This window comes from Streptomyces oryzae (assembly GCF_017676365.1).
In the GTDB taxonomy this organism is placed as follows: domain Bacteria; phylum Actinomycetota; class Actinomycetes; order Streptomycetales; family Streptomycetaceae; genus Streptomyces; species Streptomyces oryzae.
Window position 1 is genome coordinate 1 of the sequence record NZ_JADKMA010000030.1, and the last position, 48817, is coordinate 48817.

The 48817-nt window shown below is 69.8% G+C and carries 39 protein-coding genes and 3 pseudogenes; 18 read left to right on the forward strand and 24 right to left on the reverse strand.

The genetic code is table 11. The annotated features are described in order from the left end of the window. The first annotated feature begins 509 nt into the window (after positions 1 to 509). A complete protein-coding gene (locus tag ITI46_RS08640; RefSeq protein WP_247745680.1) occupies positions 510 to 1037 on the forward strand; it encodes a hypothetical protein in 528 nt (175 codons plus the stop codon). Positions 1038 to 1559: 522 nt separating this feature from the next. Here ITI46_RS08640 and ITI46_RS08645 read toward each other — a convergent pair. After that, entirely contained in the window at positions 1560 to 1823 is a 264-nt protein-coding gene (locus tag ITI46_RS08645; protein WP_209238846.1) for a hypothetical protein, read from the reverse strand. 265 nt (positions 1824 to 2088) lie between these two features. Here ITI46_RS08645 and ITI46_RS08650 point away from each other — a divergent pair, with 265 nt between their 5' ends. Continuing rightward, positions 2089 to 2529, forward strand: a complete 441-nt coding sequence (locus tag ITI46_RS08650; RefSeq protein WP_209238847.1) for a WapI family immunity protein — start codon at positions 2089 to 2091, stop codon at positions 2527 to 2529. Positions 2530 to 2690: 161 nt separating this feature from the next. Here ITI46_RS08650 and ITI46_RS08655 read toward each other — a convergent pair whose 3' ends face one another. The 8 genes from ITI46_RS08655 to ITI46_RS08690 all read right to left on the reverse strand — a co-directional run bounded on the left by ITI46_RS08655 (position 2691) and on the right by ITI46_RS08690 (position 13144). Continuing rightward, complete coding sequence (locus ITI46_RS08655) at positions 2691 to 3398, reverse strand: maleylpyruvate isomerase family mycothiol-dependent enzyme (RefSeq protein ID WP_209238848.1); 708 nt, start codon at positions 3396 to 3398, stop codon at positions 2691 to 2693. Next, the gene (locus ITI46_RS08660) at positions 3395 to 5068 is read right to left on the reverse strand and encodes a (2,3-dihydroxybenzoyl)adenylate synthase (RefSeq protein WP_209238849.1); all 1674 of its coding nucleotides are present in this window, start codon (positions 5066 to 5068) and stop codon (positions 3395 to 3397) included. Before ITI46_RS08660 ends, ITI46_RS08655 begins: the two co-directional genes overlap by 4 nt. Further along, the gene (locus tag ITI46_RS08665; protein WP_209238850.1) at positions 5068 to 7125 is read right to left on the reverse strand and encodes an acetate--CoA ligase family protein; all 2058 of its coding nucleotides are present in this window, start codon (positions 7123 to 7125) and stop codon (positions 5068 to 5070) included. The genes ITI46_RS08660 and ITI46_RS08665 overlap by 1 nt, the downstream gene beginning before the upstream one ends. Then, entirely contained in the window at positions 7122 to 8723 is a 1602-nt protein-coding gene (locus tag ITI46_RS08670) for an FAD-dependent monooxygenase (protein ID WP_209238851.1), read from the reverse strand. The genes ITI46_RS08665 and ITI46_RS08670 overlap by 4 nt, the downstream gene beginning before the upstream one ends. A 1-nt stretch (position 8724) precedes the next feature. After that, entirely contained in the window at positions 8725 to 9564 is an 840-nt protein-coding gene (locus ITI46_RS08675; RefSeq protein ID WP_209238852.1) for a fumarylacetoacetate hydrolase family protein, read from the reverse strand. Then, positions 9561 to 10628: a cupin domain-containing protein gene (locus ITI46_RS08680; RefSeq protein WP_307808098.1), complete on the reverse strand. Its 1068-nt coding sequence runs from the start codon at positions 10626 to 10628 to the stop codon at positions 9561 to 9563. Before ITI46_RS08680 ends, ITI46_RS08675 begins: the two co-directional genes overlap by 4 nt. 136 nt (positions 10629 to 10764) lie before the next feature. Beyond that, the gene (locus tag ITI46_RS08685) at positions 10765 to 11571 is read right to left on the reverse strand and encodes a PaaX family transcriptional regulator (RefSeq protein WP_209238853.1); all 807 of its coding nucleotides are present in this window, start codon (positions 11569 to 11571) and stop codon (positions 10765 to 10767) included. Positions 11572 to 11899: 328 nt separating this feature from the next. Continuing rightward, positions 11900 to 13144, reverse strand: a complete 1245-nt coding sequence (locus ITI46_RS08690; protein WP_209238854.1) for an MFS transporter — start codon at positions 13142 to 13144, stop codon at positions 11900 to 11902. A 632-nt stretch (positions 13145 to 13776) separates the two neighbouring features. Between ITI46_RS08690 and ITI46_RS08695 the strand changes: the two genes are divergently transcribed. Together ITI46_RS08695 and ITI46_RS08700 are read left to right on the forward strand one after the other, a co-directional pair. Continuing rightward, positions 13777 to 14715: a MerR family transcriptional regulator gene (locus ITI46_RS08695; protein WP_209238855.1), complete on the forward strand. Its 939-nt coding sequence runs from the start codon at positions 13777 to 13779 to the stop codon at positions 14713 to 14715. A gap of 74 nt (positions 14716 to 14789) precedes the next feature. Next, positions 14790 to 15356, forward strand: coding sequence for a GNAT family N-acetyltransferase (locus ITI46_RS08700; RefSeq protein ID WP_280634740.1), 567 nt, complete (start codon positions 14790 to 14792; stop codon positions 15354 to 15356). Positions 15357 to 15391: 35 nt separating this feature from the next. Here the strand turns inward: ITI46_RS08700 and ITI46_RS08705 are convergent. The 5 genes and pseudogenes from ITI46_RS08705 to ITI46_RS08725 all read right to left on the reverse strand — a co-directional run. Further along, positions 15392 to 15828 (reverse strand): annotated as a pseudogene (locus tag ITI46_RS08705) (IS256 family transposase); the annotation flags it as partial. Positions 15829 to 16153: 325 nt separating this feature from the next. After that, positions 16154 to 17293, reverse strand: coding sequence for a cytochrome P450 (locus ITI46_RS08710; protein ID WP_247745681.1), 1140 nt, complete (start codon positions 17291 to 17293; stop codon positions 16154 to 16156). A gap of 432 nt (positions 17294 to 17725) precedes the next feature. Beyond that, positions 17726 to 17911, reverse strand: coding sequence for a hypothetical protein (locus tag ITI46_RS08715; protein WP_209238857.1), 186 nt, complete (start codon positions 17909 to 17911; stop codon positions 17726 to 17728). Then, positions 17904 to 18578, reverse strand: coding sequence for a ribonuclease FAU-1 family protein (locus ITI46_RS08720; RefSeq protein ID WP_209238858.1), 675 nt, complete (start codon positions 18576 to 18578; stop codon positions 17904 to 17906). The genes ITI46_RS08715 and ITI46_RS08720 overlap by 8 nt, the downstream gene beginning before the upstream one ends. 525 nt (positions 18579 to 19103) lie before the next feature. Beyond that, the gene (locus ITI46_RS08725; RefSeq protein WP_209238859.1) at positions 19104 to 21140 is read right to left on the reverse strand and encodes a hypothetical protein; all 2037 of its coding nucleotides are present in this window, start codon (positions 21138 to 21140) and stop codon (positions 19104 to 19106) included. Positions 21141 to 21608: 468 nt separating this feature from the next. On the opposite strand from ITI46_RS08725, the gene ITI46_RS08730 reads away from it, so the two are divergent. Further along, positions 21609 to 22955 (forward strand): family 43 glycosylhydrolase, encoded by a 1347-nt coding sequence (locus ITI46_RS08730; protein ID WP_209238860.1) that lies wholly within the window; start codon positions 21609 to 21611, stop codon positions 22953 to 22955. A 55-nt stretch (positions 22956 to 23010) separates the two neighbouring features. Here ITI46_RS08730 and ITI46_RS08735 read toward each other — a convergent pair whose 3' ends face one another. Further along, positions 23011 to 23988 carry a formylglycine-generating enzyme family protein gene (locus ITI46_RS08735; RefSeq protein ID WP_209238861.1) on the reverse strand — a complete coding sequence of 326 codons (978 nt, stop codon included), beginning with the start codon at positions 23986 to 23988 and terminating at the stop codon, positions 23011 to 23013. Then, the gene (locus tag ITI46_RS08740) at positions 23985 to 25514 is read right to left on the reverse strand and encodes a sulfatase family protein (RefSeq protein ID WP_209238881.1); all 1530 of its coding nucleotides are present in this window, start codon (positions 25512 to 25514) and stop codon (positions 23985 to 23987) included. The genes ITI46_RS08735 and ITI46_RS08740 overlap by 4 nt, the downstream gene beginning before the upstream one ends. A gap of 337 nt (positions 25515 to 25851) precedes the next feature. Between ITI46_RS08740 and ITI46_RS08745 the strand changes: the two genes are divergently transcribed. From ITI46_RS08745 to ITI46_RS08765, 5 genes are all read left to right on the forward strand, one after another. Next, a complete protein-coding gene (locus ITI46_RS08745; RefSeq protein WP_209238862.1) occupies positions 25852 to 27108 on the forward strand; it encodes an ROK family transcriptional regulator in 1257 nt (418 codons plus the stop codon). A gap of 16 nt (positions 27109 to 27124) precedes the next feature. Beyond that, the gene (locus tag ITI46_RS08750) at positions 27125 to 27940 is read left to right on the forward strand and encodes an ABC transporter permease (protein ID WP_209238882.1); all 816 of its coding nucleotides are present in this window, start codon (positions 27125 to 27127) and stop codon (positions 27938 to 27940) included. Further along, positions 27937 to 28716, forward strand: a complete 780-nt coding sequence (locus tag ITI46_RS08755; RefSeq protein ID WP_209238863.1) for an ABC transporter ATP-binding protein — start codon at positions 27937 to 27939, stop codon at positions 28714 to 28716. Before ITI46_RS08750 ends, ITI46_RS08755 begins: the two co-directional genes overlap by 4 nt. Positions 28717 to 28862: 146 nt before the next feature. Then, positions 28863 to 29846: an aliphatic sulfonate ABC transporter substrate-binding protein gene (locus ITI46_RS08760; protein WP_209238864.1), complete on the forward strand. Its 984-nt coding sequence runs from the start codon at positions 28863 to 28865 to the stop codon at positions 29844 to 29846. A gap of 533 nt (positions 29847 to 30379) precedes the next feature. Further along, the gene (locus ITI46_RS08765; RefSeq protein WP_247745685.1) at positions 30380 to 31675 is read left to right on the forward strand and encodes a hypothetical protein; all 1296 of its coding nucleotides are present in this window, start codon (positions 30380 to 30382) and stop codon (positions 31673 to 31675) included. 379 nt (positions 31676 to 32054) lie between these two features. Here ITI46_RS08765 and ITI46_RS34680 read toward each other — a convergent pair. The 4 genes and pseudogenes from ITI46_RS34680 to ITI46_RS08785 form a co-directional block, all read right to left on the reverse strand. After that, positions 32055 to 32533: pseudogene (locus tag ITI46_RS34680) on the reverse strand (IS5 family transposase); the annotation flags it as partial. Positions 32534 to 32645: 112 nt separating this feature from the next. Next, positions 32646 to 33041: a DoxX family protein gene (locus tag ITI46_RS08775; RefSeq protein WP_209238866.1), complete on the reverse strand. Its 396-nt coding sequence runs from the start codon at positions 33039 to 33041 to the stop codon at positions 32646 to 32648. Continuing rightward, complete coding sequence (locus ITI46_RS08780) at positions 33038 to 33628, reverse strand: dihydrofolate reductase family protein (protein WP_209238867.1); 591 nt, start codon at positions 33626 to 33628, stop codon at positions 33038 to 33040. Before ITI46_RS08780 ends, ITI46_RS08775 begins: the two co-directional genes overlap by 4 nt. Continuing rightward, complete coding sequence (locus ITI46_RS08785; protein WP_209238868.1) at positions 33625 to 33939, reverse strand: hypothetical protein; 315 nt, start codon at positions 33937 to 33939, stop codon at positions 33625 to 33627. The genes ITI46_RS08780 and ITI46_RS08785 overlap by 4 nt, the downstream gene beginning before the upstream one ends. 1017 nt (positions 33940 to 34956) lie before the next feature. Between ITI46_RS08785 and ITI46_RS08790 the strand changes: the two genes are divergently transcribed. Both ITI46_RS08790 and ITI46_RS08795 read left to right on the forward strand, forming a co-directional pair. Beyond that, complete coding sequence (locus ITI46_RS08790; RefSeq protein ID WP_209238869.1) at positions 34957 to 35625, forward strand: hypothetical protein; 669 nt, start codon at positions 34957 to 34959, stop codon at positions 35623 to 35625. 632 nt (positions 35626 to 36257) lie between these two features. Then, positions 36258 to 36770, forward strand: coding sequence for a GNAT family N-acetyltransferase (locus ITI46_RS08795; RefSeq protein ID WP_247745686.1), 513 nt, complete (start codon positions 36258 to 36260; stop codon positions 36768 to 36770). A 739-nt stretch (positions 36771 to 37509) separates the two neighbouring features. On the opposite strand, the gene ITI46_RS08800 is transcribed toward ITI46_RS08795, so the two are convergent. After that, positions 37510 to 38163, reverse strand: coding sequence for a hypothetical protein (locus tag ITI46_RS08800; protein WP_307808099.1), 654 nt, complete (start codon positions 38161 to 38163; stop codon positions 37510 to 37512). A gap of 672 nt (positions 38164 to 38835) precedes the next feature. Further along, positions 38836 to 39054 (reverse strand): annotated as a pseudogene (locus ITI46_RS08805) (lytic polysaccharide monooxygenase); the annotation flags it as partial. A 106-nt stretch (positions 39055 to 39160) separates the two neighbouring features. On the opposite strand from ITI46_RS08805, the gene ITI46_RS08810 reads away from it, so the two are divergent. The 4 genes from ITI46_RS08810 (at position 39161) to ITI46_RS08825 (ending at position 44871) form a co-directional block, all read left to right on the forward strand. Continuing rightward, the gene (locus ITI46_RS08810) at positions 39161 to 40030 is read left to right on the forward strand and encodes an SMI1/KNR4 family protein (RefSeq protein ID WP_209238872.1); all 870 of its coding nucleotides are present in this window, start codon (positions 39161 to 39163) and stop codon (positions 40028 to 40030) included. A gap of 375 nt (positions 40031 to 40405) precedes the next feature. Continuing rightward, complete coding sequence (locus tag ITI46_RS08815) at positions 40406 to 40801, forward strand: hypothetical protein (RefSeq protein WP_209238873.1); 396 nt, start codon at positions 40406 to 40408, stop codon at positions 40799 to 40801. Positions 40802 to 41146: 345 nt separating this feature from the next. Beyond that, positions 41147 to 41317: a hypothetical protein gene (locus ITI46_RS08820; protein WP_209238874.1), complete on the forward strand. Its 171-nt coding sequence runs from the start codon at positions 41147 to 41149 to the stop codon at positions 41315 to 41317. A gap of 131 nt (positions 41318 to 41448) precedes the next feature. Next, positions 41449 to 44871, forward strand: a complete 3423-nt coding sequence (locus tag ITI46_RS08825; RefSeq protein WP_209238875.1) for a type 2 lanthipeptide synthetase LanM family protein — start codon at positions 41449 to 41451, stop codon at positions 44869 to 44871. A gap of 98 nt (positions 44872 to 44969) precedes the next feature. Here ITI46_RS08825 and ITI46_RS08830 read toward each other — a convergent pair whose 3' ends face one another. Both ITI46_RS08830 and ITI46_RS08835 read right to left on the reverse strand, forming a co-directional pair. After that, positions 44970 to 45521: a DinB family protein gene (locus ITI46_RS08830; protein ID WP_209238876.1), complete on the reverse strand. Its 552-nt coding sequence runs from the start codon at positions 45519 to 45521 to the stop codon at positions 44970 to 44972. A gap of 151 nt (positions 45522 to 45672) precedes the next feature. Beyond that, positions 45673 to 45825: a hypothetical protein gene (locus ITI46_RS08835; protein WP_209238877.1), complete on the reverse strand. Its 153-nt coding sequence runs from the start codon at positions 45823 to 45825 to the stop codon at positions 45673 to 45675. A gap of 626 nt (positions 45826 to 46451) precedes the next feature. Here ITI46_RS08835 and ITI46_RS08840 point away from each other — a divergent pair. After that, on the forward strand, positions 46452 to 47483 hold the full coding sequence (locus ITI46_RS08840; protein ID WP_209238878.1) for a 2,5-dihydroxypyridine 5,6-dioxygenase NicX family protein: 1032 nt from the start codon (positions 46452 to 46454) through the stop codon (positions 47481 to 47483). A gap of 32 nt (positions 47484 to 47515) precedes the next feature. Next, positions 47516 to 48787, forward strand: a complete 1272-nt coding sequence (locus tag ITI46_RS08845; protein WP_209238879.1) for an FAD-dependent monooxygenase — start codon at positions 47516 to 47518, stop codon at positions 48785 to 48787. The last annotated feature ends 30 nt before the right edge of the window (positions 48788 to 48817 follow it).

Genomic DNA, 48817 nt, shown 5'->3' on the forward strand with positions numbered 1-48817 from the left:
CGTGGAACCCGGCGCCCACCCGACGCGACAGCCGGGCCACCGACCTGCCCACCTGCAGAAATGACCGCCCCCGAATGAGCCGAAAGGGCCCGTCAGCAAGCTGACGGACCCTCATGCAAGATCGAGGCTAGTAATACCAGCCGTTTCGCGTGCGCTCGTCCCGCGAGCCACCTTCCGGTCACGGCGAACCATCCCGGTCACAGCACTAGTGGTCTTCACCGTCCGTTTCGGAACGGGAGTTTGACAACCGCATCGCTCACCGGCAGGTTCGCGGCATGGACCGACGCCGACTGCTTTCGCTCACCCTCCCGGCGGTTGGCTTGACGACCGTTCAGGCCGCCTGCGGTCGTCCGCGTCCTCACCCGCGGGCGCGTGCCCTCGTCTACCGGGGTCCGGCGGCTTGCGAAGGCTGCTCGGAAGCGGTGGCGGCGCTGCTGCGCACAGCGCGGTCACGGCCGCGTGTGCAGTACTGCGGTCCGGGCGAAGAGGTGCCGCTCACCGCGTCGGCATTGGCGAAGGCAGATGTCTATGCCCAACCGGGCGGTGGTGACGACGTGAAGGCCGCCTGGCGTGAGGTGCGCCCCTTCGCCGGCCCGCTCCGCCACTGGGTGCGCGGTGGAGGCCGCTACCTCGGCTTCTGTATGGGGGGCTACTTGGCCGGCCGCAGTCCCGGCTTCGGGCTGCTACCCGGTGACACGGACGCATACATTGCCTCCCGGGGGGCCTCGGTGCACACCTCGGCCGACACGGTCGTCCCTGTCCGCTGGCGTGGCCGGCGGCGGCACATGTACTTCCAGGACGGGCCATACTTCCGGCTGGCCGACAAGGCCACAGCTTCGGTGATCGCCACGTACGACAACGGTCTGCCGGCCGCCCTTCTTGCGCCCTTCGGCAAGGGACAGGTCGCCGTCGTCGGGCCTCACCCGGAAGCCGACGCCACCTGGTACGCCGACCAGGAGCTGACCAACCCGGACGGAATCCGCTTCGACCTGGGCCATGACCTGGTGGCATCGGCCATGGCCGATGCCCCTTCCTGACCGGCCACGGCACGGGCTCCGCGGCAGCCAAACCGGTTACCACCCGCCCCGCCAACAAGCTCAGGAGGCGAGGGTGCGGCGCACGACGTACGGCCGGATGCCGCCGGGGCGCAGGCAGGCCAGCTCCTGGCCTGAGAAGGTCCGCAGCCGAAGGACCGCCTCAGTGCCGGACCGTCCTCGGATCCGTCTCGGTGCCGGGATCGTCCTTGGATCCGTCGCTGCTCCGAATCCTCTCCGGGGCTCCTGCTCTACGGCGACGCCGACAACGGCAGCGTGCACCGCGTGCTGTTCGCCTATGCCTCGGGAGACAACGCCTTATCCCGCTGCGGCATGCAACTGGTCGCGGAGAGCGACGGCCGCCTCGCATCCGCTGCCCGGCGCGGCCGCGCCACCTCGTGCGCCTGGCCGACGACTTCCCCACCGCGCTGGAGACCACCCGGCAGCCCGGCTGGGAAGGCCGCGGCCACCGCGTCGAAGGCGACGTATGGTGGCCCAAGGCGACATGGGCCGCGCAGCCGCCGCCTACCAGGCAGCCCGCCTCGACGCCGAACAGCACGGGTCGCAGGTGAACGTGCCACCTATCGGCCTTCGTCTCGCCTTCGCCGACCCCGCGTCGCCGCGGACGGGATTGAGCTCGCCGAGCAGTTGCTGGCCGGACTCGACCTGCGCGCCACCCGACTGACCGTCCGCACCGCAGCCCTGGTCCGCGCCACCGGCCGTACCGAGGCTGAGGTCGAAGACCGCGCTCAGTTCCAACGCACCGAAGTAGTCGCCTGCATCCCCCAATCCCCCAATCCCCAGTCTGGTTCCGGTAGCGCCGTCACCTGGGGATACGGGGATGCCGTCCCCCAGCCCTCAGACAGTCCGGGGGTCTCCGGGACAAGCGGTGGGCTCACGCTCAGCTGTCACCGCAGGGGTGCTGCACAGGGCGCGGGCGCTTCGGGAGGTGTGGCCTCATCCGGGAGACGGACGGGGTGTCGTTGTGGGGCTCGGGGCAGGTCCGTTTCGGCGTCAGGGGGCAGGGAGTTGAGTTGCCTGACAGTCTTGAGTAGTGCTTCTGACTGATCACGAACATCGCATCAAGCTGCGTGCACTGCGCTATCAGTTCCCGGTGGCCATCGGCGACCCGTATGACGACAACTGGCTGGTCATCGGGGGCGAGGTGACGACACCCGAGGGCAGTTGGTCCTTCACTGACCCCTGCCTTCTGACCGATGAGGCCCGCCAGATCACGCCGTGGCTGCGCGCAGCCGGTGGAGCAACGCCGACTGACACACCATCGGACCTCCACTTCCTGGAGCCCGTTCTGTCCTTCAGCCACACCGGCTCTGGCCTTGTTCGAGTCCATCTCAGCCATGAGGCAGCGCCCCCATGGCGGGACGGCGAGGAACGCCTGAACGGGTACGACATCGAGATCAAGGCCACCACCGCGGGTCTGCGCCAGGCGGCGGACGAATGGGAGCGTTGTCTGGCTCCGTTCCCCTCACGCTGACCTCGCGGTTCAGCACGTGAGCCGCGGTGTGGTGCCGGTGGTGTGGTGGGCGGGTCGTGTGCGTCGCCATGGCTCGGCCAGAAGGCGACTGCGACACCGCCAAAGGGCTGTACGGGCGCGGAGCCTTGTCTGGTCCTCCTCCCCCGGGTGGCGGCGTCCTGTCACAGCCAGGTCGGCAGGGCCACCGGTTCGGCCCGGGGTGCGCGGCCGGTCGTCCAGGCCAGCAGGGCTGCGGCCGGTGCCTCGGCTCTGGCCGGAGCATCGGCCGTGGTCGGGCCGAACTCCCAGGTGCGGTCCCGGTCGGTCGGGCTGAGGCGGACCGATGGGCAGCCGGGGCGGGCGGACAGGGTGGTGGTGACATCGTCGAGGAGGGTGTCGGTCAGGGCGGCGGAGAAGTCGGTGAAAGTCGTTCCCGCTGCCAGGTCCACGGCATGCAGCCATACCTCACGTACCCGCATCCAGGGGATCTCGGCGGCGGGGATGGTACGCCCCAGGGCGCTCCTGACCTCGGCCTGCCAGGTCGTGGCGTCGAGGGCGGCCAGGGCGTCGTCCAGTTCCGCCGCCGTGGACCTCAGTTGCTCCCGGAGTACGTCGGGCGGGAGGGCCGCCGAGGACTCGATCTCGGCGGCACGCTGCTCGCGGTCGGCATACATCGGGACGGGGATGCCCGTGCGTGCCCAGGTGGCCAGGCGGACGAGGGCCTCGGCGTTGCGGGCCACGTGGCCGATGACGTGTGCGCGGGTCCAGCCGGGGAGAGAGCTGGGGGCTCGCAGGTCGGTGTCCGTGAGCCGGTCGGCCACGCCCAGCAGCAGCGCCGTCCCCTCGCGCATCCAGGGCAGGGTGGCGGTCAGGTCATGTCGGTCGGTCATGAGGTGCCGCTCCTCATGCGCTCCGCGATGTCGTCGCGCAGCGCCTTCTTGTCGATCTTGCCGACCTTGGTGGCCGCCAGTTCCTGGACGTATACGAGGTGTTCGGGCAGCTTGAAGCGGGCCACTCCGGCCTTCTCCATGGTGGCGCGGATCGCGTCCAGTGCCGGGGCGGGATGCCCCGGTGCGGCCACGATGTAGAGGCAGACGCGCTCGCCCAGCGCCGGGTCGGGCATGGCGACGGCCGCCACCTGGCTGATGCCGTCGGTCAACTCATAGACGAGGTTCTCCACCTCCTCCGCGGAGACCTTCTCCCCGCAACGGTTGATCATGTCTTTGTCCCTGCCTTCCACGACGAGGTTGCCCTCCGGCGTCAGGCGGCAGATGTCGCCGCTGCGATACCAGCCGTCGTCGGTGAACGCCCGTCTGTTGTGCTCGGGGGCGCGGTAGTAGCCGCGTGGGGTGTAAGGGCCGCGGGTGAGCAGGGAGCCGGGCTCGCCGTCGGGGACGTCCTGGTCGAGCTCGTCGACCAGCCGTACCTCGTCGTCAGGGGACATGGGGCGGCCCTGGGTGGTGCAGATGATGTCCTCGGGGTCGTCGAGGCGGGTGTAGTTGAGCAGACCCTCGGCCATGCCGAATACCTGCTGGAGCGTCGTACCGAGTACGGGGCGCACCCGGCGGGCCAGTTCGTCGGCGAGCCGGGATCCACCGACTTGAAGCACTCGCAAGCTGCTCATCGGCTCCGCCCCGTGCTGCTCGGCGTGTTCCAGCCAGCGTCCGGCGACCGCGGGCACGACGGCGGTGTGGGTGACCCCCTCCGCGGCGACGGTGGCGAAGACCCGGGCAGGTTCTGGGCTCGGCAGCATCACCACCCGGCCGCCGACCAGCAGGGTGCCCAGGATGCCGGGACAGGCCAGGGGGAAGTTGTGGCCGGCCGGCAGGCTCACCAGGTAGACGGTGTCGGCGTCGACGGCGCTGACCTCGGCGCTCGCGCGAGCGTTGTAGGCGTAGTCGTCGTGCGTGCGGGCGATCAGCTTGGGCAGGCCGGTGGTGCCGCCGGAGAGAAGGAAGACCGCGACCTCGCGGCTGCCGGGGGTGACGGCGTCCAGGCGCACACGGTCGGCCGCCGGGTCCTCTCCGGAGGCGCACAGGGCGCGCAGGTCCAGGCCGGCGGGAGCGATGTCGGTCCCGGCGACCAGGACGTGCCAGGGGCCCGGAACCTCTTTGCCGAGTTCGTGGGCGAGCGCCTGATGGTCGAAGCCGCGCAGCCGGTCGGGTACGGCGATGGCGGCGGCCTCGGAGTGCGCGACCAGGTAGGCCAGCTCCAGGCGGCGGTGCGCGGGCAGCGCCATCACCGGCACGATCCCGGCGCGCAAGCAGGCCCAGGTCAGAACGGTGAACTCCCAGCTGTTGGGCAGCTGGACCACGATCCGGTCACCCGGAGTGAGCCCCAGGTCGAGCAGCCGTACCGCCAACGCGTCCGCGCGGTCGGCGAGTTCGGCATAGGTCAGGCGCCGGTCACCGTCGACGAGTGCGGTCGTGTCGGGCGTGCGGGCGGCCGTCTCACGCAGCTGGTCGCCCAGCGGGCGGCCGCTCCAGTATCCGGCGGCCGTGTAGCGAGCCGCGTCGGCCTTCGGCCAGGGAACGGTTCCCTCGCTGATGGGTGCGGCCATCAGTCACCACCTCCGGGGGCAGCAGCTTCAGCGGCTATGAGCACAGCATCCAACGCCACGAGGCCCTGCGCTGTGATCCGCAACGGGTTGATTTCGAGCTCGGCGAGTTCGGGATGGGTGGCGAGGAGGTCGCCGAGGGCCGCCGTCACCCGGCCGAGGGCAACGGGGTCCAGTACGGGCCCGCCGCGCCAGCCGTCGAGGAGGGCGTGTCCAGCCAGCTCGCCGGGCATGGCTGCGGCCTCGGACACACTCAGCGGAGCGAGCCGGATGCTCACGTCCGCCAGGGCTTCGGCGGTGGTTCCGCCGAGGCCGACCAGGACGACCGGGCCGAACACCGGGTCGTGACGGGCGCCGACCACGAGGTCCACGCCCTCCGGGGCCATCGATTCGACCAGGAAGCGACAGGCTCCCGCCGCCTCGATCGCGTCGAGGGCCGCGTCCAGTTCCTGCGGGGTGCGCACGCCCAGCAGGACGCCGCCGATCTCGGTCTTGTGCAGCACCGCCGCGTCCAGGAGTTTGACCGCCACCGGTCCGGGCAGTTCGGCCAGCGCCCGGTGGGCCTGAGCGCGGTCGGCGCAGGCCCGGCGGGGCATGGTCGGCACGCCCAGCCGGTTCAGGAGCGTCTTGGCCTGGTCCTCGTCCCAGGGGCCGGGGCCGACGTCCACGGGCGCCGGTGCGGCGGGGACCGCCGTTGTACGGCTGCGGGCGCGGGCGTCGGCCAGCAGCGCGCCGGTCATTGCGGCGAGCCCGTGCGGGTCACCGGCCGCCGGCACGCCACGCTCCAGCAGGGCGCGGCGCACCCGCCGTGCGTCGTCGCCGGTGCCGCCGACTCCGAGGAGCATCGGGACACTGTGCCTGGCCGCGTCCACGGCCCCGACCAAGTCGAAGGCGGCCGGCTCATGGAGCGCGTACCCGGCGATCAAGTCCACGGCCGGGTCGGCTGCCACGGCGTCCAGTACGGCGGCGAAGCCGGGCCCGGGGCGGCCGGTGTCGACCGGGTTGGCCTGGTACGTCAGCGGCGGCAGGATCTCGGCCAGAGCGCGTCGGGTGTCCGCGGTCAGCTCCGGTACGGCGGCGTGGCGGCCGCGCAGGTTGTCCAGGAGCAGCATGCCTGGTCCGGCCTGTGCCGTCACCAGGCCCACCCCAGGGGCGGCGGCCGCCGGAAGCCGTGCGAGCGACAACGCGCCCACCGCGTCGACCAGTTCGCGTTCGTCGTCCACCAGCACGGCGCCCGCCTGGACGAGGGCGGCGCGGGTGGTGCGCCAGGAAGTGGCGAGGGCGCCGGTGTGGGAGGCGGCGAAGGCGCTGATGTCGTGGCGGCCGACGACGAGCGCGACGACCGGGCAGGTGGCGGTGAGCCGTGCGACCGCGTCGGTCAGCCGGCGTCCGTCGGTGACGGACTCGATGTGCAGGGCGACGGCGGTGGGGTGGGGGTCGCAGGCCAGGTGGTCGAGCACATCGGCGGTCGTGACATCGACGCCGTTGCCCAGGCCCACCGCGAGGCTCACCCCGTACCCGGCCTCGCTGAGCAGGAAGGCCAGCGCATGGTTCACGCCCCCGCTGGCCGCCACTACGCCGATCCGGCCGGCCGGCACGTCGGCCGCGCCCGGCACGAAGCTCGCTGTGAGGCCCGGCGCGAGGAACCCTGAGGTGTTCGGGCCGAGCAGCCGGATGCCGGTGCGTTCGGCCACGTCGGTGAGTTCGCGCTGGTACCGCTCGCCCTGCGGTCCGGCTTCGGCGAATCCACCGCCGTATACCACGGCGGCCCGCGCCCCGGCCTTGGCGGCCTCGGCGACGGCGTCCGCGCACCCCGGGGCGGGGACGCAGACCAGCGCCAGGTCGACGGGCCCGTGCTCGGCGGCCTCGGCGACCGAGGCGTACACCTCGGCGGAGGGGTCCGGGCGGCGGGAGTTGACCAGTCCTACGAATCCGGGGAAGCGGGTCACCGAGCGTGCCAGCGCGGCCCCCAGCTTGGCCGGGTCGGTGGAGGCTCCGACGACGGCAATGCCGCGTGGTGCGAACAGCGTCTCCAGCACACCGCCCGACCTGCCGGTCATGAGGACACCTCCCAGAGCGCGACGGTGTCGGCGCTCGCGCCCACCAGGTCGGCCCGGCCGGAGAGTACGGCGGTGACGGCGCGGTCGCGGTCCAGGGTGTCGTCCACGAAGAGCGAGGGCAGGCAGTGGTGCAGGCGGGCGCGCTCGGTGAGCAGGGCGCGGGTGTGGGCCGTACCGCCGTACACGGCCACCAGCAGCGGACCTGCGGCGGCGAGGCTGCCGAGCCGCGCGTGCGCGGCGGCGAGGCCGGACTCGTCGTCCGGGGCCTTGATCCGGGCTCCCCAGACCTCCGGTGTGTCAGGCGCATGCGCGCGCAGGGGCAGCGGCTCTCCGGTGCCGCCCGCTGCGGTGGTGCAGTCGGGATCGACCAGCATGACCCGGCTGGGCAACCGCCACTCGCCGAGGTCGAGCGGAGTCTCCAGGGGTGCGGCGCTGCCGTGGCGTGCCCGCCACTGGTCGTGGCTGGCGCGGACGAAATCCGGTGCTCGCCGCGCCAGCCGAGCGTCGGTGATGCTGCGGGAGAGGAAGTGATAGGCGAACTGCCAGGGTTCGAAGGCGTCATGGTACGTGCCGAAGTGCTCCCACCAGCCCAGACTGGGCCGGGCGGCGCCCTGGATCGCCTCGACCGAAGGGCGGGCGGCGGCCTCGTAGGCGGCGAGGGCCGTCGGGAGGTCGGTGGTGTGCCTGGCCAGGGCGGCGGAGAGCGCGATCGCGTCCTCCATGGCCATCTTCGTCCCGGATCCCACGGAGAAGTGCGCGGTGTGCGCGGCGTCGCCGAGCAGGACCACCGGGCGCGGCTCGGTCACGTACCAGTGCCGGGTGCGCCGGGTCCGGAAGTTCCCCCAGCGGGAGTTGTTGACCAGGAGCCGGTGGCCGTCGATCTGCCCGGCGAACAGCTCCTCCAGGTACGCCTTGCTGACCAGGTCGCTCTCCCCCGGCGGCTGGGTCACGTCGAAGGCGTCGAGACCCGCGGCCCTCCAGGACGCCTCGTCGGTCTCGACGATGAAGGTGCTCGCGTCCGCGCTGATCGGGTAGCCGTGCACGGCGAAGACGCCGTGGGGTCCGCGTTCGTGGACAAAGGTCAGCCCGTCGAACATGTAGTCCGTGCCGAACCAGATGAACTTCGCCGTCGCCGTCTCGGTCGTCGGCTCCAGGTGCTGCGCCAGGGCGTCGCGGATTCGCGACGACGTGCCGTCGGCGGCGACCACGAGGTCGTAGCCGTCCAGGTCGGCCAGGCTCACCTCGGTCTCGAAGCGAAGGTCAGCGCCCAGGCCGCGGGCCCGGTCCTGGAGCAGGGCGAGTAGGGTGCGGCGGACGATCGCGGCCATACCGTTGCCGCCGCAGCGAATTCGCTCGCCCTTGAGCCGTACCTCGATGTCGTCCCAGCGCCGGCCGTGCGCGTCCAGGGCCTCGCGGAGCACGGGGTCTGCCTCGTGGATGCCGACGAGCGTGCGGTCGGAGAACACCACGCCGAAGCCGAAAGCGTCGTCGGCCCGGTTGCGTTCGAAGACCGTCACCTCGACGGACGGATCGGTCTGCCGCACGAGGGCGGCGAAGAAGAGGCCGCCCGGGCCTCCGCCGACGACAGCGATGCGCATGTCAGCCCCTCACAAGCGGGTCGCGGACCAGGGGGTTGCGGCACTCGCCGACGCCCTCGACGCGAGTCACCAGTTCGTTGCCCTCGGTCAGGTGGCGCGGGGGTTTACGGGCGTGGCCGACGCCGCCGGGAGTGCCCGTGGCGATGAGGTCGCCGGGAACGAGGGTGACGATCTGCGAGACGTACGCCACCAGAGCCGCCGGATCGAAGACCAGGTCGCCGGTGTCCGCCTTCTGCATCAACTCGCCGTCGACGGTGCACGTCAGCTCGGCTGACAGGGGGGCATCGTCCGGCCCGGCGGTCACGAGCCACGGGCCCACCGGTGTGGTCGCCTCGAAGGTCTTGCCCTGCAGCCACTGAGGCGAGCGGTACTGGAAGTCGCGCCCGGTGACATCGTTGACGACGGTGTAACCGGCGATCGCGGCACGGGCGTCATCGGGCGTGGCGTGCCGGACCTGGCGGCCGATGTACACGCCGAGTTCGGCCTCCCAGTCCACCGCGTCGGATCCGGCGGGCAGGACCACCGGGTCGTACGCGCCGACCTGGGCACGAGCGAACTTCGCGAACAGCGTGGGGTGTTCGGGCAGCTCGCGGCCCATCTCCAGTATGTGGTTGCGGTAGTTGAGTCCGACGCACACGATCTTCTCGGGGAACGGAACCGGCGGCGCGAAGTCCAGACCGGCCAGGTCGTGCCTCCGGCCGTCGGCGGCCTCGGCCTCGGCCCGCCACTCGGGGCGGCTCAGCAGCGCACCCACATCCGGGTGTCCAAGTTCCACAGCGGCATCGCTCTCGATGCGGACAGCGCGGGTGCCGTCTGGCGTACGGATGGTGGCGAGCCTCATGCGGACGGCTCCTCTCGGTGCGTGCGGGAAAGGCCGATGGCGTCGTAGACGGGGTCGTCCGAGAAGCGGAAGGCATCCAGGCCGCTGTCGGTGGCGATGGTCAGCGGGGCCCAGGAGGGGACGGCGAACAGGTCGCCCTTCGTGACCTCGTACCGTTCGTCTCCGACCGAGACGGTGCCGGAGCCGTCGAACACCTGCCAGACGGCGGAGCCGACCACGCGGATGGTCGCAGTACGGGCGCCGGGGCGCAGCCGATGCATCTCGGTGCGGATGGTGGACAGCGCGTCTCGTGCGGTGGCCGGGTCGGTGAACCGGACGACCGCGTGGCCGGGCTCCACGACACCCGGGTGGCCCTCGTCCTCCAGCTCCAGCTGGGCGGTGAGCGCCGCGTCGGTGTGCTCCCAGCGGTACGCCATCAGGGGGGAGGACGGGGTGGCGGGAGCGCCGACGGGGCGCAGGCCCGGGTGGCCCCACAGACGTTCGTTGCGGGAGACGGCCGGGGTGGCGCGGGTGGCCAGCTGGTCCGGGCCGAACTCGAAAAATCCGGCGTCCAGTTGGCGCACCAGCGGGATGTCCAGGCCGTCGATCCAGGCCATCGGCCGGTCGGTGGTGTTGTGGTGCTCGTGGAAGTGCATGCCGGGGGTGAGCAGCAGATCGCCGCGGCGCATCGCCACGGGGTCGCCCTCCACATTGGTCCACACTCCCTCGCCGTCCACCACGAAGCGGAACGCGGTCTGGGTGTGCCGGTGGGCCGGGGCCTCCTCGCCGGGACCGAGGTACTGGATCGCGGCCCACAGGGTGGGGGTGGCGTACGCGGTGCCGGGCAGGCCCGGGTTGGCGAGCGCGATCGCGCGGCGCTCGCCGCCCCGGCCCACCGGCACGAGCTCGCCGCTGCGCTCGGCGAGCGGATGGAGGACCGACCAGCGCCACAGGGCCGGTACGGCGTCCGGACGCGGCACTTGAGTCATCAGCCCCTCGCGCTGGGTCCACAGGGGGGTCAGGTGCGCGGCCTCGAAGTCGGCGTAGAGCCTCTTCAGCGCGGCGCGTTCGTCGGTGATCGTCACGGGGAGCTCACTCCTTCGGGATGGCCTGAACTTAACGTACGACACTAATCCAACGAACGTCTATGATTTGAAACGCATTTTTTCTTCGCCGCGGACCTCCCTGAGCACCCCTGGGTCCCCGCCGCCGCGCGCCCGGTCAGCCCCCGGCCGCGCCGATCACCTCGTCGACGTAGCCCTCCGCCTCGGCCCGCAGCAGCCCGTGGATCTCCAGGAACACCTCGTGCAGGCGGCGGCCGACCCAGTCCTCGGGGAGCAGTTCGGGGGGCAGATCGGGGTCCCGGAACGGCAGCAGGCGGTAGTCGTGGATCAAACGCATGCGCTCGACCAGCGCGTCCCGGCCGCGCACCGCGCCGGCGCGATAGTCGGCGAGCCGGGGCCGGTAGCGGTCGAGCAGCTCGCCGTACTCCTTGTTCAGGCTTGCCAGATCCCAGGACCTGGCCGCCATGTCCCGGTCGGCCGCGGCACCCTCGGAACGGGCGTGCAGCCCGTCGATCCGCACCGCGGGCTGGTCCGCGAAACTCTCCCTGACGTGTGCGACCCGGTCGTGCGGACTGATCCACACCGACGCCGACAGCATGCCGAAGCCCAGCCAGGACAGCTTCTTGCGGAGCTGTTCGCGCAGCGCCCGGTCGGCTTCGGGTACCGAGTAGATGACCATGTGCCACTGCCCGTCCCACGGCCCGGGCGCCCGGGCGAAGATCCGTTCCCGGCCTTCGTCGAGGAGCCGCCAGGAGGCGTCAGTGAGGGCGTAGACGGTCTCCCTGCCCTCTCGGCGGGCGTCGAGCCAGCCCTCCTTTCGCATCCGGGCGGCGACCACCCGCACCGTGCTCTCGGGGAGGTCGAAGCAGTCCATCAGCGCGACGAGGCTGCGCAGCCGGACTTCGCCACCCCGGTAGCGCAGATAGTCGCCGAACAGGTCGAAGACGAGCGACCTCGGCTTCACGAGTACCTCCCAGCTACTCCGTCGAGTCCTGTCTCTGCACACCAATGAGTGTCAATCATTTGACGATCGTCTCACAAACGGCTGACGTTTCACACGTCTGGCATCCGTTCCATTGGCGTCATGGAAGACGTCATGACAGAGAACTTCGCCCTCATCTCCGGCGGCTGCCAAAGCGGTTGGACTTGGCTGCAGGCGGCCGGGCGAGCCGGCCGGGCGCCGCTCAGGGCGTAAGTCGTCCATGGCCGACCGCTCCCTCTGCGCCGGACGCATACGAGGCGGCTTGTGCTTTGACAGGTTGGCCCGGCGGGTGGGGCACTCCCCCGGCTGCTCAGGCCCGTCCGGCCACCGCGTCCGGAGACGGGGAGGCGGCCCTTACGCCCTTGGGGAGCAGGAAGACCATGAGCGCACCGGCGGCGGCCGGGATGGCGAAGGCGTAGAAATTCCACTCCATGGTCAGATCTGCCGCGAGCAGGAAGCCGCCGAAGGTCGGTCCGACGATGGCACCGAGCCGTCCGACACCCAGCGTCCAGCCCAGGGCGGTCGCGCGGACTTCAGGCGGGAAGTGCATGGCGACGTACGCATTGACCATGATCTGCGTACCGATCGTGCCGAACCCGGCAACCGCAACCAGCGCATACATCGCCCAAGAGGCTGTGGGCGAACTCAACAGGTAGATGGACAGGGCTGCCGCGCCGAACGTGACCGCGGTAACCGGCTTCATGCCCAGCCTGTCGCCGACCGGTGCCACCAGGATGGACCCGACCGCCGCGCCGACGTTCATCATCACCAGGAACAGCAGCGAGCTCGACAGCGGATAGCCCGCCGACTTCATGATCTGGGGCAGCCAGGTGTTCAGCCCGTAGACCAGCAGCAGACCGAAGAAGCTGGTGATCGCGAAAAGCACGGCGGGCCCGATGTGGCGCCGGCTGAGCAGAACGGTGACCGGGCTCTTCGCGCCCTGCCCCCTCACGGCGGGCACTGCTTCCGGCAGGGGCGTGTCCAGTCTCGCGGCCAGCAGCGCGGCCTCCTCCCTGCGCCCCTTGGCGACGAGGTAGCTGAGCGATTCCGGCAGGTAGCGCCACAGCAGGGGGACGACGATCACGAGCGGCGCCGCGCCGATCCAGTACATGATCCGGAATCCGAACACCGGCATGAGAGCCAGCGCCAGCGCGGCCGCGAGGATGCCGCCGACCGGGTAGCCGGCGAACATCAGCGCGTTGTTCAGGCTCCGCCGGTGGCCTGCCGAGTACTCGGCGGTCAGGGCGATCGCGGTGGGCATCACACCACCGAGACCGAGCCCGCCGAGCAGGCGGAACAGCCCGAAGAACTCGGCGCTCGGCGCCATCGCGCAGGCCACCATGGACAGCGAGAACCAGCTCACGCTGATCAGCAGCACCCTGCGCCTGCCCACGGCGTCGGTCGCCACACCGGCGACCAGCGCACCGATCAGCATTCCGACGAGGGCGTAGCTGCCGATCACCCCGGCCTCGGTCGGTGTCAGCCCCCAGGGCGCGTACTTGATCAGGGCCGGCACCGTGGCCCCGTAAACAATCAGGTCATAACCATCGAACATGATCACCGCGAAGCACAGCCCCAGGACCGTGAGCTCACTGCGGCTTCTGGATGCCCTGGACCTTCTGGAACGGGCGTCTCCTGGCGTCATTGCCACCACCATCCTGTACGGCACTCGTCCGGTACCTCATCGATGCGGGGGAGTATGTGCCATTCAGGAGACGAGCGTCAATGATTTGACACTAAACTGATGGCTCTACCCGTAGACCCTGCTGTTGAGCGACTTCCTCATGCTGCATCTCGGCGACGGTCGTGATCTTTGATGTCATCTCATGTGGTGAGTCTGCGGTGGCAGCTGAGGGTGCGGGCGATGCGGTGCCGGATGCCCGGCCCCGACGGCCATGACTGCTTCGACATATGGCGCTACACCGGGCCTGATGCCGCACACGGCTGGAACATGTGCAGCCGCGCCCGGGCCCGGCCGCCCCTTCGTCCGCCCGCAGGACAGAGCCGACCTGCCTACCGTGCGCGTGGACGGACTCTGCACAGCTTCGTGACCAGGCGGGTTTGTTGGAGGCCGGTCGTAGGGTGCGGTGGTATGGCCATCGTGATCGGCCCTGACAGACCTGAGCACGAGCACCTGATGGCGAAGGTACTTGAGTCTCCAGCAGGGGGAGACGCAAAGGTGGGGACATGGACGGCGACACGCTCTACTCGATCGGCGAACTCGCTCGACGGACCGGTCTCACGGTGAAGACCATTCGGTTCTACTCCGATCGCGAAATCGTGGCGCCGACGGACCGCAGCCCGGCCGGCTACCGCCTCTACAGCATCGACGCCGTCGCACGCCTGGACCTCGTGCGAACCCTGCGCGAGCTGGGACTGGACCTTCCCACGATCCGCAAGGTCGTGGACCACGAGCTCTCGCTCCCCGAGGTCGCCGCAGCGCACGCCGATGCACTGGCAGTGCAGATCCGCGTCCTGCGCCTGCGGCGCGCGGTGCTGACGGCGGTGGCCGAGCGCGGGTCCACACCTGAGGAGACCGAACTCATGCACCGACTGGCCCAGCTTTCCGAGGACGAACGCAGACGTCTGATCGGCGATTTCCTCGACGCCGTGTTCGGCGGTCTTGACGCCGCCCCCGCATTCACGGGGGTCATGCGCTCGATGACCCCCGAGTTGCCCGACAACCCGGAGGCAGAGCAGGTCCAGGCGTGGGTGGAGCTGGCCGAAATGTCCCTGGACCCGGACTTCCGCGCCGTCGTGCGGCGGATGGCCGAGGGCCTGGCAGCCGAGCAGCCCCGAAGCGACATGACGGGCCCGCGCCGCGACATCACCGCAGCCGTCCGTGACCAGGCCGGCCCGGCACTGACCGCAGGCATCGACCCGGCCTCACCCCAGGCCGATCCGATCGTCGCGGAGTTCACGGCGCACTACGCGTACCTCCTCGGCCGCCCCGACGACGTCGAGCTTCGCCGCCGGCTGGCGACTCGGCTGGAGAGCGTGAACGACCCGCGCAGGGAGCGATACCTCCAGCTGCTCGCAGTGGTCAACGGCTGGCCGGCCCCGGAGAGTCTGGCTCCAGTGTTCGATTGGTCCGTCCAGGCTCTGCGCGTCCGGACACCGCAATGACGGGGCGGTCGCAAGGCGGCATGGGGCGGACGCGGCCGGCGTCGGGTGAAAACGCCGCCGCATACGATCGGTTGATGAGTGCCCCGGTCGTACTTCAGGTGGCCGCCTCACCGGTCTCTCCCGCTCTCGTTCTCCGCCCCTGGCGCATGGCGGACGTTGCCGCATTGGTCGAGGTGAGCCGAGCTCCCGCACTGCGTCAGTGGGCGAGCTCTGTCGTGGCCAACGATGCCGACGGGACACGCTGGGTGCAGGCTCAGCAGCAGGGCTGGGCAGCGGGGTGCCGGTTCGGCTTTGCCGTCCTTGAGGCACAACCCGCTCCAGTTCGCGAACAGTTGGTGGGCAGCGTGGTCCTCAAGGAAGTCACCTCCGGCAAACCGGCGGCCGAAGTGGGCTACTGGACCGCGGCGCACGCTCGCGGGCGGGGAGTGGCCTCCCGCGCTCTGGAGGCACTCACCTGTTGGGCCTTCGACACCTTCGAAGCCGACGGGCTGGAGCGTCTCGAACTCCTGCACCAGGTGGACAACCTGGCATCGTGCCGGGTTGCACAGAAGAGCCGCTACGACTTCGACACCATCCTGCCCGCGGCACCGCCCTCCTTCCCCCACGATGGCCACCTGCACATACGGCGCACGAGTACCTGAAATCCTCCCGGCTTCTGCGGATCGGCTGCGGCTGCTCACGCCGAGACGGTCTCGAAGCGTTCGACGAGGTGGCCGCGTTCGAAGCGCGCCCCGGCGCGGACCAGAGCGACGAGGTCGGGCGCGTTCACGGCCCGCCGGCGGGCCTGGGCCGACTCGGCCGGCTTGAAGACCATCACCAGCACGGCGGCCCGGCTGCCCGCACCCTTCGTCACCTTGGTCCGCAGCCACACGGTGGCGAACGCCGACTCGATGGATTCGAGGTCCGCAGGTGAATGCCGTACTCGGCGGATGACTCCCGTGCTCGGCGGGGGAAGTCGTAGCACGCCGGCAGCTCGTCCTCATCGTCCACGATCTTCTTGACAGCCTTGGGGTACTCCGCGTTGTACTGCTTGGCGAATATGGCGACGGCTTTGCGCGCCTGCTCCTTGTTCCCGGCGTTGTATAAGTCCTGGATGGCGCGCTTGGCCGCGTGCGCAGCAGCCCTGGCGGTTCCTCGACCGCGGGCTGCTGGCCGTCGGGGTCGCGGGGACCTCGGTGTCGGTGCAGGGACGCAGGGCGCGGTGTCGTGGCCCCGGGCGGAGAAGTCCGGCCATGCGGCAGCGGCGCAGCCGCGGGTGACCGTGTGTGGTCTGATCGGTTTCACGCTGCAGAGGGCCCGGCGGCGGGTCCGAACCGGCCGGACGCGGAGGCGTCCGGCCGGTGGTGCTCTGGTCGTCGTCAGTACCAGTACCAGCGTCGGGCCGGCTTGTTGGTGAAGATGCGTCGCATCGTCGCGGCCATGGCCAATCACCTCCTTCTCATGTCGTGTGCCGGCGGGTGGTCTGGGTGCGGTGCAGGATGAACGGTCGCGGAACATTGCCCTCCGACATGGCGGCGCGTGTATCACCGCCGGTGACTGCCAGGTAGGCGTCGTCGGCGAGGGCGGCAAGTGACTCGGTGAGCAGCGTGTGTGCCACCGCCGCGCCGGCGCAGCTGAATGGGCCCGTTCCGAAGGGGATGTAGGGGCCGTGGCCGCTGTTGCTGGTCCAGCGTTCGGGCCGGAAGGCGTCAGGGGAATTCCAGTGGCGTTCGTCATGGTGCAGCAGGTACGGGCAGACGGAGAGCAGCTCACCGGGCGGGAAGACGGTGCCGCCGAGATCCGTGGCGCGTGGGAGGGTGCGTCCGAGCATCCAGGGCACCGGGCGGTACCTCAGCGTCTCGTGCACGATGTGCTCGACCGGCCAGGGCCATGGTGCGGCCCTGGTGTGATGCCGGCAGGCCAGCAGCACCGACCATGCCAGCGAGGCGCTGAGGGGAGCCATGATCGCCCGGAGCATCATGAGGTGCAGGTCGGCCACTGTCCGGTCTGACACTTCCGCTTCCGAGCACACCGTGAGCACCGCGTCCAGCATGTCCCGGGGTTCGCCGGCTGGCTGCCGGCGCCGGCGGCGTGCCTCCTCGGTCACGGCCGTCACCAGTCTGGCCCGCACCGGCTCCGCCCGGGCCCTTTGCCACATATGCGGTGAGCGCACCGCCACGCCCTTGTGGGCGGCCTGCCGCATCAGTGCACGGCTGCCGCCCGGTGTGCCGGGGTGCAGCAGCACGTCGGCCAGGCAGCGGTAGACCAGCCGTGTGCCCGCGTCCGGCCACCGGCCGGCCGTCGGCAGAGCGGCTACCGCCTCGGGCAGCGCGGCACGGTAGTGCGGCACGCCGGCTCGCAGAAGGCTGCGCACCGCGCGGCCCAGCTCCGCCTGCGCACTGCGGGCGGGCAGCAGCTCGCCGAAGAAGGTCGACCCGCCTCTGTGGTACTCCGGATCGCGCAGGAGTGTCTGCGCCAGCTCGGTATCGCGGACACACCAGCCGCCCCAGGGAAGCCGGATCACCCCCGCCGTGCTGCCGCGGCTCAGCTCCTCGATGTAGGCGAGGGGGTCCTGCCGCAAGCGGGTCCTGTACCCCATCCTCATCCCTCCACATCCGATGACCCGTCACACCCGGCCCACTCGCACTGCCTGCGCACGTTCCCGCTGCACCGCAGGCTTCCGCGCAGCCGATGTGCCAAGTCCGGTGATCCTCAGCAGATATGACGACGGTCCCTTGCAGCAGATGTTGGTGTCACCGCGCCCCGCAGCCGGTGTGAATGAAACCGCTCCCGGGCGATGCCTGACCGGTGTCCCTCGATCAGCCCCCATATCCGATTGAGGACACATAGGTAGTTCCACCACAGCTGTTGAGGTATGTTCGCAATGGCCCGATGGTGTAAGCGCACGCCGGTGCCCCGCCCGACCGATTCTGCTCCCCCGTCACGAGGCGGCGCCTGCGGCTACGCCCGGCGCACGCCCCTTCTCGGCAGCGTCGCGTTTCTGGCCCAGGTTCTTGTTGGCGAGCAGGGGTCAGATGCTGCGGGCTTCGCTCCCGGAGACGTACAGGACGTATCCCTGCCCGGAGCCTGCGTGTCCGCCTGGTTCGTAGAGGGCGCGGTCGATGTGGCGGGGCAGGCGGGCCAAGGCGCCTTCCACGAGCGTGCGTTGAGCGCCGAGCCCGGAGCCGTGCCCGTCTACGCAGAACGGTTCAGCCACCCGTCGGTGCGTCCCTCTCTCCGGCCGCCGCTGGGCGCGGCAGCCGGGGGGTGGGCCAGGCCCGGTTCCACCGCCAGGCCGTCCACGCCGCGGTGTCGGCGAAGGGGCCGGTGCGCTCGGTGAGCATCGCGAGGGCCTGGTCGCGGGCGGCGTCCACGGCCCGGTGCTCGGTGTCGGTGACGATGCCGAGCCGCCGCACGTGCGCGTACTCGTCTTCGTCCTTCCACTGCCAGCCGGTCAGGTCGGGATCGACGACGAGGTCCACGGTGAGGTCGAAGGTCTCGAACCCGTCGCCGGTCCGGGTGGCGGGGTGCTCGAAGTTCACGTACCAGTTCCGCAGCCCGGCGCCCGTGTAGAAGGCGTTGACGCTGAACCAGGCCGCCGGCGGCTTCCACTGCAGCAGTTCGGTGTCCTGCCACACCGCGTCCACGAGCTCCCACGTGCCGGCGGCCATCGCGTCGAACGCCTCCGTGCGCACTGACCGGTCGCCGTCGGTACGGGCCTTGACGTACAGGGCGGGCCATCGGGTCTCAGCTCCCGGCGGGCAGGCGGCCACCAAGGCCTCGCTGGTGTCGGCGACGACGCGCAGCGCGTGCTCGTTCCACACCCGGCCCGAGCCGTGCACCTCCCGCCGCACAACCGTCTCCCCCACCTTGAACCTCTCCACCGGCTCCTCCTCCGCCACCGGCCCGCCCGGGACGTCCGGCGGGACGGGCACCACCTCAGCGCGGCCGGCCGGGCTGGGCAAGCCCCCGTACGGGGCGGTTTGCCCAGGCTCCCCGTTTCGGCCTGCCCATGAGCCGCGGCCCACCGCCCGCCGGCCGGCCGCCGAGTTCACCGCGCTGCGGACGTCGCGTATGGGCCGGCGGGTCACAGCGCGCACCGTGGACGTATTGAGGGCCTTGCGACGTCGCCAGTACGGCCGGAAACGGCGACCGGCGCGCTGGGAGAGGCCGTTATCGAGCCCAGCCACGGCGACTTGCGGGCGGATTCTCACAGTGCGGCGGGAGAGATCGGGGCAAGATGACTCGACTACAAGCACGACTGTGACGACCCGCGCGTCCCACCAGCCGTGGCCAGGGCGGGCGGCCCCAGCCGTTCGCTGTGCCCGTTCACCATGCCCACCTGCTGGGGTCACCACGCTCGCCGCCTCTCGCCGGAGGCCGGGGCGGCGCACAGGAGAAAACGGCCTTCAGCCGAGCAGGAACCTCGCTTGGGAGCCGGGGCCGGTGGAGTCCATCCAGAAGGAGATGATCGCCCGTCGGCCGGAATCCGCCCAGTCCGAGGGCGCGTGGGACGCCAGGGTGAGGGTCACGGTGTCACGGTCGGCGGGTGTGCGGTCGAGCGCGGGGGCATGGACCAGCTCGTCCGCGGTCGCACCGCGCCGTCCCCACGGCAGGGGCCTGGTTCGGCGTTTGTCGAAGATATTGCCGTGCCAGAGCACGCTCTTTGCGATGCCGTGATCGAGTGCGTAGTCGACCCGGATGCCGAACAACGCCTCCGCCGAGGCAGATGTGTGCGCGGGCAGGTCGGCGGCGATGTCGATCTCCAGTTCCTGTGGCAGATCGCGGTACTCCGCTCCGCACAGCGCGGTGCCTTCTTCTCCCTCGACGCCCAGGTAGGCGATGGCGCGCACGGCGTCGTAGCAACCGTAGGCGTTGCCGCGCACCGAGGTCTTGCCGTTCGAGTCCTTGACCCGGTCGGCGTAGGTGTGCCTGCGGACCAGGGTGGCGGACAGGCCGTTCCGGTCCAGGACCGGATGCCGCGACGCGGCGTCGATCTCGACGTACACGAGGCCGGGTCCCGCGACGGTCACGGTCTTGGAAAGCGAGTGGGAATCCGCGTCGAGACCGGCGGTCTCGCTGGGGCTGAAGTCGTTGCCGCTGTCCTCCAGCGGGCTGCCGTGCTCGCGGTCGATGTGGTAGACCTTCAGCTCGGCTCGGCCCCGGTCGGGGGCCGGGATGTCGGACAGGTCGAGGGTGATGGTCCGCGGCTTGTCGCCTTCGTTCCATACCAGGACCGAGCTGCGGTGGTCGTCTCCCGACGCCATGGTGCCGACGCCGTCGGGCAGCCCGCCGCGCACCGATGTACGGCGGTCCGGCATGCGCGCGTAGAGCTTCAGGGCGTGGAACAAAGGGAGTTGGAGTGCCTTGTCGCCCTTGTAGGCGATCATGTGCGGGACCCAGCCGCTGAAGGTGAAGGTCTGCAGGTCGGGTACCGCCAGCGCGGTCTCCAACGCGGCCATGAAGCGGGCTGCCTCCAGTGTGGTTCCGCTCTTCTTGTGCCACTCGCCGGGTTTGAACACTCCGAACTGCGCCTGGACGAGCGGAACGGTGTTGAAGTCGTCGGCCAGCGCGTCGCGTGCGCCGTCGACGAGTTCGGAGAGATCCTCGCCGTAGTTGTTCAGGGTGAGGTAGTCGAACGGCAGGTCAGGCTGGCTTTTGCGCCGTTTGCGCAGTTCGTCGATGACGGTCTGGACGTAGCTTTGGCCGTCCAAGTGCCGACGGGGGCGCGCGTCGACCGGAACGAAGCTCGCCATACCGAACAGTCCGTGGGCCCCGATCTCGTCTGTGTATGCCTCGTAGATGTCGACCATCTGCTGAATCGACGTGAGGTCGGGTTGCCCGGTGAGGTTGTGGCTCGGCTCGTTCCACATGCACCAGCTGACCGGGCGGTCGCTGTAGAGCTTCGCCCATTTGCCGATCGCCTCCGCGGCGGCCTTCAGGTCGGTGGGGCGGGGGAACTTGCTCGGCGGTTTGGCCCTTTCCTCGTTCTCCCACTGCTTGGGCGCGCCCATGAGCTGGTACATGACCTCGATGTCGCGTCGGCGCAGCTCAGTGTCCAGCTTGTCGAGGAAGGTGTTGCGCCGCACCTCGACCGCGCCGTCCTCGCCGACTTCGATGGGGTACGGCTGCATCGAGGGCCAGTCGGTTTCCGGGAAGCGGAGTTCTCCGTCGTAGAGCGCCGGGCGGATCTCATCCAGGTACTGGAGGCTGTCCAGGATCTCGGACGAGTTGAGGGCCCGCCCCACGCCGATCTTGGACTTGAGCAGTGGAGCGAACACCGTCTTGCCGAAGTCGACGCGGAGGGTACCTGACGAGGACGAGGAGGGAGACGAGGACGGGTTACAACCGCCGAGGACAGCTCCGGCGCCGATCCCGCCCACGGCGGCCAGAACCTGACGCCGGGTGAACGGGGTGGGGTTGTCCGGTCGCGGCGGTCGTTTCACTTCTGCTCCTGGATCACGAGTTCTTGCACCGCGCTCGACGGGTTGCGGAGACCCGGGCGGGACGGAGCAGCAGGCCCCGCCACCGCCCGTACCGTCCTCAGGAGGTTCCGGTGCACGGCTGCCCGGAGGGGTGCGTCGGCGGGGAAAGCCGTCAGCTGCGAGCGCGTCGGCCGTGAGGTGAGATGAGCGTGCTGCGGCAAAGGTTCACGGCGCGGAGAGAGTTCTTGAGCCGCTGCTCTCCTCGCACCCGGCGGCCGCCGCCCGCCGGTCCGCGGCAGAGGGCGGAAGGCTCCGGATTATTTTTCCGCTCTGTTGACGAAAACCGCGAGCATTCGCATGCTGTGCGCAGGCCCTCCCAGGCCGGTCCTCTTCCTGCCCCGTGGCGGGGACACGAAAAGCTCGGGCTCGAACTCATCATCGACAAGCTCCTCACCGGCGGCGCCGTGGACGACGAGAAGGACGTGACGGATGACCAGCTCCGAGAACGGCTCGCACCTCGCCCGGCGGTCCTTGCTGGCCGGTGCCGTCGGCTCCATGACAGTGGCGGCGGCACAGCCCGCGACCGCTGCGCAGGCGGGGCCGAAGGAGGTCGCACCGATGCGGCGGTATCCGTCGAACCGGCCCGGCCTCAGCTCTTACGGCCTCGCGGACACCGGTTCGGATCTGTGGCCGCGTGAGGACAACTCCTTCATCCTCCCGCTCGAACTGCGCCCTCGTGACAAGGAGCGCGGCCGGGTCTGGATCCGGGACACCTACGTCAACTGCTTTCTCGTCAACGGCTTCCCGCTCTACGTCGCCACGGGCACCACCCGCGTGCCCGGTCTCGAAGCAGCCGCCCCGTGGAACGACGGCATCTTCGTGTGGGTGTCCAGGTCGCTGCGCGGACCGTGGAGGCTGGCCGACACGACCGGTATCCGGCCCGGCACCGAGCGGGGCAAGGTGTGGTCACCCGAGTTCAGCGGCGAGAACCGGCCCGGCCGTACGGTCGTCGCCCCGTGGCAGGAGTACTGGTACGACGAGCGGTTCGGCAAGCGCGGCCAGACGTGGGCGCCGGAGGTGCACCACTTCCGCGGCAGGTGGTACATCGTCGCGTGCATGGGCGACCATTCCCGGAAAGTCGGCTCGTTCATGCTGGTGAGCGAGGGCGGGGTCGAGGGCCCGTACCGACTCGTCGAGGGAAACCTCGACAAGCCCTTCGGCGACACGGTCGCGGGAGGGCCCGCGTTCGTCGAGCCCGGCGCCTACCACCACATCGACGGCAGCCTCTACACCGAGGGCGGCGACGCGTGGCTGGTGCTGCACAACGACCTGTACGCGAGGTTCCGGAACGACATGGAGGACATCGTCCCGCCGGCGAACCTCCCGGAGTTCCAGCAGACGCCGTACTCGCCGGAGCCGTATCTCGAAGGCGCGTACGTGTTCAAGTACGGGGGCAAGTACTACCTTCTGCAGGCCGCGTGGAACCGGACGTCGATCAATCCCGACGGCAGCACGCGGTACGCCTACGACCCGCCCGGCCCGGGCCGTGTGCAGTACCAGTACGACGCGATCGTCGCCGTCTCGGACACCTTCGAGGGCCCGTACTCCCCGCGGTGGACCGCGGGAGTCGGTGCCGGCCACAACAATTTCTTCACGGACCGCAGCGGCCGGCCGTGGGCGACGTTCTTCCGCAACCCGAACTTCGGCTACTGGTCCGACCCGTCACGCATCGCTGATGCCGCCGTGCCCGGTGTCGTGCGGCTGGAGTGGACCGGCCCGGACGGCAATCGTCTCTACGTCCAGCGGCGGGGCCGGAATCGCACGATCAAGGACTGACCAGTTGCAGGCGGCACGGGCAGCCGCCCGCGCCGGCGCTGCGGGGCAGGGTCGCTCAGGGACCGGGGGCGGGCCGGTGCGTTTCCCCTTGGCCCGGCACAGCCGGGGCGCGGGCTACGCGGAAGCCGAGGTTTCCCGTGGTGCTGTCCGGGGTGTTGGCGGTGCGTGCGGCGACACGGTAGCGGTTGCAGTAGGAGTGGTGGCACAGATACGAGCCGCCGCGCATCGCCCGCAGTCCCGGCTCCCTCGGGCGCCATGTGTCCGCCGTCCACTCCCAGACGTTGCCGGCGACGTTGAACAGCCCGAAGCCGTTGGGCGGGTAGGCGTGTACCGGAGCAGTGCCGGTGTAGCCGTCCTCAGCGGTGTTCCTGGCCGGGAAGGCGCCCTGCCAGATGTTGCAGCGGTGCGCTCCGCCGGGGGTGAGTTCGTCGCCCCACGGGTAACGGGCCTGGTCGAGTCCGCCACGGGCCGCGTACTCCCATTCCGCCTCGGTCGGCAGGCGTCCGCCGTCCCAGGCGCAGAAGGCGCGGGCGTCCGCCCAGCTGACGTGGGTGACCGGGTGGTCCCAGCGTCCCTCCAGCCCGCTGCCGGGTCCCTCGGGCGCGTCCCAGCGGGCCCCCTCCACGCCGCACCACCACGGCGTGGCGTCCGGGCGGGGTGAGACCTTGCGCAGCGCCCCGGGGAGGAACTTGGCGAAAACGTAGCTCCAGCCGAAGCGTTCGGCGTCGGTGCGGTGGCGGGTCGCCTCGACGAACGCGGCGAAGCGCGCGTTGGTCACGGCGTAGGCATCCACGGCGAAGGGGGCCACGGTGACCTCACGTACGGGTCCTTCCGCGTCGCCGGGGTTCGCGTCGCTGTCCTCGCTGCCCATCCGGAATGTTCCGCCGGGCAGTTCGATGCGGGTGCGGTATGCCTCGGCTGCACCGTCCGGTACGGCAGGCACGCTCGCCTCCGAGGCCGCCGCGGCTTCGGCCGGCGGGCGGGCGGGCGCGCAGCAGGTGCGGGCCGCGGCGTCGGAACCCGACGGGCTCACGAGCGCTCCTCCCCCGCCTGACCTGGCAGGGGGGCGGTACCGGGCTCGCTCTCGAACGCCGAGAGGGTGGTGTCGTAGTCGGTCTCCACGTCGTACATCGGTGTCATCCAGTGGAAGAAGTTGTCGCCCCGATCGCGCAGCAGGTCGTAGAGCGTGCGGGTCAGTTCTGCCCGCACGTCGCGCAGTTCGGGGTGGTCGTAGCGGTTGTGCAGTTCGTGGGGGTCGGTGTGCAGGTCGTACAGCTCGTTGCGTGACTCGGGGTTGACCACCAGCTTGTAGCGGCGGGTGCGCAGCATCCGCTGGGGGTACGGGAAGTGGTGACCGTGGAACTCCGCGAGGTGGTGCTGGTCCCACTCGGGCCGCTCACCGGCGACGAGCGGCAGCAGGCTGCGACTGTCCACGGCCGGTTCGGGGTCGCAGCCGGCGAGGTCCAGGATGGTGGCGGTGCAGTCGGTGAGCGAGACGAACTCGTCCCGCACCTGGCCGCGTGGGGCGCCGGGGACCTTCACAAGGCCGGGTATCCGGTAGATGTCCTCGTACATCGCCGGTCCCTTGTCGTGCAGCCGGTGGGCGCCGGTGAACTCGCCATGGTCGGCGGTGAAGAACACCGCGGTGTGCTCCTCGAGCCCCAGTTCGCGCACCGCGTCGAGGATCCGGCCGATCTGTTCGTCGATGAGGGTGACATAGCCCCAGTAGACGGCGATCAGCTTCCGGCTCTCCTCCAGCGGCATCGTGTCGAAGGCCCACAGCCTGCTGTAGTTGCTCTGCACCGGCGGTTTGGCGGCGAAGGTCTCGCTCACCGACGCCGGCAGCTCGACCAGCGCCGGATCGTACATGTCGTAGTACGCGTCCGGGAGGATGTAGGGCAGGTGCGGGCCGAAGAAGTGGGTGGCCTGGAAGAACGGCCTGTCCTCAGCCGCCCCGTCGCCCGCTCCCCCGGCCCCCTCCCCGACCCAGCGGTGCAGCATCTCGATGGTGCGGGTGGCGAGATAGTGCTCGAAGGTCGCCTCGACCGGCTGGTGCAGCCGCGCTGCGAGGAGGTTGCCGGGGCTGCCGTTGGGTGTGGTGCCGCGTACGGGGTCGGTGATGCGGTACGGCGGCAGGCCGTGCTCCGCCAGATATGCGAGGTAGTCGGGGTGGTCGACGGGGTTGTGCCAGCCTGCCAGGTCCGGGCCCTCGAATCCGTAGTCGGCGGCGGTCCGGCGCACCCCGCCGTGCCACTTGCCCAGCAGCCCCAGCCGGTAGCCCGCGGAGCGCAGTTGCCCGGCGAAGGTGAACTGGCCGTCGGCGAGGTCCTCCAGATAGCCGACATTGCGTTCGTAGTTGGCCAGCAGCTTGTGGCGGAACGGTGCGGCTCCGGTGAGCAGGCTGGCACGGGCCGGAGTGCAGATCGCGGTGGGGGTGTAGCAGCTGTCGAACCGGGTGCCTTCGGCCGCGAGCCGGTCCAGGTTGGGGGTGCGGACATGAGGGTTGCCGTAGGTGCCGAGGGTGTCCACCCGGTGCTGGTCGGTCATGAGGAAGAGCATGTTGGGGCGCACGGTGACCCTTTCGGTTCGGCCGGCCTGGAATCAGCGGGAGCGACCGGGGCAGGCGGCGTCGCGGGTGACTGGCGTCGTGCCCGGCTAGCCGGCCGCGGCCAGGGGGGAACGTTCTCGGCCGCGTCCGTCGTCGCCGTTGCGGCATGGGGCGATCTCGACCAGTGCCATGCGAGGCATGGTCCGGCCCGCTTCAGATTTATGTCAAGGCTGCGAACATAAACCCGTCGGCAGCCTCCACTCCCCCACCCGCCGGGCTCCTCGCCCAAGCGGACCCGGCCCGCATGTTTTTCTTCCGACTCATTGACGAAAAACAGCGGCGCTCTCCATGCTGGACCGCATGCAGTCACCCGACGGTCCGCTGACGCGGCTGCGCAAGAGTCACGAGCAGTCAGTCCTGGGCCTGCTCCGCAAGCACGGCCCGCTCAGCCGGGCCGAACTGGGCACGCACAGCGGCCTGTCCCGCACCACGCTGTACGACATCGTGGCGGGCCTCGTGGAGAGCGGCGCCGTGGTCGCCTCCACCCCGCCCGTGGAGGTACGCAGGCGCGGCCGGCCGGTCGAGAAACTCAGCCTCAATCCGGATGCCGGAGCGGCGGTCGGCATCGACTTCGCCCGCCGCGCCGTGCATGTCTCGGCGGTCAACGTCGCGCACGAAATGATCGGTTCCGCCAGTGAGGCACACCCGTCCGGCCTCACCTGGGCCCAGCGGGCCGACATCGCCGAACGTCTCCTCGGCTCGCTCGGCGGCACAGCCCGGAAGAACCCGGGACCGGGCGGCACGGCCGGCCGCCGCGCCCCGCGGCGCGGCACGCTCCGGCTCGACTCGCTCAGCGCGATCGGGGTCGGCGTGGTCGGACCGGTCAACGATCCCGGCAGCGCGGACGCGCACGCGCTCAGCATCGAGGGCCTGCCCGGGCTGCTCCAGAAGCGGTTCGGCGTCCCGGTGCTGCTGGACAACAACACCAGGCTCGCAGCTCTCGCCGAGGCCGTGTGGGGCGCCGCGTCCGGCGACGGGGACGTGCTGTATCTGCGGCTGTCCCACGGGGTGGGCGGCGGTCTGGTCGTCGGCGGCTCTCTGCACCGCGGAATGTACGGCATGTCGGGCGAGTTCGGGCATATCACCGTCGACCCCGGCGGCGCACCGTGCGAATGCGGCGGCACCGGCTGTCTGGAGACCGTCGCCTCGCTCGACGCCGTCCTGCACCGCTACCGCTCGGCAGGTGGCCGGGCCGAGGACATCTCCGCGTTCCTGACCGCCGCCGCGTCCGCCGACCGTGCCGCCCAGACGGTGCTGGAACGCGTCGGCACCGACATCGGCACCGTACTGGCCGCCGTGTGCAACGCGGTCGGACCTGGCGTCATCGTCATCGGCGGTGAACTCGCCGAGGCCGGGGCCGCATTGACCGAGTCCGTCGAACGAGCCCTGGATGCCCACATGATGCCGATGGCCCGGCACCGGGTGCGCGTAAGGCGCGCCACCCTCGGCGAAGCCGGCAGCGCACTGGGGGGCATCGCCCTCGTCCTCCGGGAATCTCCCCTGCTCTCCCGCTATCCGCAGCCCGTCACCGATGAGCACGCCTGAACCCAGTGAGGCACCCATGGCCGTGATCGTCCCTCCGGAGAAGACCGCCGTGGCGGAAGCACCGCGGCGTACCGCACGCCGCTTCCGACGACGACCGCTCGCTCTCAACGCCCTCGCGCTGGTGGCCGGTCTCCTTCTCTGGGCGGTCGTGGCCGCGCTCGGCCTGGTGGAGAACCTGCCGACACCGCTCGCCGTGGCGCGGAAGGCCGGCGACATGATCGCCGACGGCACCCTGGCAACCGACACGCTCGCCAGCCTGCGCCGGGTCTTCCTCGGTTACGCCGCCGGCGTGGTCGTGGCCGTGCCCGTGGGCTTCCTGATGGGCTGGTACCCGACCGTGCGAGCCGTGGTCGAGCCCTACATCCAGTTCTTCCGCACCATCCCGCCGCTCGCGCTCATCCCGCTCACGGTCGTACTGCTCGGCATCGGCGAGGTCCCGAAGATCGCTGTGATCTACCTCGCCTCCTTCATGGCCTGCGTCGTCTCCGCCTTCCAGGGCGTGGTCGACGTGGACCGCACCCTCATCAACGCCGCCCGGGTGCTGGGCGCCTCCGACCGCGTCATCTTCACCAAGGTGGTCATCCCGGCCTCCACCCCGTTCATCCTCGTCGGCATGCGCATCGGACTCGGCGCCTCCTGGGCCACCGTGGTCGCGGCCGAACTCATCGGCGCCCAGGAGGGGCTGGGCTACCGGATGCAGAAGGCGTCCACCTGGTTCGAAATGGACACGGTCTTCGTGTCCCTGATCACCATCGGCGTGCTCGGCCTGCTCATGGACCGGCTGCTGCTGCTCGCCGAACGACGGCTCACCGGCTGGCAGGAGCGACGATGAACAGCAAGATCAGCTTCCAGGATGTCGTGAAGACCTTCCCACTCAAGGGCGCCGAGTTCACCGCTCTGGACCGGGTGTCCCTGGAAGTCGCCGACCAGGAGTTCGTGACCGTCGTCGGCCCCTCGGGCTGCGGCAAGAGCACATTGTTGAGCATGGCCGCCGGCCTCCAGGACCCCACCTGTGGCCGGGTACTGGTGGACGGCACTCCGGTGACGGGACCCGGGCCCGACCGGGGAGTGATCTTCCAGCAGTACGCGCTCTTCCCCTGGCTGACCGTACGGCAGAACGTCGAGTTCGGTCTCAAACTCGCCGCCGTCCCCACCCAGGAGCGACGCCACCGAGCGGACCAGGCCATCGGCCTGGTCGGGCTGGACGACTTCGCGGACGCGCTGCCCAAGGCACTGTCGGGCGGCATGAAACAGCGCTGCGCCATCGCCCGCGCCTACGCGGTGGACCCGCAAGTCCTGCTCATGGACGAACCGTTCGGCGCGCTGGACGCCCTCACCCGCGTGCAGTTGCAGGATCAGCTCCTTGCGACCTGGAGCCGGGAGAAGCGCACCGTGCTGTTCATCACCCATGACGTCGACGAGGCCGTCTACCTGGCCAGCCGCGTGGTGGTCATGGCCGCCAGGCCCGGCCGCATCCACCGCATCATCGACGTGGACCTGCCCTACCCCCGTACGGAGGAGATCCGGCTCTCCGCGGACTTCCGGCAGATCCGCAACACGGTATGGACCGCTGTCTACCACCAGGAACACGCCGCTCCAGCTGCCTAGCACTTCGCCTCGGGCGCCTATGGTGCGAGCACGTCGCGGCTGGTCGCGCCCGCGCGGCGGAGCATCCGCACAACAGCCATGGCCCCGCGGCCCTTGGGGCGCGAACTCTTCCCTCCGCTCTCCCTCCCTGAGAGGACACCTCCGCCATGCCCGGAAGCACCCTCCGCCGCACTCTGCCGGCACTCTTCTCCGTCACGCTCCTCACCCTCGCCATGAACGCGTGCTCCACCAGCGCCTCCCGGGACGACAACACCGTCAACTTCGGCTACATAGACGACTACAACGGCGCCAGCCTGCTGGCCATCGCCCAGCAGCAGGGGCTGTGGAAGAAGCAGGGCCTCACCGCGAAAGTGAAGGTGTTCAACAACGGGCCGGTGCAGATCCAGGCGCTGGGCTCGGGCGACCTCGACTACGGCTACATCGGCCCCGGCGCGATGTGGCTGCCCGCCTCGGGCAAGGCGAAGGTCATCTCGGTCAACACCTTCACCTACGCCGACCGTGTCATCGGCCAGCCGGGCATCAAGACGATGAAGGACCTCAAGGGCAAGCGGGTCGGCGTACCCGAGGGCACCTCCGGAGACATGATCCTCAACATCGCGCTGGAAAAGGCCGGGATGACCACCAAGGACATCCAGAAGGTCGCCATGGACCCGTCCACCGTCGTGTCCTCCTTCACCTCCGGAAAGATCGACGGCGCAGGCATCTTCTACCCCTCCATCGACACCATCAAGAAGAAGGTCCCGAAGATGGAGGAGGTGGCAAGCACCAAGGACACCGGGGACACCTTCCCCACCGCATTCGTCGCCGGGAACAAGGTGCCGGAGAAGAAGAACACCAAGGTGATCAAGGTATTGCAGCAGGCCAACGACTGGCGCAAAAAGCACCCCGAGGAGTCCATCGCCCTCACCGCCAAGATGCTGCACGTCAGCAAGGCACAGGCCAAGGCCGACGCCTCACACGTCGTGACTCTCTCCACCGACGACCTGGCGGCGAAGACCAAGAGCGGCGAGCTGGACCGCTCGCTGAAGAAGCTCGGGGACTTCTTCGTCCGCAACAAGCAGCTGGAGAAGAACCCCGACCCGTCCGACTACTACACCGGCGACCTCTATCAGAAGGTGCACGACGGCTAGTCCACACGACGGACAGCCCGCGCCGCCACGCCGCCCGGCGTCACCGGCCCTTCCCCGTACGGGAACACCACCGTCTGCGTGCGGTCTCGCTGTTGGCCACGGTGGCTGTGGCGCAGGCGGCGTCCTGGATGCGCAGGTCCTCGACGTATTAATTCCGCGTCGTTGACGGAAAAGGTCAAGATCCTTCATGCTGCACGCAGGCTCCGCAACGGCCGCCCTGACCGCGACCGCTGCGGATGCGACCGTGGGGGATGCAAGGGGAGTTGGTTCTTGAGCTGTTGCGCGACGGCAGCAGGCTGAGCCAGGGGCGCGAACTCAGCCCACACAGATCGGCCCAGAGGCTCAGCCGGAGATGACGTCCGATGACGTCCGCCGCTGACGGTGCGTCCGGGCGACCTTCAGCTCCGTGAAGCGCGGGGCCATGACGCAACCGCGCGCACCCCGGTGGGTGGCTGTCCGACCCCACACCGTCAAGGCCCACGAGGCGGTTCGCAACGCGACCAACCGTGGCCGTGAGAGAAAGGGAAGTGCGCATGGGGAAAGGCTTCGGCGAAAACCCCGCAGGAACTGCCGAGCGGCCTGCGTTGTCGCGTCGGCGGATGCTCGGCATGTCCGGGGTCGCCGGGCTGGCGGCGTGGGGCGCCGTGGGATGCAGTGCGGACGACTCCGGATCAGGCAGGAGCAAGGATGCGGGGACCGGCGAGCAGGGCAACGGGAGCAAGGAACCAGGGAAAGGCGAAGAAGGCTCCCACATCACCGCACCGCCCCCTGTGGGTATCCTCGGGGCGAACTTCAACGGCGACCCGGCCAAGGTGGAATTCGCCGAGCTGGAGGACATCTCGGCCACTTGGCTGCGCGGGTTCTTCCCCATGCGCGACGCCGATGAGGGCGCCGTCTCCGAAAAGCCGCAGATCAAAAAGCTCCTGGAAGCCGGGGAGCGTGGATTCGGCACGGTGCTGTCGCTGAAGTTCCCGTACAACGAGCAGGCGATCCCCACCCCGGGCACCGATGCCTGGAAGACCGCGATCGAGCGCGTAAAAAAGGTGCTGCCGACCATCATGGACAGGATCGACATCCTGGTGATCGGAAACGAACCGTTCCTGGAAACCCGGAAGGACCAGCGCGACCGCCGCCTCAACCTCTTCTACGAGAAGATCGCCGAATACATCATCGCCTACCGTGCCGAGCACTCCGCGCGCAAGACCAAGCTCTACATGGGGGCGCTCAACCACCTCGACTGGGACAACGGGCAGACAGGTGCCACCAAGCGCTGGATGACGTTCGTGAAGAAGACCAAGGACATCGAGGGAGTGGACATCCACCCGCATGTGACGTCCCTGGCGGGCGCCCAGAAGTACCTCGACTACATTCTCCCTCGCATGCGTCCCGAGCAGAAATTCCTGGCCACCGAGTTCTCCCTGGTCCTGCTCTGGAAGGAGCACCAGACAGACCCGGTTTCCGCCCGATTTGCAGAGAAATACCAGGATGCCCAGGGGAAACAGGTATGGGAGGTGCTCCGCGAAGCCACCGAACAGCCCTTCACTCAGCAGAAGTGGGACGATTTTCTTTCCATGACCCCCTGGTTCGCCAACAATAAAACATACCTCCAGGATCAGCTCGAGCAGTTCCGCAAGACCGAAAGGCTCGCGGTGGCCACCTACGGAGTGAGCCAGGACGAGGCCATGGCGACGAACTTCACCGCGAGAAAAAACCCGTGGATGCTCAACAGCCTGTACTGTCCGTATACCGTCCGGCAGAGCAAGGACGGTCTGCCCGGACGGAACCGCGTGTGGATCGACCAGTTCCGAGCGCTGCAGAAGACCAACTGAGGGACCGGGCGACGGTGGGGTCGTCCGGTCGGGCCGGATAGCCCGATGCCAATTCATTCAGCCCCGGCCAGGGGCCCGGACAGCGGCCGGCCGGTCCTCACCGGCCGACGGCGCCGGTGAGGAGCGTCACCCCCGCCGGGCACCGTGACCATTGACGCCGGGGCGGTCGTCGGCTTGGCTGCGGCCACCGACTCGTCTTCCAGCCCCGCAAACGATCGCTGGTGCCCGGGAGCAGAGCGGGGCGTGAGGCGCAGGGTGCATGTCCATCTCATATGCGATGCGCTGAGCGAGTACTGCGCGGTCACCGTCTCTGCGAGGACCCGGTCGCAGGGGAGGAGTTCGAGCGGCTTCTCAGGGCAGCTAGGCCGTTTCTTGAGGATCACGTTGCTGACCAGGTGAAGATGGCGGCGATGTGGAGTCCTGCAAGGTGGGCAGTGGCGGTCTTGTCGTATCGGGTGGCCGGGCCGCGCCACTGCTTGCGCTTGTTGATGCAGCGCTCGACGGTGTTGCGCTGCTTGTAGGTCTCGCGGTCAACGGTCGGCGGACGGCCGCCTCGCCTGCCCAGCCGTTTGCGGTTCGCGGCCTGGTCGGCCGGCTGTGGGACCACTGCCCGGACCCGGCGACGACGTAGCTGGCTGCGGATGCCCCGGGACGAGTACGCCTTGTTGGCCAGGACCACCACCTCTGGTCTCGTCCGGGGCTGTCGACCGGCCGGGGTACCCGGATGTGTGCCATGACCTGCTCGAATGCCGGGGCGTCACCGGCCTGGCCGGTTGTGAGGACGAAGGCCAGGGGGCGGCAGTGACTGTCGGCAGCCACGTGGATCTTGCAGGTCAGTCCACCGCGGGAGCGTCCAAGGGCATGGTCGTGCGGCTCCCGGCCGGGGCCCCTTGTCACGGGCCCCGGCCGCGTGCAGGTGAGCGCGCACACCTTCCGGTGATCCTGTTGCGGCCCGCCGGCTGGTGACGGGTCAGCTCAACGGGAGGGTGGCCTGTGGCCGAGGGTCGATTGCGCATGTGCCGAATCGGGCCCATGCCACGAACGCTGAGAGGGCACCGAAGAGGAGCGTCTGCGGGACGACGGCGTAGGCGCCGATCGCGAGGTTGGCGACGGTCGCCCCGACCATGGTGAGTGTCAGACCGCTCGCAGCGAGCGGAGTGAGCCGCGGGAGCACGCGCGTGGCCGCCGGGAGGATGAGTCCCAGGGCGCCGAGCACTTCCGCGACCCCGGCGACCCGGAACAGGGCGGTTGGGATGCCCTCACCCATGGCCTCCAGGTCAGCGGCGCTGCCGACGATCTTGAGCCCACCAGCAGCCAGGAACACCAGGGCCAGCAGCGCTGAAATGATCCACACGGTGATTCTCATTTGCTGTCCTTCTTCTGCGCCTGGGGACGGTGTATGGCGTAGGTGGCGTGGACCATGCCGCTGGTGCCGGCGTTCGTCGCCACCAGCGAGAGCTGGAGATCGTGGTCGAGGTGGCCGAAGAGGGGTAGTCCGTTCCCGATCAGGACTGGCGCCCATCCGACGCTGATCTCGTCGATGAGGTCGGCACGCAGGAACTCCTGGATGACCTTCCCGCCATCGACGTAGACCTGTTGTGCCCCCGATTCAGCCAGCGCGCGTTGGGCACCGTCGAGGCTGCGCACGATCGTGATGCGGTCGTCGCCGGGCTCCAGCGTTGTGGACATGACGATGACCTTCTTGTCGGCATATGGCCAGCCGTCGAAGGTGAGGACCTTCTCGTAGGTGCCGCGTCCCATCACCAGGTGGTCGATGCTCGGGAAGAACGTGTCCCACCCCGCGACTTCGGTGCTACTGGTGACGGTTGCGTGCTGTGGTCCGGGCAGGGGGTCGGTGAGCCAGTCGATTTCTCCGTCGGGACGGGCGATGAAGCCGTCAAGACTTGCGCCGATGAAGACTCGGCCGGTCCAGTTGCGTCTTTGATGGGTCATGTCCATATCTCCAGCAGGTCATCGAGAACTTGTGTCGGTCCAGGGCCGGCAGGCTCCGTGGCACGGCGCAGCATCGCCCCGTTGAGGGCGTCGAAGAGGAGGGACGCACCCTTGTTCGCGTCACCGTCCCGGGACAGCTTCATCCGGCCCAGGAGTGCGGCCAGGTAGCTGATCTCCTTCGCCCAGCCCTCAGCAAGCAGCGCGCGCAGCTCGTCGTCGATCAGGTCGTCGAGAAGGTTGACCAATCCCTGAGCGACGCCCTGGGAGCTGCCGGTGGCGAAGCGGCGTTCGACCCATGCGCGCAACTCCATTTCCGGAGAGCTCGCCCCCAGCGGGGCGTCCGGAATGGTGTCGATCCAACGGCGACTCAGCGCTACCAGTATCCCTTGACGAGACCCGAACCGCTTGAGCAACCCCGCAGGGCTCAGGCCGGCGGCCGGTGCAATCTCGGCAAGTGTCCAAGGCTCCAGTGACCGCCGCTGCCCCAGTGCGCTGCCGATGCGCTCCAGGAGTACCGACTGCTCGTCTCGTCGTGGTCTCGCCATGCAGTTAGTAAATCACGGTTTACTAATCTTCGCACTCCAGCTCACCGCAGAGTTGTCTCGAAAGGGCGAGACCTCCTGCGCCACGCCGAAACGCCCCACTGCCCATCGACGGGGCGTCGCCGTCTGAGCGAGTACTGCAAGACGCAACCGATCGCGCATGCCGTACCTGAGATGGGCACTGCCCCGGCTCGCGCATCGAGGTGGGCGAAGACCGGTGGCGCAAGCACGGTGCCGCCGTCCTGCCCGACCGCTCGCCGGCCCCGCACTGATCAAGGCTGCGGCCGCTGGGCCGAGTTCGCCGCCGTCGCAGGAATCTGGGGGGGGGAACTGGTCGCCGACACCCCGCTCGGGCCGACCAAGCGCAAAGCGGCTCTCGGTGAGGCGCTGCGGGTTCGCCCGCATGGTGCGGCTGGAGTGGATCCGGCCCCCGCTCGTTCGAGCTCGCTTCGGCACCTCCCGGGCCGGGGCCGTCGACGTCGCGCGCTGCCGGACCACCGATGTCGACGCCCTGCCCACCGCCCACACCGAAGCCGACTGCGAGCAGCTGCGCACCGTCGCCAAGAGCCGGTGCTCCCCGCTTGCCGCTCTGCAACCTGCACCGGTCCGAACAGCGCGGCCGGCTACGGCGACCTTTCGCCCGCCGCGGCCGAACGGGCCGAGCTGTGGCGCGGCAGCGTACCGGAGGGCCGGGCCGATCAGGCCGTTTCGTCCGGATCACCGTTCGGGACCAAAGGCGGCGCACTCCGCTGTGCGGGAGACACCCCTGCGTGAGACGGTCCTTTGATGGGTTTCGATCTGGCCGGTGTGTTCACGCTGGATGCTGAGGTGTTCGCGCTGTTCGACGTGGTGATCCCCGGAGGTTCGGGCCATGCCCTGCAAACGCGCGGGAGTGGCCTGCCGGACGGGTGGCTGTTGCCTGACCCGTGGGAGCTGGAGTACGGGACCGGCGGCCGCCTCGCGGTGGACGAAGCCGCGCTGCAACCCGCTGACCCGGACGCCTGGCGCGTGGCTGCCGCCGTGCCGGGCGAGGCCGACCCGCTGGACGCCTTCGACGCGTCGGACCACCGCCTCGGGTCGTTCCTCAGCCTGGCCGCGCCCGTTCTGCTCGTCAGCGACAGCACCTTCGGTGGTGTGCTCGGTCACGAACACGCCGCCCTCTTCGTGAACGGCGAACTGCTCACCGCCCGCGGTGTCGACCACCACGCGCGGGTGGCCTTCCGGTGGGAAGACGGGGCGTTCAGCACCGTGCGGCACGGGGGGATCTCGCCCGTCGCCGAGTGTGCCGCGGTGCTCGACGGCAGGTTCCGGGGGCGGTGTCTCTTCGACGGGTACCTTCCCCGCGAAGCTCATCGGGAGGGCTCCGCCTGCCGCCAGGCGTGGTCCGGCACCGCCCCGCGGGTCGATGCTGTCTGGCACCGCCACTTTCCAGGCCTGCTCCACCACCGGAGCTGAGCCCCCGGGGAGTGCACCGGTTCCCTCCTTTTCCCGGCTTCGTCGACGCCCGGGAAATGGGGTGTGTTGACGTCAGCGGAGCTGAGACAATCGGGGCCGTCTTCGGGACCCAGAAGTGGGAGTGAGTTGATGTCTGCTGTTGAGGCCGCTGCCGTGTGCAGCGCGCGCCGGAACATCCTCACGGCGGGTCCGGGTCTGACCTGACGTTCATCCCCGGCGTGTGAGCACGCCTTCGGGCTCTGTCGCGAAGCCGGCCTGGTCCCGACCCGCATCGTGCGAGCCGAACACGGCTCGGACTCGTGCGAAGCAGTCACCGACGCCGACATCCTCACTGCGGAGATTGCTGGTGCCGCCGATGAGAGGGATCCGCTTGCCGCCGCCATGCTCGGACGGCTGGGCCGCCGTGTGCCCTGCCACCACCTGTCACGTACCGGTGCTGCACGCGGTACTTGGACGAGTACTACGCACCGCTTACCCAGCGCATGCCCGAGCGGATTCACAACGGCCCCGGTATGGCGGAGGCCCTGGCCGCACACCGGGCCGACCGACATCGATATGCGATGCGAACACGGCAGCGACGACAACGACGCCGCCCACCTCCTCAACCCCACGACACCACAAAGAACGGAACCATGACCACCACCTGGAACGCCCGTCCTGAAACCGCCGACGACATCCCCGCCGTCCGAGACATCCTCCTCGCGGCCTTCCCCACCGCCGCCGAGGCCGAGATCGTCGACGCCCTGCGCGCTGACCCGAAGGCGTGGATCGACGGCCTGTCGATGGTCACCGCAGCCCCTGACAACCTCCCGGTGGGGTACGCGCTGCTCACCCGCTGCCACGTCGACGGTCAGCCCGCCCTCGCCCTGGCCCCGTGCGCGGTACTGCCCGCAGCCCAGCGCGCCGGTGCCGGCTCCGCGGCCATCCGCGCCGCCTTGACCGCCGCCCGGGCGATGGGCGAGAACCTCGTTGTCGTCCTGGGACACGCCGACTACTACCCCCGGTTCGGCTTCACGCCGGCCTCCCGCTTCGGCATCCGAGCCCCCTTCGACGTACCTGACGAAGCCATGATGGCCATGGCTCTGGACAACACCCGGCCGATCCCAGCAGGCACCATCCAGTACCCCGCCGCGTTCGGCGTCTGACCCCTCCTACAGCCCCCCGGGCTCGTGCCCCGGGGCGCCGCCCGGAGCGAGCCGTGCTGGGCTGGGCCTGGGGGCTGATCTGCGCGCTCATTCAGGCTGCCGAAACCAAGCGCTCAGCAACGATCGTCAGGTTCGGGCGCGGTACCCTCGCCGAGCTCTACGAGGAGACCACACACCCGGTCGCCGAACACCAACTCGTGCCTTCGGCCTGCCACAGCGGCACGCCGACGGTCGCCGAGAGGGCCGCACGGGCCACTTCGCTCTCATGCTCGCAGGACCGTTGCGGCCCCTGCCATGTCACGGCCACGATCGGATGACGATCTGTGAGCGATGGTGGTCATGAGGGCATGACGCGCTCCCACGTCTTGCGGCCTTCCGCGACCGGCATGGTTCAACTGCCCTCGGCCGGGGCCGTCCTGACGGGCTGCTGCCGTTGATCCGGCACGTCCTCTCACCTCACGTGCCCGCCGGGTGGGGCGGGCAGGAAGGATCGCTTAGCGCTCGTACCACCGGCGTCGAGCTCCTGACCGTCGGGCATCCGGCCACGTGCCCTACGGTCCTGCACGACCGTGCCACTCACTCACCACAGACGAATATCGGCCCGAATCCGGTAAGCGGCTCTCATCGAAGGCTGAGTACGGCGTCGGAGCGTTGAGGCAGCGGACCGGTGATCGCCGACGGTACTGAACAGGTACGGGTTGGACAGTGGCCGGGGGCAGCCAACCTCCCTCGCGACGGTTCAGCGAAGCAGTGCTGCACGCAGGGTGATGCCGTGCCGCGTACGCAGCCGCCGCAGCTCCCACATCGCCACGGCGGAGACGGTCAGCGGGGCTCCCAGGATGAAGGCCACCCGCACTCCGAACGGCACACCCTCGTAGGCACCACGGAACACGTCGACGAGAGCGACTTCCCAAACGAGCAGCGTCGCGAGGAGTGGTGGAATCGTCTCGTGGAGGTCCGCTGTCCGGAAGACGTGCACGAGTGACTGCGCGATGCCGTAGAGGCCAAAGGGGGCGAGCCACAACGAGAAGGCACCCAGGGCGAACAGCAGCACCACCCGCCCTGCTGACGCCGTCCAGTTCGTGTTCTCGTCAACGTAGCCCAGCCCGGTGATCAGTCTCGGCACAGCGAGCGTGACGACCAACGCGAGCAGGGCCCCGGCGGGCTTGGCCGCGCGGCGCAGGAACAGGCGCCGGTTGGGCGGGCGGGCCGCCGCGATGAAGACGGTGACGGCGACCGGGAACGTCACCCCCAGCACAATGAGGGTGGTGCGGATCTGGCCGAAGCGGTCGTCCAGCACGGAGTCGGCGTCGGAGGCCAGCCCGTAGGACAACAGCATCCACGTGACAGCGGCCAGGCCGACGACCGTCCGAAAGACCTGCACCTTCTTCACGACCGGGTCGTTCACACGGTCCGGCCGGGACGGCGTGAACACCGCACGCCCCACGGCGATCGGATTGAAGAGACGTCCGAAGGTCAGCGGGCGAGCCGGAACCGGCGGCCACGGTCCCGCCGGCGGCATGGGTGGCAAACCCGGTCCCGGCGGTTGTCCTCTGTATGGATTCCATGGCGCTCCGCCCCCGCTTCCGCTCATCCCCGTGTCCTTCCTGTCGTTTTTTCCAGAGGCCAGGAGAAGAATCGCAGATCTCAGCGCGTAAGAACGCTTGGTTTCGCCTGCGGCTGCGCTGCAGTTGTGTGTCGGCAGCCGCCACGCCACCTCCGCTGGGACATTCGAAGGCACCATGACTTCGCCGCGCCTCCGCCAACGCCACACGTCCAGAGGCCGACGGGGCAGCGCGGCATGAGCCTCCAGCCGATCGCGGGTGCGGCCGGCCAGGCAAGCATGCGGTCCGCTGCCGAAGCACGCTGATCCTGCGTACTTGACCTTCGATGAGATGGACTGCAGTCCGTCAGCCTTCGACGAGATTTGCTCAACGTTCGGTGCGACAGGTCACCACCACCACTCAGTGGTTGACCGACGCCGCTGCAGCCAAAGAGCGAGCCGGCCCGTGCGATAGCAGAGCGCGGTCCGGGCGACGCTTCACGGAAGAAGCCGGATGCCGGATCAGCCGAAGTTCACGTCACTGCACAGGTAGTACGTCCGGTCCATGTGTGAGGCCTTCCAGATCGTGTACACGACGTGGCGGCCGCTGTAACCGGAGGTGCTGACCGGGATCTCGTAGCCGTTGGCGGGCCCGTAGCTGCTCGTCTCGGCGACGAGTTCGAGGTCGTCCCAGCCCATCCGCCTGCGCGGTGGGGTCGAAGCCTGCTTGGTGACGTACACCGGTGGTCACCCCCAGCGCCACAGCGGCCGGGCCGCGCCCGAAGCGGGGGCGGGAGTCGCCCTGCCCGGTGCGGGAGCGGCTGGGCCGGGGTGCGAAGGTGAGGGCATGACCGAAGCGCACACCCCTCTGCCCCGCATCACCGAGCGGGTACCGCCGCCTGTCGAGCCGGTGAACGGGCACGGTGACTGGGCCGTCGTGGAACAGGAGTTGGGCACCCCGCTGCCGGACGACTACAAGCAGCTGGTGGAGACCTACGGCCGTGGCGACTTCTGGGGCGCGCTGTGTCTGTGCACCCCGTTCGGTGACGACAACCCGGTCCGGCTGGAAGGGAGCCTCCTTGAGGACTTCGGCCCGTCGCGGGAACTCTTTCCCGAGCAGCACCCCTACCCTCTCTTCCCGGAACCTGGCGGGCTGCTCACCTGGGCGGTGACCGAGAACGCAGCGCAGCTGTGCTGGCTGACCGAGGGATCCCCGGAGTCCTGGCCGGTGGTGATCTGGTCGCGCGACAACGACTACGAACGGTACGGCTGCTCAGCTGCCGCGTTCCTGGACAGGTGGATCAGCGGCCAGGTCACCTCGGAACTCCTGCCCCGCGAGGACGATATCGCCCCCTGGTTCGACGCGGCGATCGACCGCGACCACGTCTACGTGCGCCTGGGCGAGGGTCCGCTGCCCTACCGCGAGCGCCTGCGCATCCTGCGCGACGCCCTCGCGCCCACCGCGGACCGCGGCAGCTACGCGTACCGGGGCAACCGCCAGGACCACTTCGTCATGACCGGAACCGGCTGGCAGCTGACATACGAGACGGCCTACGGGCACCAGCTCCGCGTGGCCTTCCCACCCGCCGACTGCGAGGCGGCCCGTGCTGCGGTTCTGGCCGCTGTGGATCTCATGGGGTGCCCGGTGGAATCCATCGCCACGGTCCATGGCACCTCCTCCTGGGAACCGCGAGCGGAAGTCCGCCCTGAACCCTGAGAGGAGCCGGACGTGCCGCCGGGGGGCGGGAGTCCTCGCCGTCAGGTGAGCCGCCTGGCCAGGAGCCGGGTGCAGAACGTACGACCCCAGCACTCACGGCACCCGGCTGCCATCTGCCCCGGCAGCATGGCAATGCCCGTTCCACCTGGCCGACGGGCACCGGTACACCGCCGAGGGAACGCCGGCCGGTGTTGGTGCACCCGCACACGCCGGGCCTCGAACCGGACCGGACCGCTCATCCGCCGAAGGAGCTTCCTCCCCTGGACGAGGCTGAGACCGGGCCGCCGCGACGTCGGCGGTGGCTGTCCTCCGTCCGCGTCTGCGGCTTGCCGCCCCGCAGTCCCGCCGACCAGCTCGGCCTGTCACAGTGGCGCAATGCTTCTCCCTCCCGAGAAAACCCTGTTCGTTCGGGGTGCCACTCCGGTGCTCCTGCTGTCCGACGCGCCGGTCCATGAAATTCTGCCGACGGTGACCGCGCTGGACGGGGCGGTGCCCCCGTGCGAGGGGTGGAGCATCACTCCCAAACTCACTCTGTGTGTCGTGGACGGGCCCGGCGATGCCGGACTCCTCATCCCGGCCCTCGCTGCGCCGGTGATCGATACAGCCCATGGGGCCACCGCGCCTGGCGACATGGGCGACTGGTGCACGGACGCCGAACGAGCCGGTGGCGCGGTCGTCCTGTCACTCGACGAACTGCCCGAGATCCTCGATTGGGCCCTCCAGCTCGGCTCCGGGGCCGCCCACGGCGGTTTCATGGCAAGCCTGAACTGACAGGGATGCCGCGGGCGGCGCCGCCGCGCCGAACGGGTTCCAGGCGCAACACGTACTGACGGCCGCCCGTCTTCTGCGACGGTCACGCCGTAGTCGTACAGCTCAGGGCTACCGTGGGCCCTCCGGACGCTACCTGGGGCCGGGATGGGGACCTGGGCAGCGCCTGCCAAAAATGCCTCAGGATTCCACAAGCTCAACACTTTCCTCACGAACATCCAGAAGGCTAGTCTCCCAGCGGATCTGCCATGCCGATGCGCCAACGGCGCCTGGGCGCAACGGACTTGAGGGTAGATCCGTTCCCTCCTACGTGCCTACGTGCCAACGTGTACTGAAAAGGAGACCTACATGAACGACACGGTGAACACCGGCCAGGCGGCCGCGCACACCCAGGGGCTCACCCCGGGCCTTGGCCACCCCGCGGGCACGGTGGACCTCACCGCCGACCTCCCCGACGAGGGCGCCACATCAGGCGCCGTGACCGTGTCCACCCAGCCGTTCTTCGACTGCTGCGGCTGACCTGCCCCGGCGCCGGTCCCCGCCCGGGGGCCGGCGCCGGTCCACGATCCTGGCCGGGGTCCGCCCCGGCGCGATGACGGATACGTCACCCAGGTGCGACGGCGGACACGTCGACGCGCGAAAGGACAGTCTTGAGCCTTCCCCGTCCCCACAGCAACGGGTCAGCCCTGGCTGAAGACTTCTGGAGCCCGGCCCGCTACGCGCGGGAGCGGGTGACCCCCGCGTCGAGACCACGGGAGCCCATCAACCCGGCCACGGCGGCCGACAAGCTCGCCGGCTGGCAGTCCCTGCCCCCCTTCCGTGGCCCCGGAGACCGGTTCACCGACGGGCTCCGCGCGATCGGACTGACGCCGCCCCTGCTGCACCGGCTGCTCGGCGAGGAGCATGCAGCACTCGGCGCCCGCCTGCCGGCCCGTCCGCCATGGGCAGACCGCATACGTGCCGCCGGCCCGGAGCCGCTGACCCAGCCCCCCGGTCTGCCTGGACTGCCCGGTCTGCTGCGTGTCGCCGACCCGTTGGTCCGGCAGGCTCGGAGCCGGCTGCGTACGAAGCTGCGCCGCCTCGGCCCGTTCCCCGCCGAGCTGGACGGGCTGTGCGAAGTCCTCGACGAGAGCGTGCCGGTCCAGCGTCTGGGCGCGCTGCTGAAGCCCACCATGATCCTGGAGATCAACGTGGCGCGCGTCGCGGGCCGGCTGGCCGCGGGCCATACGCCGAGGGAGCGCTACGGCCTGTTCGTCGACCTGCTGGGCACGGCCGCGGAACAGAACCGGATCTGGTCCGCCTACCCGGTGCTGGCGCGATGTGTGGTGGAGTTGCTGGACGGCTGGGTGGCGGACCGGGTGCGGTTCGCACGTCATCTGCGCGATGATCTCGCGCAGCTTCGTGCCGGTCTGCTCGCCGGTGCGGACCCGCGCGGTGTGGCAGCTGTCGACTTCGGCCAGGGGGACGCGCACAGAGGGGGCCGGTCGGTCTGCCGGGTGGACTTCCACCACGCGCCCTCGGTGTTCTACAAACCCCGCTCCCTCGCGGTGGACGCACAGTTCGCCGCTTTCTTGACCCGCTTCAGCGCGGACAGCCCGCTGGGTCTGCGCGCTCCGCGTGTGCTGAGCCACCCGGATCACGGCTGGGCGGAGCACGTGACGCCCGAACCCTGCGCGTCGGCGCGGGACATCACGGACTTCTACTGGCGTTCAGGCGCGTTGCTGGCTCTCGTACACGCGTTGCGCGGTGCCGACTTCCACCACGAGAACGTCATCGCGGCGGGGGCCGACCCGGTCCTGGTGGACGTGGAAGCGCTGCTGCAACCCGTCGCCCCCGTTAAGGAGGGCGCCGCCGAGAGCGGTGGAGAGAGCGGTCGGGGGAATGGAGCCGGGGCGGACGGGCCCCGGACCGAGGACCCGGCCCTTGTCGCGCTGCGGGAGTCGGTGCGGTCCACCGCGCTGCTGCCCGCCAAGGTGCTGCTCGACGCCACTGCGGCCGGAGTACCCGCAGCGGACTACAGCGGTATGAACGGCCGACAGCACCAGCCGTCAGTGGTGCCCGTTCCCATGGAGAAGAAGGCGGGCACGGACGAGGTGCACATCGTCTGGGAGCATGTGGCGACGCCGGGCGGCGCGAACAGACCCCGGCAGCCGGACGGTACGCACGCCGACCCGTCCGACCACGTGCCCCAGGTTCTGGCGGGCTTCCGTTTCGGCTACGACTGGGTGACCGCACACCGCGAGGAACTCCTCGCGCCCGGCGGGCCGCTGGACCGCTTCGCCGGTACCCCGGTGCGCTTCCTGCCCCGGGCCAGCTTCGTCTACGGCAAGGTGTGTGCCGAGAGCGCACACCCGGACTTCCTCCGGGACGCGCTGGAACGTGAACGCAGCGCGGCGCGGCTGTGCGCCGGCCGGTATGCGGGTGACGCCGGGGGCGCTGTCGTACGCGCCGAGATGGCGGCGGTGCTGCGCGGCGACATCCCGCTGTTCGAGGCGCTCCCTGGGGCACGGAAGCTGCTGCTCGACGACGGGCGTAAGATCCCCGCCTTCTTCCGCGAGCCGGCCCTGAACTCGGTGCGCCGCCGCATCGCGGGGATGAACGCCGACGACCGCGCATTGCAGGAGCGCGTCATCACCGAAGCTCTCGCAAGCGCCCGGGAAACCGCACCGCTGACGGAACCCCCCGAGTCGCCCGGCGTCGGCGGGCCGCAGCGGGCGCGTACCGCCGACGCCGGGGAACTGGTCAGCGCCGCCACGGCGCTCGGGGACCAGGTACGGCGCCTCGCCCTCGTCCGCGACGGCCGCATCGGCTGGCTGGCACCACAGCCGGTGGCGCACGGCGTATGGGACCTGGCACCACTCGAAGCCGACCTCTACGCAGGGCTACCGGGCATCGGCCTCTTCCTCGCCCAACTCGGCCGTACGAGCGGCCAGGAACGGTTCACAGCCCTGGCTCAAGACGTCGCCGAGGAGGTGGTGCGCAGGCTGCGGGACCGGGCCGCCGGGCTCTCCGGGTCTGGGGCCAGATCCGGGGCCAGGTCCGGGTCCGGGTCCGGGTTCGGAGGAAGGGAGGGCACCGGTGCACAGGAGGACATCGGAGCTTTCGGTCCATGGACTGGCGCGCTGTACTTCCTGGTGCATCTCGATGGACTGCTCGGCGGTACGTCCTTCACCGCGGCGGCGCGGGAGCCGGTGCTCTCCGTGGTGGAACAGGCTCTGGGCCGCACCAAGGCCTCCGATGTCGTGGCCGGTTCGGCAGGCTGTGGACTGGCACTGCTGAGCCTGGTGGAATCCGGTCACGACGCTGACGGCCGAGCGCGCGCCCTGCTGCACGAGGTGGCGCTGCACCTGGTCGACGGGGCGGTGCCCGCGGACGGCGAGGGCTTGGCCTGGCAGCACCACCGCATCAACAGCCGCCGGCCGTTGACGGGCTTCGCACATGGAGTGGCCGGCATCATCACCGCGCTCTCCCGGCTCGCGCCGTTCACCGACGGCGCTCTGGATGAGAGGTGCGCGGTGGCAGTGGCAGGCGGGCTGGCGTACGAGACCGACGTGTTCGACGCACAGGCCGGCAACTGGCCCGACTTCCGCACGGATGCGCCCTCCCTGTTCCGTTCGCTGTGGTGCCACGGGGCTGCCGGTATCGGCATGTCCCGGCTCGATCTGCTCGGCAGGCCCGGGCCGACCGGCCGGGACGAGACACGGGGACGGGGCCGAGCCCGGGACGAAGCGCTGGCAGCCGACGCGAGAGCCGCGCTGCGTCCGGGTGACACGCACACCGCACACCGGCTCACCGGGCGCGGCAGCGACAGCATGTGCCATGGCGACCTGGGCAACCTCGAACTCCTGCTGCTGGCGGAACGGGCCGGACTGTCCGAACCGGGCGGCTTGATGCTGCGGCTCGGCCAGAAGCTGGACCACGCCGCCCACCGGGGCTGGGTATGCGGCTCTCCGACCAGGAGCGAAACGCCAGGACTCCTGACGGGGCTTTCGGGGGTGGGATACCAACTGCTCCGTTTCGCGAGCCCCGGGACAGTCCCCTCCGTGCTGTTGCTGCACCCGCCGATGCGGTGACCGTCGGCCATCAGCCGCCCGGGGGGGGTGTCCGGGCCCAAGCCGCTGCCGGACCGACAGGTGCTGTGCGGAGCCCTGTACACCCTGGAGCACTTCGGTCACACCCCTACGGCTCCGTCGATCCGCTCGCGGAGCAGGTCGGCGTGTCCGTTGTGGCGGGCGTACTCCTCAATCATGTGGATGAGCACCCACCGCAGCGAGACCGCTCCTCGCCACGCGTCACGGCCCTGGATGTCGAGGTGAGGGGCCTCAGCGGTGAACGTGCGCGCGAATGCGACCTCCTCCTGCCAGGCCCTCCAGGACTCGGCGACGACTTCAGAGGCAGGGGCCGCGCCGTCGAAGTCGCCCTCCGGAGCTTCCGGGGAGGAGAAGCGCAGCTCAACGTCGTGCCCGGCAAGCACGGCCCGGAACCAGCGGCGCTCCACGTCGGCGAGATGCCGGACCAAGCCGAGCAGCGAGAGTGAGGACGGGGCCACGGACCGCATGGCCAACTCCGCGCCGAGTCCGGAACACTTGAGCTCCAGGGTGGCACGCTGGGCCTCCAGCATGGCAATGAGCATGGGCCGTTCGTCCCCTACCGCAGGGCCGCTGAACCGGTCGCCACTGCCAGTACCGGCGAAGAGTTCGATACGTCTGTCGGGAATCTTCATCCCTGCATCATGAGCCTTTGACAGCCATTCCAGGAAGCCGCGTCGGGCGGTGCCGCCCATGGGGTCGGCCCGCGATGGCGGCGCAGGGCGGGCATCTGTTCGTGCCGCACACGGGATCCAGTGGACTGGCCGTTCCAGTTGCCGTCGCCCTTCAGGTGGTGGCCAGAAGGAGGTCCTCGCCGCTTGCCGGGTGAAGGCTGTTGGCGCGACCGGCGAAGTAGCGTTCGGCGAGCGGGTCTCCCGGCAGGTGTCGGACTTCTTTGAAGCCTGCTTCGTGGGCCGGGGCCGGCATCTCCAGCCTCACCGTGCGCTTTCCGTCCTGTCGCCCCACCATCGTGCGCAGCGCTCACCCGGACGGCGAAAACCCCGCATGGATGTTGCTGACGATCGACAGCCGTGAGTGGGACGGCGGCAGCGGCAGTTGAAGACCGGCCGAGGAACGGGACCTGCCCGAGCGGTGTGGTGGTGACAGCGCCTGTTGGGACATCGGAGCCCTCCTCGGGGCAGCGCGCACCGTTGGGATTGAGCCAGCGTGATGGCCTCCCTCCGGGCGCATAGTCCGGATGCGGATGAATGAGATCCGAGCACGGATGACTTCCTTCGCGCAAGACTCCGCGCCTCACTCGTTCAACGCCCGGCCATATGGCAACGCCGGGGAGCGCCAGGGAGAGCACGAGAAAGCCCAGGTCAAAGCAGAGTGACAAGGGGGATGTGACGCACGTCACTTAGGTTGGTCACCTCAAATTTACGACGACCCCCTTGTCAGACCGAGATCGTACGTGCTCGGCTTAATTCCCGTCAGCGGCGTTCCAGGGCACTGCAGCCGGGAACGTCGGCGTCTGTTCGCATGGCTGGTTCCATGCGCCTCACTCGCACGCTCGAGCCGTGCGATCACCGTCTCTCCGCCCTTCCATCGCTCAGGAGCGAGACATGCTCGACCTCACCTCTGTTGATCTGCTCGACGCGTTCACCAAGGAGCTGAAGCTGTGCAAGCTCCAGCCCGACGAGCACGTCGTCGTCCTCTCCGAGCCGACCAGCCGCGGGGACTACGTAGCGGCCGCCTTCGGCGCGGCGAAGGCATGCGGCGCGCATGTCATCGCCGCCACCGTCCCCGGCGGCAACCCGTCCCCCTCGGACAGCACCCGCACCGGCGCGGGTCCCGGCCTGAGCGCGGTGCTGAACGACTCCACCGCTCAGGAGCTGCTCAAGACGGCCGATCTGGTCGTCGACCTCACGCGGGAAGGCTTCATCCACGCCCCCTTGCAGCAGGACATCCTGCGCACGGGCACCCGCATCCTGTTCGTCTGTGACGCGCCGGACGTCCTCATCCGCAACCTGCCCAGGGAGGAGGACAAGGCGGAGGTCCTCAAGGGTGTCGAGCTGCTGAAGAGCGCGTCCGTCATGCGGGTGACCTCCGAGGCCGGCACCGACCTGGTCGTCGAACTCCCGGGCTCCAAGCCAGAGTTCCAGGTGGGCTTCGCCGATGATCCGGGACGGTGGGACCACTGGCCGAGCACCATGGTGCTGTGCTGGCCGCAGCTCTCCGACGGCCGGATCGTGCTGGACGAGGGCGACATCCTGCTGCCGTTCAAGGAGTACGTGCGTCAGCCGGTCACCCTCGAGATCGCGGGCGGCAACATCGAGAAGGTGTCCGGAGGGGCCGAGGCCAAGCTGCTGGACACATTCTTCGAGGACGCGAACGACGAATGGGCGCGCAGCCTGTCCCACATGGGCTGGGGCCTGATGCGGACCGCCGACTGGTTCGCCACAGCGCTGTACGGCAAGGAAGAGCTGATGGGCATGGACGCGCGGGCGTTCGCCGGGAACTTCCTGTGGTCCACGGGCCCGCACCCCGTCCTCGGCCGTGAGTCGTACGCGCATATCGACATCGCCATGCGCGGCTGCACCGTCTCCGTCGACGGCCAGGAGGTCGTCACCGCGGGCCGACTCGCCGACTTCTGATACCGCCTGCCGTACTTGCGCCTGGAGAACACATGGCAGCTACTCAATCGCTCGAAGCCGTCATCGTCGGAGGCGGGCTCGGCGGGATGACCGCCGCGCTGTCGCTGCGGCACCGGGGCCTGCGGGTCACGGTGCTGGAGCAGGCGCCGCGGTTCGGCGAGATCGGCGCGGGCATCCAGACGGCGCCCAACGCGAGCCGCATCCTGCTCGGGCTGGGGCTGCGCAAGCAGCTGGAGGCCATCCGCACCGAGCCGCAGGACCAGGTGCGGCGCAGGTGGAAGGACGGCAGCATCGTCGGGCTCACCCAGCTCGGCGACATCTGCAAAGAGCGCTACAACGCGCCGTACTGGCACTACCACCGCGCCGATCTGCACCAGGTCCTCACGGACGCCTGCACCGACCCGGCCGGACCCGGACCGGTCGTGGCACTGCGCACGGGGAGCCGGGTCACCGCGCTGGAGGACGGCGACTCCCGCCGCCCGGTCGCCGTCACCGATGACGGCCGGCACTACGAGGCCGACGTACTGATCGGTGCTGACGGCATCCGTTCCCGCGTCCGCGACCTGATGGGCCTGCCGGACACCCTGGAGTTCTCCGGGGAGATGGCCTTCCGGGCCCTGATCCCCGGCGACCTCATCGCCGCGGACCCGGCGACCCGTTTCCTGATGGACCGCTTCCAGAGCACCATCTGGTACGGCCCCGGCCGGCATCTGGTGCACTACATGATCCGCGGCGGGGAGTACCTCAACATCGTCGGCTGCGTCCCGTGCACCGATGAGGTGGCCGAGCGGTGGACCGGGTCCGCGACCTCCGACGATCTCGTCAACGCGTACTCCGACTGGGACGACCGGGCCGCGGCGATGCTGTCCAAGGCGAAGGACGACGTCCTGGCCTTCGCCCTCTACCACCGCCGCCGCGACCCGGTCTGGGTCAACGGCCGGGTGGCGCTGCTGGGCGACGCCTGCCACGCCATGCTGCCCTACCAGGCGCAGGGCGCCTCCCAGGCGATGGAGGACGGCGCTGTCCTCGCCGAGGAACTGGGCCGGGTCACCGCCGACGGCATCGAGGTGGCGCTGCGCCGCTACGTCGACCGGCGGGCCAAGCACGCCGGCATGGTCCAGGACGCGTCGCTGCAGAACAAGACCTTCTACCACTACCCCGACGGCCCCCAGCAGGAGGCCAGGGACGAACTGCTCAGGCGCGGCTTCGACGGAGAGTCCGACGTCTCCTACGACTGGCTGTGGAGCGGCACCCCGCTCAACGACCCGGACCTGGGCGCCTACGACTACCGCTTCGCCCGCTGATCGCACCGGCCCGGCCCGTCCCCCTGCTGC

Excerpts from the sequence above, each read along its gene's own strand:
- ITI46_RS08765 (WP_247745685.1), top strand. The coding sequence starts at position 30,380 with ATGGGGAAAGGCTTCGGCGAAAACCCCGCAGGAACTGCCGAGCGGCCT.
- ITI46_RS08755 (WP_209238863.1), top strand. The coding sequence starts at position 27,937 with ATGAACAGCAAGATCAGCTTCCAGGATGTCGTGAAGACCTTCCCACTC.
- ITI46_RS08795 (WP_247745686.1), top strand. The coding sequence starts at position 36,258 with ATGACCACCACCTGGAACGCCCGTCCTGAAACCGCCGACGACATCCCC.
- ITI46_RS08790 (WP_209238869.1), top strand. The coding sequence starts at position 34,957 with ATGGGTTTCGATCTGGCCGGTGTGTTCACGCTGGATGCTGAGGTGTTC.
- ITI46_RS08660 (WP_209238849.1), bottom strand. The coding sequence starts at position 5,068 with ATGGCCGCACCCATCAGCGAGGGAACCGTTCCCTGGCCGAAGGCCGAC.
- ITI46_RS08775 (WP_209238866.1), bottom strand. The coding sequence starts at position 33,041 with ATGAGAATCACCGTGTGGATCATTTCAGCGCTGCTGGCCCTGGTGTTC.
- ITI46_RS08815 (WP_209238873.1), top strand. The coding sequence starts at position 40,406 with ATGCTTCTCCCTCCCGAGAAAACCCTGTTCGTTCGGGGTGCCACTCCG.
- ITI46_RS08730 (WP_209238860.1), top strand. The coding sequence starts at position 21,609 with ATGACCAGCTCCGAGAACGGCTCGCACCTCGCCCGGCGGTCCTTGCTG.
- ITI46_RS08675 (WP_209238852.1), bottom strand. The coding sequence starts at position 9,564 with ATGAGGCTCGCCACCATCCGTACGCCAGACGGCACCCGCGCTGTCCGC.
- ITI46_RS08740 (WP_209238881.1), bottom strand. The coding sequence starts at position 25,514 with ATGCTCTTCCTCATGACCGACCAGCACCGGGTGGACACCCTCGGCACC.
- ITI46_RS08695 (WP_209238855.1), top strand. The coding sequence starts at position 13,777 with ATGGACGGCGACACGCTCTACTCGATCGGCGAACTCGCTCGACGGACC.
- ITI46_RS08780 (WP_209238867.1), bottom strand. The coding sequence starts at position 33,628 with ATGACCCATCAAAGACGCAACTGGACCGGCCGAGTCTTCATCGGCGCA.
- ITI46_RS08690 (WP_209238854.1), bottom strand. The coding sequence starts at position 13,144 with ATGTTCGATGGTTATGACCTGATTGTTTACGGGGCCACGGTGCCGGCC.
- ITI46_RS08745 (WP_209238862.1), top strand. The coding sequence starts at position 25,852 with ATGCTGGACCGCATGCAGTCACCCGACGGTCCGCTGACGCGGCTGCGC.
- ITI46_RS08750 (WP_209238882.1), top strand. The coding sequence starts at position 27,125 with ATGGCCGTGATCGTCCCTCCGGAGAAGACCGCCGTGGCGGAAGCACCG.
- ITI46_RS08845 (WP_209238879.1), top strand. The coding sequence starts at position 47,516 with ATGGCAGCTACTCAATCGCTCGAAGCCGTCATCGTCGGAGGCGGGCTC.
- ITI46_RS08810 (WP_209238872.1), top strand. The coding sequence starts at position 39,161 with ATGACCGAAGCGCACACCCCTCTGCCCCGCATCACCGAGCGGGTACCG.
- ITI46_RS08830 (WP_209238876.1), bottom strand. The coding sequence starts at position 45,521 with ATGAAGATTCCCGACAGACGTATCGAACTCTTCGCCGGTACTGGCAGT.
- ITI46_RS08670 (WP_209238851.1), bottom strand. The coding sequence starts at position 8,723 with ATGCGCATCGCTGTCGTCGGCGGAGGCCCGGGCGGCCTCTTCTTCGCC.
- ITI46_RS08710 (WP_247745681.1), bottom strand. The coding sequence starts at position 17,293 with ATGGGGTACAGGACCCGCTTGCGGCAGGACCCCCTCGCCTACATCGAG.
- ITI46_RS08840 (WP_209238878.1), top strand. The coding sequence starts at position 46,452 with ATGCTCGACCTCACCTCTGTTGATCTGCTCGACGCGTTCACCAAGGAG.
- ITI46_RS08785 (WP_209238868.1), bottom strand. The coding sequence starts at position 33,939 with ATGGAGTTGCGCGCATGGGTCGAACGCCGCTTCGCCACCGGCAGCTCC.
- ITI46_RS08665 (WP_209238850.1), bottom strand. The coding sequence starts at position 7,125 with ATGACCGGCAGGTCGGGCGGTGTGCTGGAGACGCTGTTCGCACCACGC.
- ITI46_RS08760 (WP_209238864.1), top strand. The coding sequence starts at position 28,863 with ATGCCCGGAAGCACCCTCCGCCGCACTCTGCCGGCACTCTTCTCCGTC.
- ITI46_RS08655 (WP_209238848.1), bottom strand. The coding sequence starts at position 3,398 with ATGACCGACCGACATGACCTGACCGCCACCCTGCCCTGGATGCGCGAG.
- ITI46_RS08700 (WP_280634740.1), top strand. The coding sequence starts at position 14,790 with ATGAGTGCCCCGGTCGTACTTCAGGTGGCCGCCTCACCGGTCTCTCCC.
- ITI46_RS08820 (WP_209238874.1), top strand. The coding sequence starts at position 41,147 with ATGAACGACACGGTGAACACCGGCCAGGCGGCCGCGCACACCCAGGGG.